This is a genomic window from Streptomyces sp. NPDC046465 (genome assembly GCF_040646035.1).
Classification (GTDB): Bacteria; Actinomycetota; Actinomycetes; order Streptomycetales; family Streptomycetaceae; genus Streptomyces.
This window is the reverse complement of the sequence record NZ_JBEYZK010000011.1, coordinates 57,672-113,327: the sequence shown is the minus strand read 5'-3', so window position 1 is coordinate 113,327 and position 55,656 is coordinate 57,672. Positions and strand designations below refer to the sequence as shown.

The window sequence follows — 55,656 nt, the reverse complement described above, 5'->3', positions numbered from 1 at the left end:
ACCCCGGCGGCCTGGGCGGAGTCCCTGCGCCGCGACCCGCCCGCCCCCGTCGTGCTGCGCCGCGCGATCCGCCCCGTCGTCGTCGCGGGCGCCCCGCTGCCCGCCGGGGCGGTCGTGGCCTGCCTGGTCGGTGCGGCGGGCCGCGACCCCGCGCGGTTCGCCGACCCCGACCGCTACGACATCCTCCGCACGGACCAGGGCGGCCTCGCGTTCGGCGCGGGACGGCACTCCTGCCTCGGCGCCGAGCTCGCGGGGCGCGTCGCCGCGTACGGGCTGCACGCCCTGCTCGACGCCATGCCGGGGATGCGCTGGGCGCCGGGTTTCAGACCGGCTCCCCAGGGGCTGCTGACCCGGGGTCCGCGGTCTCTGCTCGTCCGTCCCGGCTGAGCGGCTCGCCCTCGGGGACGCGTTCCAGGAGCGCTACCGGTGACGTGGCGAAAAGCTCCGCCACGCGCGCGTGCCCCTCGAACTCACGCTCCGGAGCGAGCAGGTCGGACCACCGGCCCGGCGGGAGCGCGAGGCCCGTCCCCCGCCAGCCGCCCGCGTCCGCGAGGCGCAGGGAGAGCCGTGTCGCCGCCACCACGACCTCTCCGGAGCGGGCGAACGCCACGCAGTGCGCCGCGCCCGGCCCCTCGGCGGCCAGCGGCTCGTACGTCGCGGCACCCCCGAACAGCTCCGGCCGCCGCCGCCGGAGCCGCAGCGCCGCCGCGGTGAGCACCAGCTTCTGCTCCGAGAGGTCCGCGAGGGCCGTGAGACCCGCGCGCCCGGAGCGGGCGTCGAGCCGTTCGAGGACGTGCGGCGGGAAGCGCGCGGGGCGCCGGTTGTCCGGGTCGACCAGCGCGCGGTACTCGCTCTCCGTGCCCTGGTACACATCGGGCACGCCGGGCATCGTCAGGTGCACGAGCGCCGCCCCGAGGACGATGGCCCGCACATGGGCGTCGAGGCCCTGCGCGAAGGACGCCACCGCGTACAGCGGCGGCCCGCTCGGCCCCGCCTCCACGAACGCCTCCACGGCCTTCTCGTACGCCTCGTCCGGCTCGGTCCAGCTGGTGTGCAGGCCCGCCTCGCGGACGTGCTTCAGGAGTGCGTTGCGCAGCCGCGTGTCGTAGGGGAAACCGAAGCCGACCGACGTCTGCCAGGCGGCCCAGGCCAGTTGGGGGTCGGGCGCGCAGGCGGAGCCCACGCGCGTGGTCTGCTCGGTCAGCTCGACGAGGAGGTCGGCCCACCGGCCGGGGCACTGCGTCAGGACGGAGATGCCCGCCCGTACGTCGGCGCTGCGCTTGGTGTCGTGGGTCGTCAGGACCGTTCCCGAGTACGGCCAGTCGCGCTGCACGCGCGCGCCGTACGCGTGGAATTCCTCGACGGTCACCGCAGGACGTTCGGGCGCGCCGCCCACCTCCGCCGCCGACAGGAGCGGTGCGTGCCGGTAGAACGCGGTGTCCTCGACGGCCTTGGCGCGCAGCGCGGACGACGTCTGCGCGAACCGCGCGCGGAACTCCGCCATCGCCTCCCGGGCCCCGGGAGCCCCGAGGGCCCGGGAGGCGCGCAGCCGTCCCAGTGCCAAGTCCCGTACGACGTCGACCGCAGCGGCCTCCTCGGGCACTGTGAAGGCGGCCCTGGCCTCGTCCGCCGCGCGGGTGGTGAGGACCGTCTCGGGGGCGTCGCCTCCGGAGACGTAGGGCCGGTAGACGGGAAGTCGTACGAGCAGTTCCCTGAGTGCGGTGCGCAGCGTCCACGGCGCGTGGTCGCGCAGGGCGGGCTCGGCCGCGCAGACCGCGGCGGCGACCCGGGTGAGGCGGTCGACCTCGGCGGCCAGTTCGTGCGTGACGACCTTGTACGCGGCGCGGCGCACCGTCGCGTCCCAGTCGCCGCCCCGGTCCGCGGGCGGCGCGGCGAAGCGCCGGTACTGGCCGAGCAGTTCACCGGCGCCCGCCGGGTCGGTGAAGATGCCGTCGATGTGGCGCAGCGCGTCGTAGCCGGTGGTCCCGGCCACCGGCCAGGCGGCGGGCAGGCGTTCGCCGTCGGCGAGGATCTTCTCCACCACGGTCCAGCGTCCGCCGGTCGCCTCGTGCAGCCGCTGGAGGTACGCGCCCGGGTCCGCGAGGCCGTCGGGGTGGTCGATCCGCAGGCCCTCGATGACGTCCTCGTGGAGCAGCCGCAGGATCGTCCCGTGCGTCGCGTCGAAGACCTCCGGGTCCTCGACGCGCACTCCGATGAGGTCCGAGATGGTGAAGAAGCGCCGGTAGTTGAGCTCCGTGCGGGCGAGCCGCCACCAGGCAGGGCGGTACCACTGCGCGTCGAGGAGCTCCGGGAGCGGCAGCGTCGCGGTGCCCTCGCGGAGGGGGAACGCGTGTTCGTGGTAGCGGAGCGTGTCCCCGTCGACCCGGAGGTGGCCGAGCTCGTCCCCGACGCGGCCCCCCAGGAAGGGCAGCAGGACGCGCCCGTCACCCGCCTCCCAGTCGATGTCGAACCAGCGCGCGTACGGCGACGCGGGACCCTCGCGCAGCACCTCCCACAGCGCGCGGTTGTGGCGCGGCACCGCCGCCATGTGGTTCGGCACGATGTCCACGACCAGGCCGAGCCCGGCCGCGCGGGCGGTGCGGGACAGGGCCCGCAGCCCGCCCTCACCGCCCAGTTCCTCCCGCACGCGCGCGTGGTCCACCACGTCGTAGCCGTGCGTCGACCCGGGGACGGCCTCCAGCACCGGCGACAGGTGCAGATGCGAGACGCCGAGCGAGGCCAGATACGGGACGGCCGCCTCGGCGGCCGCGAAGGGGAAGTCCGGCTGCAGCTGGAGCCGGTAGGTGGCGGTGGGCGGCGGCGGGACCGCGGGCCCGGGACGATCCGGCGTCATGCGCGTCATGTGAACGTACGTACCCGTCTCGGCGGCTTTCGTGTCATCGACTCATGCGTGTCCGCGGGACCGCGTCGTTAGCGTCGGACGATGGCTCAGAACACGCGGGACGCGTACCGCACGGTGCTCCGGATGACAGGGGCCCTGCTGCCCGTGCTCTCGTTCTTCGGCAGGCTGCCCGTGGCCATGATCCAGTTCGGCAGTGTGCTGCTTGTGACCGAGACCAGCGGGTCGCTGGCCACCGGCGGCATCGTCGCCTGCGCGCTCGCGCTCGGCCAGGTCACTCTCGGGCCGTTCGTCGGCCGCCTCGCGGACCGGCGGGGCCAGCGCCCCGTGGTGCTCGCCTTCTCGCTCGGCAACGCCGTGGCGATCGCGGCCTACACGCTGGGCGCCGTCGCCGAGCTGCCGACGCCCGCCCTCGTCGCCCTGGGCATCATCGCGGGCGCCACGATTCCCGGGATCGGCCCGCTCGCCCGGGCCCGCGTGGTCCCGCTGGTGCGCGCCGGGGGCGGCGACGACCGGCTCGCCGGAACGGTGCTCTCCCTGGAGAGCACGATGGACGAGCTGTCCTTCGTGCTCGGCCCCGCCCTGGTGGGGCTCGCGTCCGTGGCGGGCCATCCCGCGTACGCCTTCGGGGCGGCGGCGCTCCTGGTCGCCGTCTGCGGCACGGCCTTCGCGCTGCACCCGACGGGCCGGACCCCCAGGGCGGCCGTCGAGGGGCCCACGCGCGCGCGGGGCGCGCGTCCGCGGCTGCCGCGCTCGGTGTACGTGGTGCGGGCCGGGCTGCTCTTCCTCGGGGTGCTGCTCGGCGCCTGCGGGGCGGGGATCACGGCGCTCACCGAGGAGTTGGGGGAGCCGGGGCAGGCCGGGCTCGTGTACGCGGCGATGGGCGTCATGAGCGCTGTGGTCGGGCTCTCCATGGCCGCGGTGCCCGAGTGCTTCGGGCTGCTCGCGCGCTGGCGCGTGGCGACGGCCGCCGCGGCGCTGCTCTCCCTGCCCCTGGTGTGGACCGACAGCCTGGCGGGGCTCTACGTAGTGGTCACTTTCTTCGGCGCGATCTACGCCCCGAACCTCATCACGGGCTTCGCGCTGACCGAGCGTGGCGTGCCGCCGGAGCGGCTCGCCGAGGGCATGACCTTCGCTGCGAGCGCCTTCGTCGGCGGTCAGGCGGTGACGCTCGCGGTGGCCGGGCGGCTCGCGGAGGCCCACGGCGCGGGGGCGGCGTTCGCCCTCGGCAGCGCGGCCGCGGCGGTGGCGTTCGTGATCGCCCTGATCGCCCGCCACGAACCGCCCCGCCGGTCCCGCCGGGGAGCCGCCGCTCAGCCGCCCCGCGCCGTGGTCACGCCGGACGCTGCAGCACCGTGAGACTCCGGTCCGTCAGCGTGAGGCGGTCACCGGCCCGCACCTTCGGCCCGGCGTCCGACGGCACCCCGTCATCGAGCGCCGTGTCGATCACGATCTGCCACTGCCGCCCGTGGTTGACCGGCACCACGAACTCCGTGGGTTCCGGCGACGCGTTGAACATCAGCAGGAACGAGTCGTCGGAGACGCGCTCCCCGCGCGGGTCCGGCTCCGAGATGGCGTTGCCGTTCATGAACACACTCATCGCCCGTGCGTGCGAGGCGTCCCAGTCGCGCTGCTCCATCTCCTCGCCCTCGGGCGTGAACCACGCGATGTCGGACAGTTCGTCGCGCGTGCCCTGCACCGGACGGCCGTGGAAGAACCGGCGCCTGCGGAAGACCGGGTGGTCGCGCCGGAGCATCGCCATGGCCTGGGTGAAGGCGAGGAGCGAGTTCTCGCCGTCGGGCCAGCGCACCCACGCCAGTTCATTGTCCTGGCAGTACGCGTTGTTGTTGCCGCCCTGCGTGCGCGCGAACTCGTCGCCGTGGCTGAGCATCGGCACGCCCTGGGAGAGCATGAGCGTGGCGATGAAGTTCCGCATCTGCCGGGCCCGCAGCGCGAGGACCTCCTCGTCGTCCGTCTCGCCCTCGGCGCCGCAGTTCCAGGAGCGGTTGTGGCTCTCGCCGTCCTGGTTGCCCTCGCCGTTGGCCTCGTTGCGCTTCTCGTTGTACGAGACGAGGTCGTGCAGCGTGAACCCGTCGTGGCAGGTGGTGAAGTTGATCGACGCCAGCGGGCGCCGGCCGTCGTCCTGGTAGAGGTCGGAGGAGCCGGTGAGCCGGGACGCGAACTCCGCGAGGGTGCGCGGTTCGCCCCGCCACAGATCGCGCACCGTGTCGCGGTACATGCCGTTCCACTCGGTCCACAGCGGCGGGAAGTTGCCGACCTGATAGCCGCCCTCGCCGACGTCCCAGGGCTCGGCGATCAGCTTCACCTGGCTGACCACCGGGTCCTGCTGCACGAGGTCGAAGAACGACGAGAGCCGGTCCACCTCGTGGAACTGGCGCGCGAGCGTTGCCGCGAGGTCGAAGCGGAACCCGTCCACGCGCATGTCCGTGACCCAGTGCCGCAGCGAATCCATGATCATCTGCAGGACGTGCGGAGAGCGCATCAGCAGGGAATTGCCGGTCCCCGTGGTGTCCATGTAGTAGCGGGGATCGTCCATGAGGCGGTAGTACGAGGCGTTGTCGAGGCCCTTGTAGGAGAGCGTCGGGCCCAGGTGGTTGCCCTCGGCGGTGTGGTTGTAGACGACGTCGAGGATCACCTCGATGTCCGCCTCGTGCAGCGCCTTCACCGCCTGTTTGAACTCCAGGACCTGCTCGCCGCGGTCGCCCCAGGAGGCGTACGCGTTGTGCGGGGCGAAGAAGCCGATGGTGTTGTAGCCCCAGTAGTTGTTGAGGCCCATGTCCACCAGGCGGTGGTCGTTCACGAACTGGTGGACCGGCATCAGCTCAAGCGCCGTCACGCCGAGCCCGGTGAGGTGCTCGATGACCGCCGGGTGCCCCAGCGCCGCGTACGAGCCGCGGAGTTCGTCGGGGAGGTCCGGGTGGAGCATGGTCAGGCCCTTCACGTGGGCCTCGTAGATCACCGTCTGGTGGTACGGCGTGCGCGGCGGGCGGTCGTCGCCCCAGTCGAAGTACGGATTGACCACCACCGAGGTCATCATCTGCGGCGCCGAGTCCAGGTCGTTGCGCGTCCCGGGCTCGTCGAAGTGGTAGCCGTACACCTCCTCGCCCCAGTCGATGCGCCCGCTCACCGCGCGCGCGTACGGATCGAGCAGCAGCTTCGCGGAGTTGCAGCGGTGCCCCTGCTCCGGTGCGTAGGGGCCGTGCGCCCGGAAGCCGTAGCGCTGTCCCGGCATGACGCCGGGCAGATACGCGTGCCGCACGAACGCGTCGGACTCGCGCAGCTCGATGGCTGTCTCCGAGCCGTCGTCGTGCAGCAGACACAGCTCCACGCGCTCTGCGGTCTCGGAGAAGACCGCGAAATTCGTGCCGGCTCCGTCGTACGTGGCACCTAAGGGATACGCCTGCCCAGGCCAGACCTGCATGTATACGACTCTTCCACTAACGCCCCCTCGAAATGGGGCCACTTTGGCCAGAGTCTGCCCGAAAGTGGGGCAACCACCCCGGAGTTGAACCCGTCTAACCGTCCGACCACATACTCGGCATGCCCCCTCATGGGGCGCCAGGGGAGTAGGGGGAGTAAGTGCGAGAAACAGTCAGACGCCACCTCGGGAAGGTGGTGGCGGGCGCGGCGGTCTTGGCGGCCGCGACCGCTGTGCTGGTGGGCGTCAATCTGCCGGGGTCGGAGGCGGGCGGCTCGGGGGACCGCCAGGCCAACGCGGCCGCGGCGGAGCAGGACGCCATCGCGAAGGACGGCGTCGTGGAGGCCGCGCCCGCGCAGGGCGCGAAGGGCATAGGCAGCGATCCGCTGACCGACGAGGAGATGGAGCGCGCGGAGAAGGCCTCGCTTTCGGGCCGGCTGCGCTCCAGCGCACGGGACGTCGAGGGGGACCGCGGCCCGCAGCTGCTGTCCACGAACCTCAGCGAGCCGGAGCCGAGCGACAGCGGCGCGGCCCCGCCGCGGCGCGCCGAAGTCGTCTACTACGACTACAAGAAGGACGCCGTCATCACCAAGACGGTCGATGTGCGGACCGGCACGGTGGACAACACGACCACCACGCAGAACGTGCAGCCGCCGCCCAGCCAGGAGGAGCTCGTCGAGGGCGCCAGGCTGCTGATCGCCGACCCGCTCGGCAAGGGCCTGAAGAAGGACTTCGAGCACGCCACGGGCAAGGCGCTGGCCGGCCCGGGACAGCTGCAGCTGAGCGGCATGGTGTTCCGCAAGGAGACCGTGGAGCGCGTGCCGTCCGACCTCACCGAGTGCGGCAAGCACCGGTGTCTGCAGGTCGTCACCAAGGTCAAGAACGGTCCGTGGATCGACACCCGGTCCCTCGTCGTCGACCTGAGCACCCGCACCGTGGGCCGTCTCGGCTGATCCGGCCGCCCGCGCACGACACCACCACGCCCGCTTCTCCTCGTACGAGGGAGTCCACTCCGCAATGCACGTCAACAGAGTTTCGCGCGCCCGCAAACGGGTCACCATGGCCCTCGCGGTCTCCGCGCTCCTCGGCGGCGCCATATCCGTCGCCGCACCCGCCTCCGCCGCTCCCGAGGCACCGCCCGCCGCTCCGGCCGCGGCGGCCGACTGCAGTGACGCCTACAAGATCGAGCAGACCGTCGACGGCGGCACGACCTGGCGCATGTGCTGGCACTACAACACGCTCTCCGGCCTGATCCTCGACAAGATCAGCTACCAGCCGAAGGGTGAGCCGAAGCCGATCCCCGTGCTGACCAGCGCACGCCTCGCCCAGGTGCACGTCCCCTACGACGACGGCCAGGCCGAGTACGACGACGTCACCGGCACCGACTTCGGCCAGGCCCTGCAGAACCTCAACCCGGGCGAGTGTCCCGGCGGCACCATCAAGACCGTCAAGGTCCCGCACCGGGGCGACGTGAAGGGCCTGTGCGCCACCACGCGCGCGCGTGGGCACGCGTACCGCCTGAACGACGACCAGAGCACCGGCGGCAACGGCAAGCTCTACACGGGCCAGGCCAAGGACCTGCTCGTCTACACCGTGAACAAGGCCTCCTGGTACGAGTACATCACCGAGTGGCGGTTCTCCTCGGACGGCACCATCACGTCCAACGTCGGAGCGACCGGCAGCCTCTCGCCGTACGACTACGACGGCGGCGACAGCCGCGGCTGGCCCATCGGCAAGGGCGACCAGGCCAAGGCCGAGAGCCACGCCCACAACGTCTTCTGGCGGCTCAACTTCGGCCTGGACGGCTCCCCGAAGGCCAAGGTCGAGCAGTACGACTCCAAGGTCACCCCGCCCACCGGCCAGGGCAGCCCCACCACGAAGACCACCCGCACCAAGGTCACCAAGGAGCTCACGGGCGACCACAAGGACATGCGCTGGTGGCGCGTGGTCAGCAACACCGGCAAGAACAAGGACGGCCACCCGAGGTCGTACGAGATCGTGCCGGGGCCCAGCAACAAGCACGCCGGCCGGGAATTCACCAAGCACGACGTGTACTTCACCCAGTACAAGGCGTGCGAGCAGTACGCGAGCAACAACCCCGGCTGCCCCAACGGAACACCGACCAGCGTCGACAAGTGGGTGAACGGCCAGGCCATGGACCACCCCGTCACGTGGGTGCACATCGGCTTCCACCACATCGCGCGTGACGAGGACCAGCAGCCGATGCCGGTCCACTGGCAGGGCTTCTCGCTGGCCGCGCGCGACGTCACGGCTATGAGCCCGCTCACTCCGCAGGACCTGGCGAACCAGAACGGCCAGCCGCCGACGGGTGGTTGAGAATCCACCCTGCCCATCGGGCTGCACCGTCGGCCGCTCCCGGAGTACCCTTCCTTGATCTTTGACTGGGGGAGTGTTCGGGGGCGGAAGGCGGTGCGCGGGTGAGCTCGGGTGGTCGGGAGCTGCCCCCTGGTGACGAGGGTCACGAGGGGAGCTCCGCGGACGTACCCCCTGGAGCGGTGTCTCTGGCGCGGCCGATGGAGATGGGATCTCAGATCGGACCGGAACTGGACTGGGACGCCGACGCCTGGCGCGAGGTCCGTACGCGCGCACAGCGTGCGGGGCGGGCCTACGTCTGGCTGAATCTGGTGGAGCAGCGGCTGCGCGCGGTCGTGGCCGCTGTTCTGCGTCCCGTCTACGAACCGGTCCACGCGGACGACTGGGTCGTGGCCGCGGCGGGCCCCGCGGGGCAGGAGTGGGTCCAGCGGGCCGTCGCCGTACGCGAGGTGAGCCGCCGCAAGGGCTATCTGCTCGACCCGGCCGACGACAACGTCCTCAGCTTCCTCACGCTGCCGCAGCTGCGCGAGCTCATGGTGCAGCACTGGCCGTGCTTCGAGCCGTACCTGGACGACCGGCGCGACGTCGAGCTGGCCCTGGACGAGCTGGAGGTCACCCGGAACGTCGTCTCCCGCAACCGCGCCCTTTCGGAGACGGTCCTCGCCCAGGCGGAGCGGGCCTCGGCCAGGCTCCTGGACATGCTCGGCGCCGGCACCGACACGCCCTCCGCGCGGCGCCTTCCGGTCGACGCGGTCGAGGACCTGGTCGGTGACCGGTACGCGGACGTCGTCGGCGTCCACTCCGACCGGGTCAGGCTCCTGCGGCAGTTCCCCGCCGAGGACATCTTCGGCGGCGCCCGCCGCCTCGACGCGATCGGCATAGGCCTCAACCTCCTCGTGCAGAACTTCTCCGGGCGCCGTCTCGTCCGGCTCGCGGAGTCCGGCTGTCGGGTGCGGCTGCTCTTCATCAACCCGGCGAGCAGTGCGGTCAAGCGGCGGGAGCGTGAACTGGGCCTGAAGAAGGGCGAGTTGAGCCGTTCCGTCGAGATGAACATCTTGCACATGCGCCGGGTCAGGGCGCGCCTTCGCGACCCGGCCGCCTTCGAGATCCAGGTCTTCGACGAGACCCCGCGCTTCACCGCGTACCTGGTCGACGGGGACGGTGCGGACGGCATCGCCGTCGTCCAGTCGTATCTGCGCGGGACCCGTGGGATGGAGGCGCCGGTCCTCGTGCTGCGCGGCGGCAGCAGGGTGGTGAAGTCGGGCGATCCGGGTGAGGGCGGGCTTTTCGTGACATACCGCGAGGAGTTCGAGGTGGCGTGGGCCGACTCGCGGCCGGTCTCGTGACGGCCGGTCTCGTGACGGCGTGTCTCGTGACGGCGGGACCGGTGAGATGACCTCGTCGGCGGGCGAAGCGGAATGCGATCCTCGGATTGTCAGTGGCGCATGCGATCGTGGTGGCCACTGGGGGAAAGCACCACGAAGAAGGGGGCGGCCATGAGCTGGCACCGGGAGCTGCTGATCGGTTTCGACCTGGAGACCACGGGGACGGACCCGAGCGAGGCACGCATCGTCACCGGCGCGGTGATCGAGGTCAAGGCCGGCGAGACGCTGGGCCACCGCACCTGGCTGGCGGACCCGGGGGTCCCGATCCCGGCCGAGGCGGTCGCCGTGCACGGCGTCACGAACGAACGGGCGGCGGCCGAGGGCAGGCCCGCCGCCGAGGTCGCGGACGCCCTCGCGGACGTCCTCACCTCGTACTGGCAGGCGGGCGTCCCGGTCGTCGCGTACAACGCGGTCTTCGACCTCAGCCTGCTCGCCGCGGAGCTCCGCAGACACGGACTGCCGTCCCTGCGGAGCCGTCTCGGCGGCAGCGAGCCCGCCCCGGTGATCGATCCGTATACGATCGACCGCTCCGTGGACCGCTACCGCAGGGGCAAGCGGAACCTGGAGGCGGTCTGCACGGAGTACGGCGTGGTCCTGGAGTCCGCCCACGACGCCGCGGCCGACGCCCAGGCGGCGGCCCGCCTCGCCGGAGCGATAGCCGACCGCCACCCGAAGGTCGCCTCCCTCGGCCCGGCGGAACTGCACCGCCGCCAGATCGAGTGGTATGCGGCCTGGGCGGCGGACTTCCAGAACTTCCTGCGGAAGAAGGGGAACGCGGAGGCGGTGGTGGACGGGGTCTGGCCGCTGCGGGAGTAGCGCGGCGGAGGGAGGACCGCGCGGCAGGCGCTCAGAAGGGGTACCAGCGGACGGCCGCGTCGCCGTCCCGCAGGGACGAGACCCGGCGCCGGAACTCGGCCAGGGCCTTCGGGTTGGCGGGCGCGTGCTGCGCGACCCACGCGCAGCTCGCCGTCTCCCGGGCACCCCGCAGCACCGCACACCCCTCCCACTCCCGCACGTCCCACCCGTAGACCGACACGAACCCGTCGTACGCCTCCGGAGCGAGCCCGTACCGGTCGCGGGAGAGCGCCATGACGACCAGATCGTGCTCGCGCAGGTCCGCGGAGAAGGTCTCCAGGTCCACAAGGACCGGTCCTTCGGGGCCGATCAGGACGTTGCGGGGCAGCGCGTCGCCGTGCACGGGGCCCGGCGCGAGATGCGGGGTCAGCGCGGCCGAGGCCGCCGCGAAACCGTCCCTGCGCTCGCGCAGGTAGTCCGCGTCGGCCGGATCGATCGCGTCACCCGCGAGCCGGAGCCACCGCTCCACGCCGCCGAGCAGTTCGCGGCGCGGGAGCGCGAAGGAGGGGGAGTCCAGGGCGTGCACACGGCGCAGGAGCGCGGCGAGGTCACGCGGCTCGGCGGGTCGCACGGCCGCCGGGAGCCGGTGCCAGAGCGTCACCGGATGCCCGTCCACCAGCCGCGCCTCGGCTTCGGCGGGCCGCACGGCGGGCACCTCCGCCTTCTCCAGCCACCCGGCGACCGCCAGCTCCCGCCGCGCCCTGGCCAGGAGTTCGGGCGCGGCACGGCCGACCTTGACGACCAGCTCGCCGACGGCGAACACCGCGTTCTCACCGAGGGCGAGCAGCCGGGCCCCACCCGCGGGGGCCGCCAGATCCGCCGCGTCCAGTACGTCCCGCGCCCGCGCCTCGTCCATCCCGTGCCTCCCGTACATCGTGCCCTGTTCGCCGGACAGTCTCGCATCGACCGCCTGGCGGTTGACGGATGCAGGCCGCATCAGCACGATGACGGAGGCCGCGCGGGCGGCCGAACACCGGCCGAGCCGCCCGAAGGAGCCCATTCCGTGACATTGGCGACCGCCACCAAGCGGTCAGCGAGAGGCACGCCGGGACGCGGAGTCGCGGACCACGGCGCGTGGTTCCTCGTGCTGCCCGCGCTGATCCCGATCCTCGTCCTCAGCGTCGGCCCGCTCCTCTACGGCATCGCGCTGGCCTTCACCGACTCCCAGTCGGGCCGCACCCGGCCCACGCAGTGGGTCGGCACCCTCAACTTCCAGGACCTGTGGCACGACACGCTCTTCTGGGACTCGTTCCGGGTCGGCCTGCTCTGGGCGTTCGGCGTCACCGTGCCGCAGTTCCTGCTCGCGCTCGGCCTCGCGCTGCTGCTCAACCAGAACCTGCGCTTCCGCTGGCTGGCGCGGGCGCTCGCGATCATCCCGTGGGCGATGCCCGAGGTGGTCGTCGGCATCATGTGGCGGCTCGTCTACCACCCGGACGCGGGCATCCTCAACGAAACGCTCTCCGACATCGGCCTCGGCAGCGGCAAGGACTGGCTGACCGGCACCGGTACCGCGCTCTTCGCCGTGATCGTCGTCGGAGTGTGGGCCGGTATGCCGCAGACCACCGTCGCGCTCCTCGCCGGGCTGCAGAACACCCCGCGCGAACTGCACGAGGCCGCCGCGATGGACGGCGCGGGCGCCTGGCGCCGCTTCCGCACCGTCACCTGGCCCGCGATCAAACCGGTCGCCCTCGCCATCACGGCGCTCAACTTCATCTGGAACTTCAACTCGTTCGCCCTGGTCTACGTCCTCACCCAGGGCGGCCCCGGCGGCCGCACCCGGCTGCCCATGCTCTTCGCCTACGAAGAGGCCTTCCGCTACGGCCAGTTCGGATACGCGGCGGCCATGGGCTGCGTCATGGTCGCGGTGATCTCGGTGATCCTCTCCGTCTACCTCGTGGGCCGCCTGAAGGGAGACGACGAGACATGATGCGTACCAGGAAGTCGGCGCGCGCCGCGCAGTACGCCGCGCTCGCCGCCTATCTCGTCTTCCTCGCCTTCCCGTTCCTCTGGCTGATCTCCACGGCCTTCAAGCCCACCCGCGAACTGGGCAGCCTGCATCCCACCTGGATCCCCAAGGACCCGACGCTGGAGAACTTCCGGCAGGCCTTCGACGAGCAGCCGCTCCTGCGGGCCGCGGGCAACTCCCTGATCGCGGCGCTCAGCGCCTCCCTGATCGCGGTCGTCATCGCGACCCCCATGGCATACGTCATGGCCAGGCACCGCAACCGCCTGGCGAAGGCGGCGACGGGCTGGGTGGTGATCAGCCAGGCGTTCCCGTTCGTCCTCATCATCATTCCGCTGTTCCTGATCCTGAAGAACCTGCACCTGATCAACTCGCTGCTCGGCCTGATCCTGGTGTACGTGGTGTGGTCCCTGCCGTTCGCGCTGTGGATGCTCGTCGGGTACGTCCGCGCGGTCCCCACCGAGCTGGAGGAGGCCGCGGCGGTGGACGGCGCGAGCCGGGTGCGGACGTTCGTCTCGGTCGTCGCCCCGCTGCTCGCGCCCGGCATCGTCGCCACCGCGATGTTCGCCTTCATCACCGCGTGGAACGAGTTCTTCTTCGCGCTCGTCCTGCTCAAGACCCCGGAGAAGCAGACCTTGCCGGTCATCCTGAACCGCTTCATCGGCACGGAGGGCGTCGCCGACCTCGGACCGCTCGCCGCGGCCGCGTTCCTCGCGACCATCCCCTCGCTGGTCATCTTCGCGATCATCCAGAAGCGGATCACCGGCGGCATGCTGGCCGGGGCGGTGAAGGCATGATGCGGACGGCCCCGCGGCTCCTGACCGCGGCGACCGCGACCCTCGCCCTGCTGCTCACCGGCTGCGGCGGGGACTCCGGCGACGACGGGAAGATCACCCTCCAGTTTCAGACCCTCGCCTGGCAGAAGGAGTCCGTCGACGCCAACAAGGCGCTCGTCAAGGAGTGGAACGCCACCCACCCCGACGTCAAGGTCGAGCTCATCCAGGGCAGTTGGGACAGCGTCCACGACCAGCTGCTCACCTCCTTCGAGGGCGGCGAGGCGCCGGACATCATCCACGACGCGTCGGACGACCTCGCCGACTTCGCGTACGGCGGGTACCTCGCGGACCTCCGCGAGCTGCTCCCCGACCGGCTGACGTCCGACATCCCGGGGCGGAGCTGGCAGGCGGCGACGTTCGACGACGGGATCTACGGAGTGCCGTTCCTCCAGGAGCCGCGCGTCCTGATCGCCAACTCCACATGGCTGAAGAAGTCGGGCGTACGCATCCCGACCCCCCAGAAGCCGTGGAGCTGGCAGGAGTTCCGGGAGATCACCAAGGAGTTGGGCGACGGCGAGGACGGCAAGTACGGCGTCGCCTGGCCGCTCAAGGAGCCGGTCTCCGCGACGCTCAACCTGTCCCTCTCGACCGGGGGCCGGATGTTCCACCGGGGGGCGGACGGCAAGGTCGACGTCCGCTTCGACGCGGCCGACCAGATCATGCCCCGCACGGTCCACGACCAGGTCAACACCGACAGGAGCGCCTCGGGCACCACCCTTGGCATGGGCGGCTCCGACACGCTGCCGGGCTTCTTCGGGGGGAAGTACGCGATGGTCCCGCTCGGGTTCTCCTACCGCCAGCAGATCGTCCAGCAGGCCCCCAAGGGCTTCGACTGGCAGGTGCTCCCCGCCCCCGCGGGCAAGGAGGGCAGCGCGCAGGGTGTCAGTCCGCAGACGCTCTCCGTCGCCGAGGACAGCCCGCACAAGAAGGAGGCCGTCGCCTTCATCGACTTCTTCCTGCAGCCCGAGAACATGGTGAAGCTGGCGCGCGGCGACTGGATGCTGCCGACCGGCAAAGAGGCCCTGAAGGACCCCGCCCTGCACACGGAGAAGGACGACTGGGCCGCGGGCACCGCCCTCGCCGAGGGCCTGCGCCCGGCGCCCGCCCAGGCCGTGCGGGGCTACCCGGAGTGGAAGGACAAGGTCGCGACGCCGGCGCTCCAGGAGTACTACAGCGGGGCGATCAGCCTCGACGAGCTGAGGAAACGGCTGGTGAAGGACGGGAATCTCGTCCTTGCGCGGTACCAGCGGTAGCAGGCGCCCCCGCCGCTGTGCGCTCGCGCGCCGCCCGGACCGCCAGCACGTTGTCGACCAGCCGCGCGGCCTCGGTCGCCGGGTCCATCGGCAGGGTGAGCAGCGCACGCACATAGGCCGGTGCCAGCACGAGTTCGAAGATGTCCACCCAGGTCAGCACGGTGGCACCGGCAGCGTCCAGGGTGGCCTGGATCTGCTGGATACGGGGCTCGGCGAAGCTCCGCGTGTCCTGCCCCTCGCCGCCGGCCCGGAGCAGGGCCCGGAAGAAGGCCAGATGGCCCGGCCTGGTCAGATCGCTGAGCAGGTTGGTGATCCAGGCGTGCAGATCGGCCTGGAGGTCGCCGGTGGCGGGCAGCGGCGAACGGCTGCCCAGCTCGTCCACCACCGCGTCGATGATCAGGCCGTCGGCGCTGCGCCAGCGTCGGTAGACGGTGGCGAGGTGGACGCCCGAGCGGGCCGACACCTCCGTGATGTCGACGGTGCCGTCGGCCGATTCGGCAAGGAGCTCGCGGGTGGCCGCGCGCACGGCCTCGCGGGTGCGGGCGGTACGGCCGCCGGGGCGCGCTGTCCCTGATGCTTGCGTCACCACTCCACCCTATCGCGAAACTCTTGCATTAGGGCGTTCGGGAGGCCTACTCTAAATGCGAAACATTCGCATGAGGGTCGGAATCGGAGGATGCCGTGGCTCACGTACTCGTCGTCGGCGCTGGAATCGCGGGGGACACACTCGCGCTGCTCATGGAGAGGGACGGCTGGACGGTCACTGTCGCGGAGATCGCGCCCGCCCTGCGCACCGGCGGCCAGACCGTCGACCTGCGCGGCGACAGCCGGGAGGTCCTCGATCGCGCCGGACTGCTCGATCAGGCGCTGGACTGCCTGGTGCCGCAGCGCGGCGCGGCCTGGATCGACGCGCGGGAGCGGCGTCTCGCCGAGATGCCGGTGGAGGCGTTCGACGGGCGCGGTTATGTGTCCAGTGAGGAGTTGCTGCGCACGGACCTCGCCCGGATCATTCACGAGGCGGCCGGGCCGGGCGTGACGCACCGGTTCGGCGAGACCGTGGAGGCGCTGGACGACACCGGGGCAGGAGTGCTCGCCCGCTTCCGCAGCGGCGCGGAGGAGACGTTCGACCTGGTGGTCGGCGCCGACGGCGCGCACTCGCGGGTCCGCGCGCTGCGGTTCGGACCGGAGGAGAACTATCGCAAGCCCCTCGGCCTGGCCCATGCCTGGTTCACCCTCACCGAGCGGCCCGGGACGCCGTCCATCGACGGCTGGTTCCTGACCCACAACGCGCCAGGCCGCCGCGCCGTCGAGGCCCGCCCCGGCCACCCCGGGCAGCAGGAGGTGGGCTTGACCTTCGCCGCCGACACGCTGCCCTCGCGGCAGGACCGCGAGGCCCAGTTCGCCCTGCTGGAGCGGACGTTCGCGGGTGTCGGCTGGCGCACCGCCGAATTCCTGGCCGCGGCCCGGCAGGCCGACGACTTCGCTCTGGACACCTTCGACCAGATGCACGTGCCGTCCTGGAGCACCGGCCGGATCGTCCTGCTCGGCGACAGCGCGTGGTGCGCGAGCCCGCTCAGCGGCCTCGGCACCGCCCTCGCCCTGCGCGGCGCCGCCGAGCTGGCGGGCGCGCTGCGCGCCGCGGGCGCGCCCGGCGACACCTCCCGGACGCCCGCCGCGCTGACCGCCTTCGAGCGGGCCATGCGGCCCAGGGCCGCATCGGCGCAGCAACTCCTGCCCGGCCGGGTCACGTCCATGGCCCCCAAGTCCGCGCTGGGAATCCGGATCAACGCGCTGGCGATGCGCGCACTCCAGTCGAAGGCCGCGCGCCCCCTCGTCCGCAAGGTCTTCGCCGACTCCGAGCACGGCCGCACCAGCGCCCCCGCGGGCCGGCCCCGGACGAGCCCGGCTACCTGACAGCCCCTCAGCTCCGGGCGCCGTTGCCCCGGCCCGCCCGCACAAGGCCCGACTCGTACGCCACGATCACCGCCTGCGCGCGGTCGCGCACACCGAGCTTGGCGAAGATGCCGGTGGCGTGGTTCTTCACGGTCTGGACGCCGATCTCCATCCGCTGCGCGATCTCGGTGTTGTCGAGCCCCGCGGCGATCAGCCGGAGGACCTCGACCTCGCGCGGGGTGAGGCCGGAGAGGTCCTCGCCCGGCGGGTGTGCGGCAGGGGCCGGTGTCACGAACGTGGCGAGCAGGCGGGTGAGGAGGCGCGGGGCCACGACGGCCTCGCCGCGGTGCACGGTGCGCAGGGCCGCCACCAGCTCCTCGGGGGAGACGTCCTTGGGCAGGAAACCCGCCGCGCCCGCCCGCAGCGCGCCGACCACGTGCTCGTCCATGTCGAAGGTGCTCAGCGCGAGGACCCGGCACCCGGGCAGCTCGGCGGTCAGGCGTCCGGTGGCCCCGACGCCGTCGAGCACCGGCATGCGGATGTCCATCAGGACGACGTCGGGGCGCAGTTCGCGGGCGGCAGCGACGGCCTGCTCGCCGTCGCCCACCTCGCCGACGACCTCGATGGCGGGGTCCGAGAGCAGGATCAGGGACAAGCCCCGGCGCACCAGCGGCTGGTCGTCGGCGATGAGCACGGTGATCCGGCCGGACTCGGCGCCGGGCCCGCGATCGGACTCGGTCCCGGGGTCGGTGGGTGAGGTCATCGGGCAGTGCCTTCCTTCTCGTACGCGTCGATGGGCAGCGGCACGCTCGCGGCCACCTCGAACCCGCCTCCCGTACGGCTGCCGACACGCAGCGAACCGTCGTGCAGAGCGATCCTTTCCCGCATGCCGAGAAGACCGTATCCGCCGCCCCGGACGGCCCCGCCGGACGCCCTGCCGTCACCGGCCCCGTCGTCGGCCACCTCGACGGTGACGCGGTCCGGTAGATAGCAGAGCCGCACCGTGGCGCGGGCCGGACCAGCGTGCTTGCGGGCGTTGGTCAGCGCCTCCTGGACGATCCGGTAGAGGGTGAGACCGACCGATTCCGGCAGCGGCCGGGGCTGCCCGGTGACGTGGAGTTCGGCCGAAAGGCCCGCGACGTTCGCGTCGGCGACGAGCCGCTCGATGCCGTCGACTCCGGGCTGCGGCTCCGACGGCGTCTCCTCGGGCGAGTCGGTGCTGCGCAGCACCCCGAGGAGCTGCCGCATCTCGCGCAGCGCCGTACGGCCGGACTCCTCCAGGGTCACCAGCGCCTCGCGGGCGGTCTCGGGATCGCGGTCCAGCGTCGATCTGGCCCCGCCCGACATCAGGTACATGGTGGTGATGTGGTGGGCCACGATGTCGTGGAGCTCGCGCGCGATGCGGCGCCGCTCCTCGCCCACCGCGCGGTCGGCGAGGAGCCTGCGGTTGATGTCGAGCTGCCATTTCCACTGCCGCACGCCCAGGCCCGCGCCGATGACGAGGGCAGGGGTGACCAGTACGTCGACGGCCATGTTCGCGACCGCGAGGTCGCCGAGGACGCCCCGTAGGAGCTGGACGGGCAGGGCGGCGAGGAAGGCGAGCGCCAGGGTGCGCGACCCGCAGTATCTGGCCACGGTGTAGAGCGCCACGGTGACGGCGCCGCCGTAGCTGTTCGTCATGGGGGTGCCCGGGTCGACGGCGAGCCCGAGGTTGACGGCGCACTGCACGGCCAGGACCACGCCGAGCACCGGCAGGGGGTGGTGGCGCCGGAAGAGCAACGGGGGCGCGGCGGCGACGACGAGCAGCACACCGAGCACGGTGAAGCGCGTCCCGGGCATGCCCTCGTCGCCGGGGGCGAGGTAGGCGAGGATGTCGAGCCCCGTCACGACGAGGGCGAGCAGTGCGTCGCCCCACGTCGGCCGCGGCCCGCCCGTGGGCGGCGCGGGCGGGAAGAAGTCGCGGCGCATCCGCGCGCCTCCAAGTCGAGCCGGTCGGCCGGGCCCTGGCGTCCCGGTCTCTGCGCTCCATTACATCCCGGTCATCGGGCGCCCGGATCGGCGCGTGGGCGGTTCTCCCGCCCAGTACTGGAGTACTGGGCGCGGCGCCGCACCGGACCCGGGTCCCGGCCGCGTCCCCTTCCGGCGGCCGACGTTCTCAAGGGGCCCGGCGTGATGGCCTGTTGGGAGCCCCGGGAGTCCCTCGTGGGCCGCCGTTCCATCGCCGGTTCCATCGCTCGTCCATCGCTCGTCCATCGCCCGAAACCGCAGGGAAAAGACATCATGATTCGCAAGCTGACCTCGTTCTCCACCCGACATCGATGGATGACGGTCGTCGTCTGGACCATCCTCGGGGCGGCGCTGTCCTTCGTGGGGCAGGCGATGATGTTCGACGTCACCGACTCCCAGGCCGGGGACTTCCTGCCCAAGAAGTACGACTCGGCCGTGGCGCTGCGCACGGCGGAGGAGAAGTTCGGCACCAGGCCCGACCCCAACGCCCTGACCGTGCTCGTCGCCAGGGACGACGGCGGGAAGCTCACCGCGGGCGACCAGCGGCGGATCGACGGCACCGCGGCGGGCCTCGGCCGGGCGCGGATCGTCGCGGCGAAGCCCGAGCCGCTGCGGAAGGACCACTCCCAGACCCCGCGGGTGTCGCCGGGGGCGGTGGCCCCGGACAAGAGCTTCCGGCTCCTGACGGTGTCGCTCGACGGCAATCCCCAGGACACCGGTCTGCAGGACGTCTACAAGAAGTTCCGCCACAGCGCGCAGGAGAAGTTCGCGGACGGCGGTCTGCGCGTCGGATTCACCGGCGGCATCGCCTCCACCGTGGACGACACGGACGCCGAGGCGACCACGGGGAAGGTCGTCTCCAGTCTGACGATGGGCCTCATCGTCCTGCTGAACGTGGCTGTGTTCCGCAGTCTGGCGGCCGCCCTCGTGCCGCTGATCGCGGTGGCGCTGATCGGCGGTGTCGCGTCGGGCGCGGTGGTCGGCGCCGCGAAGCTCGCGGGCATCGACCTCGACCCGTCCACCCCCTCACTGATCGGTGTCGTACTCCTCGGCATAGGCATCGACTACTTCCTCTTCCTGATGTTCCGGTTCCGCGAGCAGCTGCGGAACCACCCCGGCCAGGACGCCAGGACGGCGGCGGCCGAGACGACCGGGCGGGTGGGCGGCGCGATCACGTCCGCCGCGCTGACGATCGTGGCGGCCTTCGCGACCCTGGGCCTCGCGAGCTTCGGACAGTTCCGGGTGCTCGGCCCCGCCATCGCGGTCGCGGTGCTCGTGATGCTCCTCGCCAGCCTCACGCTGATGCCCGCCCTCCTCGCCGTGTTCGGCCGCGGCATGTTCTGGCCCGCCCGCGCGTGGAAGAAGGAGCGCACCGGCGGCCTCGCCGCGCGGCTTGGCCACGCGGTGAGCAGCAGGCCGCTGCGGTACGCCCTCGGCAGCCTGGTGCTACTCGGCGCGCTGGGCGCGGGCGCGCTCGGCATGAAGATGAGCTACGACCAGCAGGGACTGCACGAGACCGCGGCGGTCAGGACGGCCGAGCAGATCTCCCGCAGCCTGCCCGCGGGCGTCTCCGACCCGCACAGCGTGTACGTGCGGAGCACCGACGGCGGTGAGATCAAGGCGGGTTCGCTCACCGGGATGACCCGGGAACTCGGCAGGACGGAGGGCGTCGGGCAGGTGGGCAGGCCGGTGCTCAGCAAGGACAGGACCGCCGCGCGCGTCGATCTGTTCCTGAGCGTCGAGTCCGCCACGCAGAAGGCGCGGGACCTGGTCTCGGGCCCCGTCAGGGAGACGGCGGCGCGGACCACTCCGAAGGGCACCGAGGCCCATGTCACGGGAACGGCGGCGGTCTTCGCCGACATCTCGACGGCCGTGGAGAAGGATCTGCGCCTGGTCTTCCCGGTCGCGGCGCTGCTGATCGCGGTGATCCTCTTCCTGCTGCTGCGCTCCCTGCTCGCACCGGTGGTCCTGATGATCGCCGTGGGGCTCGGGTTCCTTGGCACCCTCGGCGCGAGCACCCTGGTCTTCCAGCACGGCATGGACCGCCCGGGGGTCTCCTTCACCCTGCCGCTGGTGCTGTTCCTCTTCGTCGTCGCCCTCGGCACCGACTACAACATCCTGATCACCGACCGGATCAGGGAGGAGATGGCGAAGCCGGTGACGGCCCGGCGCGCGGTGGCCGAGGCGGTGCGGCACACCGCGCCCGCCATCGCCACGGCCGGCATCGTGCTCGCGGGGTCCTTCGCCAGTCTGGCCGCGAGCCCCGCCACGCAGGAGATCGGCTTCGCCACCGGCCTGGGTATCCTGCTCTCCTCGCTGGTGCTCTCCCTCGTCCTGGTGCCCGCGCTGGCCGCGATCCTCGGCCGCGGACTGTGGTGGCCGCGCAGGCCGGACCGGACATCGGGCCGGACATCGGGCCGGACACCGGGCCGCCGCCACGCGCAGCGGGAGCCGTTCCAGGCCCCCGCCGCAGGGCCGGAACCGGCCCGCTGGGGCCACGAGTTGGACCCCGCCCTGCTCAGGTCGGACCAGCGGGGTCGTGGGTGATGAGGTCTCCCGGCTGGCAGCGCAGGACCTCGCAGATCCTCGACAGGGTCGAGAAGCGGATGGCTTTGGCCCGCCCGTTCTTGAGCACGGAAAGGTTGACGACGGTGATGCCCACCTGTGCGGAGAGCTCGGTCAGTGTCATGCCGCGCTCGGCGAGCACCCTGTCCAGGTGGATCCGGATGGAGTGGGGCTCCTCTTCGGCCATCAGATGGTCCCTTCGAGGTCCTCTCGCATCCGAACACCCTCGCGCATGACCTTACCCATGATCACCGCGGCGAGGCCGGCGAGGACGAGCCCCATCGATCCGGAGACCGTCGGCCCCGCGCCCACGATCGGCGCCATGCTGCTGACGAGCCAGGCGTGGGACCAGCCGACGACGAGACCGGCCAGCGGCACGCCGAGGGTGACGAACCAGCCGAGCCTGGTGAGCCGTTGCGCCACCGCGTCCGTGAACGGCCCGCGCAGCAGAACGCAGTCCAGCAGCCGGGAGAAGAGCAGCAGCGCGAGGGCGCCGAAGAGCAGCCAGGGCAGTTGCCCGCCGAGATCGGCGGCGCGCTGCCCGGTGGAGGGGCTCTTCTGACAGAGCCGCTCGGCACTGCCGGACGCCTCCACGCCGTGGACGACGGGCAGAGGGTCCGCCAGTGAGGCGTTCTGCCAGAAGCTCGTCTCCACGCAGACCGCACCGTCGTCGAGCATGTGCGTGACCGCCTTGCCCGCGAAGGCGAGCCCGCTGAGGATCGCCAGCGCAAAGGTCACCGAGGCCAGAATCCTCGTGAACCGCGTGTTCATCGTGTCCCTCCCTATCGTTTTTCGATATGCCCAAGGTAGAGGACCATATCGATATTCGACAAGTCGGTGGCTTCGGCGACCGGTGAGGACACATACGGAAGGGCCCGCGGGATACCCCGCGGGCCCTTCCGTTTACGGCGGCCACGACCGGCAGGAGGCCGCCGCGCCGTGGCGTCAGACCGCCACCGACTCCTCCATCTCCTCCTCCTGGGCCTCGTGCTCCACAACTGCCTTATGTGGCGCGGCAGCAGCCCCGGACGAGACGGCCGCGGCCCGCTGTCGCCGCTCCCAGAGGGCCGCGACGGCGACGATCAGCAGACCGGCGACCAGCCAGCCGGCCAGCGTCCAGACGTGCCCGCCCAGACCGTGGCCGCCGAAGTAGAGGTGGCTGCGGATGCCCTCGACGAAGCCCGCGCCGTTCCAGAACGCGTGCAGGGAGCCGAAGAAGCCGTTCTGCAGCTCGGGCCGGAAGAGCCCGCCGGACGTCGTGAAGTTGAGCATCACGAAGAGCACCATCATCGCCAGCGTCGTCCAGCGCTTGAGGAACGTGTGCAGGCCGATGCCGATGAAGAGGATCCCGGCCGCGTACAGCCAGGCCATGGCCCACACGCCCCACAGGCCCTGGTGCACCAGGTGGAAGATCGGCCCCGCGAGCGCCGCGCCGATCAGGCTGACGGCGAAGGAGACGCCCACGACGAGCCCCGCCCGGGCCCGCATCCGCAGCCCCGCGCCCGCCGCGCCGAGCACCGCCACCGAGGCGTACGAGCCGATGCTCACGGCGACGAGCAGGAAGAAGAGGCCCTGACCCGTCGGGTCGTCGTCGACCGGCGGGGCCACGTCGGTGACCTTCAGCGGCGCGCCCTGTCCGGCCGCGACGGGCGTGAAGATCTTCTGCGCCGCCGTCGCGCTCATGTCGGACCCGGCGGTGGCCACGATCAGTTCGGGCGACTTCGCGTCCGGCACGTAGGCGCCCGCTATGTCCTGGGACTTGAGCGCGTCGACGGCCTGCTCGCGGGAGGTGAGGGTGCGCACGTCCAGGGCGTCGCCCGCCTTGTCCTTGACGGTCTGTGCGAGGACCTGGGTCCGCGGCCCCTGTCCGACGACGGCGATCGGCATCTCGTTCGGCTCGGGTGTGACGAACGCGCCCATGTAGGCGAGGCCCATGCCGAGGCACATCAGCAGGGGGGTGACCAGGTGGAGCAGGACATGGCGCAGCGCGTCACGCAGTCGGGGGGCGGGTTCCGCGGTGGCGGACATGGGGCTTCTCCGGTTGATCGGGGGTGTTCGGCCAGATGGTTGGCATATACAACTCTTCTCTGTGTTGTACTCTACAACCATTCGCGGAGAGGGAGAAATCGTGACCGATCGAGACGGGGCCCTGCCCGGGGCGCGGGACGAGTCCATCGAGGTCATCCAGCGGGAGATGACCGCGTTCGCCCGGCGGGCGCGCGCCACCGCCGCGCGCATGCACCCCGAGCTTTCACTCGTCTCCTTCACGCTGCTGAGTCATCTGGAGGATCGGGGGGGCTGCCGGGCCACCGACCTGGCGGCGCACTACACGCTCGACAAGTCGACGATCAGCAGGCAGGTGGGAGTGCTCGAGAAGGCCGGGCTCGTCGAGCGGCGCCTCGACCCCACCGACCACCGAGTGCACGTGCTGCACCTCACCGACCGGGGCGACGAGGTGCTCGCGCAGGTGGGGGGTGCGCGTCGAATCGCGTTCCAGGAGCGGCTCGGCGGGTGGAGCGAGGCGGATCTGACGCGGTTCGCCGAGTATCTGCTGCGCTACAACGAGGCCGCGGCCGGTGGGGGAGGCGTCGAGTAGGAAGGGGTGAGAGGAGGGATGAGAAGGGATGAGAAGGGATGGGAAGGGATGGGGAGGGATGAGAAGGGAGACGCATAAGGTTGCACGAGACGTCTCGTCTCGTTTATGGTCGGGGGCATGACCGCACCCCGGACCGCCCACATCGCCATGTTCTCGATCGCCGCCCACGGGCATGTGAACCCGAGCCTCGAAGTCATCCGTGAACTCGTCGCCCGCGGTCACCGCGTCACGTACGCCATCCCGCACGCCTTCGAGGAGAAGGTCGCCGAGACCGGCGCCGAGCCCCTCCTCTACACCTCGACGCTGCCATCGCCGGATGCCGACCCAGAGGCGTGGGGCACCGAGCTCATCGACAACATCGAGCCGTTCCTGGCCGACGCGATCGCGGTCCTGCCGGAGCTGGCCCGCGCTTTCGAGGGCGACGAGCCCGACCTCGTCCTGCACGACATCACCTCCTATCCGGCGCGCGTCCTCGCCCGCCGCTGGGGCGTCCCCGAGATCTCGCTCTCGCCGAACCTCGTCGCCTGGGACGGTTACGAGGAGGAGGTCGCCGAGCCGATGTACGCGGAGCTGAAGGAGTCCGAGCGCGGCCGGGCGTACTACGACCGCTTCACCGGCTGGCTCGCGGAGAACGGCGTCACCCAGCACCCGGACGCCTTCGTCGGCCGGCCGCCGCGCTCGCTCGTCCTGATCCCCAAAGCGCTCCAGCCGAACGCCGACCGGGTCGACGAAAGCGTGCACACCTTCGTCGGCGCCTGCCAGGGCGACCGGGCGACGCAGGGCGACTGGGGGCGGCCCGCCGACGCGGAGAAGGTGCTGCTCGTCTCGCTCGGCTCGGCCTTCACCAAGCAGCCCGCCTTCTACCGCGAGTGCGTCAGAGCCTTCGGGGACCTGCCCGGCTGGCACGTGGTGCTCCAGGTCGGCGCCCACGTCGCGGCGAGCGAACTGGGGGAGGTGCCCGCCAACGTGGAAGTGCGGCCCTGGGTACCGCAGTTGGCCGTCCTCAAGAAGGCCGATGCCTTCATCACGCACGCCGGTGCGGGCGGCAGTCAGGAGGGCCTTGCCACCGCGACGCCGATGGTGGCCGTGCCGCTGGCCACGGACCAGTTCGGCAACGCCGACATGCTGCAGGGGCTCGGCGTCGCCCGGCACCTGCCCATGGCGGAGGCCACCGCCGAGACGCTGCGCGAGGCCGTCCTCGCCCTGGCCGGTGACCCCGAAGTGGCCCGCAGGCTGCGGGAGATCCAGGGCGCGATGGCGGGGGAGGGCGGCACGGAGAGGGCGGCCGATCTCATCGAGGAGGAGCTGGCGAAGGCACGGGCCGACCGAGTCCGACGTAACGCTCCGTGATGGTTTTCGGTAACGACCCGGTCATTCGGTAACGCTCAGGTAACGCGGCACCATCCTGGAGGGGTCATCGACTCGTCCCGGAAGGTTGACCGTTACCCCCGGCCAAAGGTTGCACGGGTGAGATCTTGCCCCTTGAGCGAATGTCTTCCTAGCGTGAGGTGAACTTTCGTCGAACGCCAGGAAGTTGACCCCCATGCGTCGAGACATACCGCCCCTCGCCGAGGTGCGCCGCATCACCCAGAAGAAGCGTGACGCGTGGTGGACCGTGTTGCTTGTCGACCCGGTCGCCACGCCGCTCGTGCGGTTCACCGCGATGCGGACGAGACTCACGCCGAACCAGATCACCTGGGGAGCGTTCCTTCTCGGCCTGGGTTCCGCGGCGTGTTTCGCGTTCGGCGACTGGAAGTGGCTCGCCCTCGGCGCGGTCATCTACCACATCAGCTTCATCTTCGACTGCATGGACGGCAAGCTCGCCCGCCTCACCGGACAGGGCTCCGTCTTCGGCGCCTGGCTCGACTTCGTCTTCGACCGGATCCGCGTCATGGTGTGCGGTGTCGCGCTGATGTGGGGCCAGTACGACCGCACCGGCGACACCCTCTACATCTGGCTCGCGCTGGTCGTCGTCGCGCTCGACACCCTGCGGTACATCAACTCGCTGGAGATCTTCAAGATCCGCCACTCCATGCGCAAGCAGATCAAGGCGCGCGTACGGGCCGCGCGCCGGGCGCAGAACGAGGCGGAGCTCGCCTTCATGGAGGACCTGCTGCGGGACAACCCGTCGGCGGACATCGAGCAGGACCTGCAGCGCGCCGCCGGTGAGGCGCCCTACGCGCAGCCGTCCGACGAGCCCCACGTCGACGCCGACGGCGATCCGGCCCCGGCGCCGAAGCCTCAGGTGATCGACCTGCACCAGGAGTTCCGCCGGAAGTTCCCCGCGTACCTGCGGGCCCGCTCCTTCCTGCTGCGCCACCGCATCCGCGCGCACCTGGTGAGCGGCATCGAATTCCAGATGGGCGTTTTCATGATCGGCCCGCTCTTCGACGTGGTGATGCCCGCGACGATCGTCTCCGGGGCGCTCCTTCTGGTCTTCGAACTCGCCATCATCTACAAACTGCTGCTTTCGACCCGGGATTTCACCCGGACCATCGACTCCTTCGAGGCGGAGAAGGTTCTGACCGCGGCCTGAGCCGCGTTTCTCGTGCACTGGGCGGGCTGGAAATCTCCAGCCCGCCCGGTGGTGTGTGTGGGGCGTAAGGGGCTTGCTGTTACCGGGAGTTGGGGTCATTGCCGCCCTAGATGTCCGTTCCAGTGCGACAGATCCGGTTTGTTATTACAGAACCTTGTTGAACAAGTCACAGCTGCATGAAGGTATTGATCTGCGCGCGTCAATCAGACAGGGTTTCGTCCCAACACCCGGAGATCTTCCGGTCCCCAAGGGGGCGCCGCGTCGAACTTGTTGCCGCGGCAAGCCTTTGGCACAACAGCTGAATACCCCCCACATCCCCCCACATTCACCACGAGGAGACCCCTCTTCATGGCAACTCACAAGCGTGCCCGCACGATGAAGCTCACCGCGGCGATAGCCACCACCGCCACCGCCGTCGGTGTCACCGTCTTCGCGACCTCCTTCGCCGGTGCGGCCACCCCCGCCGAGGGCAAGGTGTACGGCCTGGACGCCAAGGGCGCCGTGTCCGGCAGCTACATCGTGATGCTCGACGAGAAGGCCGACAACGGCGCCAAGTCGGATCTGGCCGAGGAGTACGGCGGCTCGCTGAAGCGCAACTACTCCTCCGCCATCAACGGCTTCTCCGCCAAGGGCCTGAGCGAGACCGAGGCCAAGCGCCTGGCCGCCGACCCGGCCGTCGGCAAGGTCGTCCAGTCGAAGAAGTTCTCCATCAACGCCACCCAGGACAACCCGCCGTCGTGGGGCCTGGACCGCATCGACCAGGCGGACACCGCGGGCGACAAGAAGTACACGTACCCGGACGCGGCCGGTGAGGGCGCCACCGCGTACGTCATCGACACCGGTGTCCGCGTCAGCCACAAGGACTTCGGCGGCCGCGCCACGTCCGGCTTCGACGCCATCGACAACGACGACAACGCCGACGACGGCAACGGCCACGGCACGCACGTCGCCGGCACCATCGCCGGTGACGCGCACGGCGTAGCCAAGAAGGCGAAGATCGTCGCCGTCCGCGTCCTGGACGACCAGGGCTCCGGCACGACCGAGCAGGTCGTCGCGGGCATCGACTGGGTCACCAAGAACCACAAGGGCCCCTCCGTCGCCAACATGAGCCTCGGCGGCGGCGCGGACGAAGCGCTGGACGCGGCCGTCCAGAAGGCGATCGACGCGGGCGTCACCTTCGCGGTGGCCGCGGGCAACGAGTCGACCGACGCCTCCCAGGGCTCCCCGGCCCGCGTGAAGGACGCGATCACGGTCGCCTCCTCCACCAAGGACGACGAGCAGTCCGACTTCTCCAACTACGGCTCCGTCGTGGACATCTACGCCCCGGGCTCGGACATCACGTCCGACTGGAACACCGGTGACGACGCCACCAACACCATCTCCGGTACGTCGATGGCGACCCCGCACGTCGTGGGCGCCGCCGCCGTCTACGTCGCGGGACACCCGGACGCCAAGCCCGCGGACGTCGCCAAGGCGCTGACCGACGGTGCGACCGCGGACAAGATCTCCAACCCGAGCGAGGGCACGCCCAACAAGCTCCTGAAGGTCGTCGAGTAGTCCTCGCGGCCCACTGAGCCGCGGCCGTCGTGCCCACCCCCACGGGGCACGGCGGCCGCTCTATCGTGTGCGCATGGCGATCAAGACATACGCGGCGCTGCTGCGCGGCATCAACGTGGGCGGCCACAAGAAGGTGCCGATGGCCCCATTGCGCACCGTTTTGGAAGGGCTCGGATACGGCGGCGTCCGGACACATCTGCAGAGCGGCAACGCGGTCTTCACCGCCGACCACGGCGACGAGGAGTCACTGGCCGCCGAGGTGCGGGCGGCCATCGAGGAGCACTTCGGCTTCACCGTCGACGTCCTGGTGCGCGACGGCGCGTATCTGCGGGCGGTGGCGGACGCCTGCCCGTTCCCCGCGGCCGACCTGGAGGCGAAACAGCTCCACGTCACCTACTTCTCCGCGCCCGTCGACCCCGGCCGCTTCGCGGTCATCGACCAAGAGGCACATCTCCCCGAGGAGTTCAGGCTCGGCGACCGCGTCCTCTACCTGTACGCGCCCGACGGCATGGGACGTTCCAAGCTCGCCGTGCAGCTCTCCAGGCCCGCCCTGAACAAGGGCATCGTCGCCACCAGCCGCAACTGGAACACCGTGACCAAGCTCGTGGAGATGACCCGTGACTGACCGCGCCCCGACCGCCCGGACCCCCGCCGTCGAAGCCGCCGTCGAGGGCGAACTGCGCCTCCTCGACCCCGAAGTGCGCGCCTCGCCCGAGCTGTTGGGGGCGCTGCTGCACCCGGAGTTCACCGAGTTCGGCGCCTCGGGCACCCGGTGGGACCGTGCGTCGATCGTCGAGGTCCTCACGGCGGACCCGGCCCCCGGCAGCCGCCCCACCACGACCTCCGGCATGCGCGGCGTCCAGCTCGCCGACGACCTCGTGCATCTGACCTTCGACACGGACGACAACGGCCGCCGGGCGCACCGCAGTTCACTGTGGCGGCGTACGGAGGACGGCTGGCTGCTCTGGTTCCATCAGGGCACGCTGTTCAGGGAGGGCTGAAGTCCCTGGTCAGCCCTGGTTCGCGGGCGGGAAGTGGCCCACAGGGGCAGGGCGTCAATGGCCCACAGGAGGGTGCCATTCGATGGATAGGGTCGGAGCATGACGCAGACGGCCGCAGCATCCGCCACCGCCCCCGCACCGACCCGAGTCGACTTCTACTTCGACCCGGCCTGCCCGTTCGCCTGGATCACCTCGCGCTGGATCCTTGAGGTCGAGCGCCACCGCGAGCTCGACGTCCGGTTCCACGTGATGAGCCTCTACTTCCACAACGAGGGCAACGAACTCCCCGACTGGTACCGGGATCTGGTCGACCGCTCGCTCACCCTCACCCGGGTCGCCGCGGCCGCCGCGGACCGGCACGGCGAGGAGATCCTCCGCGACCTCTACACCGCCTTCGGCACCCGGGTCCACCAGGAGAAGAACGAGGACTTCGACGAGGTCGCCGCGCAGGGCCTGGCCGAACTCGGGCTGCCCGGCGATCTCGCGGCGGCGGCGCACGACGCCTCGTACGACGCGCTGCTGCACCGCAGCCACGACGCGGGCAAGGACCCGGAGGCCGACGGGTACGTGGGCACGCCGACGATCCACGTCGACGGCACCGTCTGGTTCGGGCCCGTGCTGCGCGCGATCCCGCGCGGCGAGGAGGCCGCCCGTCTCTTCGACAGCTTCCGCGTCCTCGCGGGCCACCCGGACTTCTTCGAGCTGAAGCGCACCCGCACCGGCGGCCTCGACTTCTCCTGAGAGGCAGGCCCGCAGCTCAGGCGGGGCGGATCCGCGAGGTGAGCTGGAGGGTGACGGCGCCGCTCTCCTCGGTGACCTCGCGGGTCTGCGTGAAGCCGAGGCGCTTGAGCACGGAGAGGGAGGGCGCGTTCTCCGAGTCCACGGTCGCGTGCACCTCGGCGAGACCCAGGGTCTCGTGGGCGTACGAGGTGAGGAGCCGCGCCAGCTCCGTGCCGAGCCCGAGGCCCCAGCTCGCCCGGTTCAGGCCGTAGACGATCTCGTGGCCGTCGAGCCACGACTCCGGCGACGGCTTGACCTCGGCGTGCCCGACATAGCGGCCCTCGTACCGGACCGCCCAGACGGGAAAGCGCTTCTCCGCGTAGACGATGCTGAATATGCGGCCGAACAGGGCGTGGTCCGCCGCCGCGCTCTGCATGCCGTCCCCGAACCAGCGGCCGACGGCCTCGTCCTGGAAGAGCGCGACGAAGTCGGCCTCGTCGGCGGCGACGTAGGGCGCGAGGGAGAGTCGGTCGGAGCGCAGTTCGGGAGTCATCGCGCGACGGTAAGGGGGCGGACCCGCGTACGGCAAGCGGTTTCACCACCGGTGCCGTGAGCCCCGCTCATGCCGAAAGCCCCGCTCACCCCACCGCGCGCGGCAGCCCGATCGGGTTCGGGAACGGCAGGACGTCCGAGTCCAGGATGCGCCGGGCGGCCGGCTCCAGTGCGTCGAGGAGGTCGTCCACCTCGCCCTTGGTCAGCGGGTCGAGCAGCCGTGCCGAGAGCCGGTCCGTGTCGTCCTCGATCAACTCCCGTTCCGTGACACCGCTTTCCGTCACCCGGCCCGCCGCGTCGAGCAGCCCCCGGCCGCGCATCCGGTCCACGGACTCCGCCCACTCCTCCTCGCTCCAGCCCCGGTCCTGCCGGATGCCGGCCCGGTCCACCCGGCCGGTCGCGGCGGCAAGGACGAGGCTCTCGCGGGCGTCCAGGCCGTGATCGGCGAGCACGGCCACATGCGCGTCGCCCCGGAACTCCCGTACGCAGGTGGCCAGGTGCCACAGCCGCTCCACGGGGTCGGCGCGGCGGGTCAGATCGCGGTTGGCGGCGAACAGGGGGCGGGCCAGCGACGGCGCGTCCTCCACCATCGTCGTCAGGGGGCCGTTGACCACCGCGGCCACCGCGTCGACGGACGGGATCAGATGGCGCAGGGCGGCGGCCGTGAGCCGGGCGCGTTCCTCCACGACCCGGTCCGGCGACGTGTACTCCCAGGCCGACGGCAGCGAGCGGGCCACCATGCCCGGCGCGAAGACACCGAGTGCCGCGGCCGCCACCCCCGGGCCGACCCGGCCCATCGGTGCGGTGCGGGCGGCGAAGTACCCCATCCAGAAGCCCTTGAGGCCCACGGCCCTGCCGAGACCCCGGCAGCGCTCCTCGAAGTAGACCACCGCGTGCAGGGGTTCGGTCCGCAGCCACAGTGTGCGCGATCGGCTCGGGGTCATGAACCCACAAGCTAGGCCAGTGCGGGAATCCGCGCCAGGGGACCAACGGGGCAGTTGCCGGGCGCATAGGCCTCGTCGTAGCGCCGTACGAGCAGCCGCGCCACCGCGGGGGCCGGGCCGAGGACGTCGGCGAGCACGTCGGCGTCGGCCGCGCCCCGCGCGATGCGGTCCGGCAGGAAGCCGGGGGCCAGGACGTACGGGGCGACAGCCACCCGCCGCACCCCGGCCACGGCCCGCAAGTCCCGCACGGCGTCCTCCGTGCGGGGCAGTGAAGCGGAGGCGAACGCAGGCCGCACGGCGCACCAACCGGTGTGCCGCCACTCCCGCGCGATTTCAGCGATCACTGCGATCGCCTCCGGGTCGGACGACCCCGCCGAGGCCAGTACGACCCCGGTCGAGGACTTGTCGGCGGGGTCGAGCCCCGCCTCGTACAACCGCTGTTCCAGGGCGGTCAGAAGCAGCGGGGAGGGGCCGAGGACCGCGGCCTGCCGGATGCGCAGGCCGGGCGGGGCCTCGTGGAGCACCGCGGGGATGTCCGACTTCGCGTGGAACGCGCGGGTCAGCAGAAGCGGAAGGGCGACCACATCGCGCACGCCCTCCGCCGCGAGCCGCTCGAGCACCCCGGAGACCGTCCGGGCGTTGAAGTCCAGGAAGCCCGTCTCCACCCGCACGCCGGGGCGCAGCGCGCGCACCCGGCGCACCAGCGCGTGCACGGTCTCGGCGTGCCGAGGGTCGCGGCTGCCGTGGGCGATGACGAGGAGGACGGGACGGTGCACGGCGGTTCAGCTCCTCACCAGAAGGCCGCGGCTGCGCAGGACGCGCCGCTCCAGCGGGCTGAAGATGAGCAGGTCGATGGCGATGCCGACGATCAGGATGAGGAAGATCGCGAGGAAGACCATCGACATGGAGCTGGCGTTGCGGCCGTTCTCCAGGAGCTGGCCGAGGCCCACGCCGAGGTCGGGCGAGGACGCGATGATCTCGGCGGCCATCAGCGAGCGCCAGGAGAACGCCCAGCCCTGCTTGAGGCCCGCGAGATAGCCGGGCAGCGCCGCCGGGAGCACGATGTGCCAGGTGTGCCGCATGCCCGTCGCGCCGAGCGTGCGGCCCGCGCGCAGGAACAGCGGCGGCACCTGGTCGACGCCCGACACGAGGCCGTTGGCGATGGAGGGCACGGCGCCGAGCAGGATCACCGCGTACATCATCTGGTTGTTGAGGCCCAGCCAGATCACGGCCGGCGGCACCCAGGCCACCGAGGGCAGCGACTGGAGACCGGAGAGGATCGGGCCGATCGCGGCCCTGATGAACCGCACCCGTGCCACGACCAGGCCGAGCGGCGTGCCGATCGCCAGGGCGAGCAGGAAGCCGAGCAGGCCCCGCGAGACGGAGGTCCAGATGTAGTCGAGGAGGATGCCCTGCAGCCAGGCCTCGCGCAGCTCGTCCCAGACCGCGGACGGCGACGGCAGCTTGCTCGGGTCGTCGACGACCTTGAAGGAGACCAGCGCCTGCCAGACCACCAGGATCAGCAGGACCGCGGTGAGCGGCGGCAGCACCTTCTGGACCAGGACCTCGCGCACGGGCGGCCTGGTGGGGCCCGCGTGCGTATCCAGCGCGTCCAGGCCGGCCTCCAGACCGGCGAGGTCCTGGCCGCCCCCGGACGCTTTGACCGGGCCGGTCGGAGTCTCAGTGCTGACCATGGCGGCGGATCTCCCCACGCAGTTGTTCGGTGATCTCGACGGACAGTTCCGCCACGGCGGTGTCCTCGATGCGGCGCGGGTGCTCGATGTCGACCCGCCACTCGTGCGCCACCCGGCCGGGACGCGAGGAGAGGAGCACGACGCGCTGCGCCAGGCGCACGGCCTCGCGGACGTTGTGCGTGACGAAGAGGACGGAGACGTCCGTCTCGCGCCAGATGCGGGTCAGCTCGTCGTGCAGCACGTCGCGCGTGATCGCGTCGAGCGCCGCGAACGGCTCGTCCATGAGGAGCAGCCTGCTGTCCTGGGCGAGCGCGCGGGCCAGCGCCACCCGCTGGCGCATGCCGCCGGACAGCTCGTGCACCCGCTTGCCGTACGCGCCCTGCAGCCGGACGAGTTCGAGCAGCTCCTCGGCCTTCGGGCGGCGGTCCGGCTTCGGCACGCCGCGCAGCTTCAGGGCGAGCTCGATGTTCTTGCCCGCGGTCAGCCACGGGAAGAGCGCGTGCTCCTGGAACATCAGGGCCGGGCGGCCGTCCGTCGTGATGGCGCCTGCGGACGGCTTGTCGAGCCCGGCGACCAGATTGAGCAGCGTCGACTTTCCGCAGCCCGAGGCTCCCAGGAGGGTGACGAACTCGCCCGGCGCGACATCGAGCGTGATGTCGTCCAGGACGAGCTGGGGTCCGGCGGGACCGCCGAAGGACTTCGAGACGTGCTCGATCCGGGCGGCGTGCGCGGCCGTGGGGCGGGTGTCCTCCGTGGCCTTGGCGAGGGTGGCTGCCATGGTCGTCACCTCCTGGGGTCTGGTCGGCTTCCTGGGTTACTTGACGCCGAGACCGGCGTCGTCGACCGGGGACTCACCCGCGGCCTTGAGGACCTTGTTCAGCGGGCCGAGATCGTAGATGCCCTTGAGGTCGGGCTTTTCCAGGAGACCGGCCTTGACCGCGTGGTCCGCCTCCGCGTCGAGCGTCGAGGCCAGCGGGTCGTCGGTCGTCTGAATGGACTTCCAGGCCGGGTCGAGCACCTCGGCGGGCAGCGGCTTGCCGACGTCGGCCTTCAGCCGGGCGTTGGCGGCGGTCTTCGCCTTCTCCGGGTTCTTCGCGATCCACGCGTTGGTCTTCACGGAGCCGCGCAGCACGGCCTCCACGACCTTGGGGTGCTCCTTGAGGAACTCCTGGCGCACGATGATGTTGGTGATGACGAACTTCTTGTCCGGCCACAGGTCGGCCTCGTCGAGCAGCACCTTGCCGCCCTCGGCGACCAGCTTGGACGCGGTCGGCTCCGGCACCCAGGCGCCGTCGATCGAGCCGGACTTGTAGGCGTCCGGGGTGATCTTGTTGTCGCTGCGCACCACCGACACATCGCCCTTGCCGCTCTGCGCGTCGACGTCCCAGCCCTGTTCGGCGATCCAGTTGAGGAAGGCCACGTCCTGGGTGTTGCCGAGCTGCGGCGTCGCGATCTTCTTGCCCTTGACGTCCTTCAGCGACTTGATCTTCTCGGGGTTCACCACGAGCTTCACGCCGCCGGACGCCGAACCGCCGATGATGCGCAGGTTCTTGCCCTGCGACTTGGTGTAGCCGTTGATGGCGGGCGAAGGGCCGATCCAGCCGATGTCGATCGCTCCGGCGTTGAGCGCCTCGATCTCCGAGGGTCCCGCGTTGAACTGGGAGTACTTCGCCTCCGTGCCGCCGAGTTCCTTCTGGAGGAGACCCTCCTGGTTGCCGACGAGAGCGGTGGCGTGGGTGAGGTTCGGGAAGTACCCGAGCTTCACGCTGTCCAGTCCGTCGATCTTCTTGGCACCGGCGGCGACCTTGGACTTGCCGGTGTCGGCCGGGTCCTCCTCGGAGCCGTAACCGCAGGCGCCGAGCGCCAGGGCAAGGAGGGGGAGCGCCGTCAGGGCGGCGATTCGGGTACGTGGGGTACGTGGGGCAGACACGGGAGGGGGTCCTCTCGTCGGCCCGGAGCTCACGCCGTCAGGGCGTGGCCGGGAGGTCGGCAGGTCTTCGCCGTCGTGAACGGCGTCGTGCGGGGCGTGCGTGGGCGCGCATGCGGTGCGCGTACGTCATCGCGCACATCGGGCCACCCCGCCCTGTCCGCTGCCGAGGGCGCCGCTGCCGATGCGGCCGCCCTCCTTCGCGAACGTCGCGTACACGTCGGTGTACCTCATGTCAGAAGTCCCAGCCCTCGTCGTCCGCGGGGGCGACGGTCTCCGCCACGGCCTCGGCGGCCTCGGCGAACGCGTCGCCCGCCATGCCCGCCGCGAGCGTGGTGCCGTCCGCCGGGTCGATCAGGAGGAAGGATCCGGTGCGGCGCGAGTCGGCGTACGCGTCGAGCGCGAGGGGCTCGGCGGTGCGGACCTTCACGCGGCCGATGTCGTTGGCGACGAGCTGACCGGGCTCCGGGTGCTGGGAGAGATCGTCGAGGGTGAGCCGCGAGGGGATCTCCTTCACGATCGCCTTGACCGTACGGGTGGTGTGCTTGAGCAGCACCCGCTGGCCGACGGTGAGGGCGGTGTCCGCGACGTGGCAGACCGTCGCCTCGATGTCCTGCGAGGTCGGCGGGGTGTCACCGCTCGGCACGAGCAGGTCGCCGCGCGAGATGTCGATGTCGTCCTCCAGGAGCAGGGTGACGGACTGCGGCGTCCAGGCCACGTCCACCGCCGTGCCCAGGAGGTCGATGCCGGTGATCTTCGAGCTGCGGCCCGAGGGCAGGACGGTCACGGACTCGCCGACGCGGAACGCACCGGCCGCGATCTGGCCCGCGTAGCCGCGGTAGTCGGGGTGTTCGGCGGTCTGCGGGCGGATCACGTACTGCACGGGGAGCCGGGCGTGGCAGGTGGAGAGGTCGTGGCTGACCGGGACCGTCTCCAGGTGTTCCAGGACGGTCGGGCCGCCGTACCAGTCCATGTTCGACGACGGCTCGACGACATTGTCACCGGCCAGCGCGGAGATCGGGATCGCGGTGATCTCGGGAACGCCCAGCTCGCTCGCGTACGCGGTGAACTCCTCGGCGATCTTCGCGAAGACCTTCTCCTCGTAGGCGACGAGGTCCATCTTGTTCACGGCGAGGACGACGTGCGGCACGCGAAGCAGGGCGGCGACCGCGGCGTGGCGGCGGGTCTGCTCGATGACGCCGTTGCGGGCGTCGACGAGCACCACCGCGAGATCGGCGGTGGAGGCGCCGGTGACCATGTTGCGCGTGTACTGCACGTGGCCGGGGGTGTCGGCGAGGATGAACCGGCGCCGGGCGGTGGCGAAGTAGCGGTAGGCCACGTCGATGGTGATGCCCTGTTCCCGCTCGGCGCGCAGGCCGTCGGTGAGCAGGGCGAGGTCGGGCGCGTCCTGGCCGCGGTCCTGCGAGACCCGCTCCACGGCCTCAAGCTGGTCGGTGAGGACCGACTTGGAGTCGTGCAGGAGGCGGCCCACCAGCGTGGACTTGCCGTCGTCGACGGAGCCCGCGGTGGCGAACCGCAGCAGGGTGGTGGCCGACAACTGCTCGGTGGAGAGCGGCTGTACCGGCTCGGTGGTGCTCTTGCTCATGGTTAGAAGTACCCCTCGCGCTTGCGGTCTTCCATCGCGGCCTCGGACATCTTGTCGTCGGCGCGGGTCGCGCCCCGCTCGGTGAGCCGGGAGGCGGCGATCTCGGCGATCACGGCGTCCAGCGTGGTGGCGTCGGAGTCGACGGCGCCGGTGCAGGACATGTCACCGACGGTCCGGTAGCGCACCTGCCGCGTCTCGACCGCCTCGTCGTCCTTCGGGCCGCCCCACTCGCCGCCGGTCAGCCACATCCCGGAGCGCTTGAAGACATCCCGCTCGTGCGCGAAGTAGATGCCGGGCAGGTCGATGTCCTCGCGGGCGATGTACTGCCAGACGTCCAGCTCGGTCCAGTTGGAGAGCGGGAAGACGCGGACGTGCTCACCGGGGGCGTGGCGGCCGTTGTAGAGCTGCCACAGCTCGGGGCGCTGGCGGCGCGGGTCCCACTGCGAGAACTCGTCGCGTAGGGAGAACACCCGCTCCTTGGCGCGGGCCTTCTCCTCGTCACGGCGTCCGCCGCCGAAGACCGCGTCGAACCGCTCGCTCTGGATCTTCTCCGTCAGGGGCACGGTCTGCAGCGGATTGCGCGTCCCGTCGGGGCGCTCGCGCAGCTTGCCCGCGTCGATGTACTCCTGCACCGAGGCCACGTGCAGCCGAAGGCCGTGCTCGGCGACCACGCGGTCGCGGTACTCCAGGACCTCGGGGAAGTTGTGCCCGGTGTCGACGTGCAGGAGCGAGAAGGGGATCGCCGCGGGGGCGAAGGCCTTCAGCGCGAGGTGCAGCATCAGGATCGAGTCCTTGCCGCCGGAGAAGAGGATCACCGGCCGCTCGAACTCCCCCGCCACCTCACGGAAGATGTGCACCGCCTCGGACTCCAGGGCGTCCAGGTGGCTGAGCGCGTACGGGCTGTCCGTCTCCTCGGAGACGCTGGCGACGGTCGTCATGAGAGGCCCCTCTCGGTGAGCAGCGCGTGGAGAGCCGCCGCTGACTCCTGCACGGTCTGGTCCTGCGACTCGATGCGCAGATCGGGCGAGTCAGGCACCTCGTAGGGGTCGTCGACCCCGGTGAGGCCGGATATCTCACCCGCCGCCTGCTTGGCGTACAGGCCCTTCACATCACGCACGGAACACACCTCGACGGGCGTCGCGACGTGCACCTCGACATACGCGGTCCCGGCCGCCTGGTGGCGCTTGCGCACCGCCTCGCGGCTGTCGGCGAACGGCGCGATCACCGGCACGAGCGCCAGCACGCCGTTGCGGGCGAGGAGTTCGGCGACGAACCCGATCCGCTGCACGTTGGTGTGCCGGTCCTCGCGGCTGAAGCCGAGGCCCGCCGAGAGGAACTCGCGGATCTCGTCGCCGTCGAGCACCTCCACGCGGCGGCCCTCGGCGCGCAGCCGGCCCGCCAGTTCGTACGCGATGGTGGTCTTGCCGGCGCTGGGCAGGCCGGTGAGCCAGACGGTGGCTCCGGTCGTCACGTGGTTCTCCCGGGTCGGTTGCTGCTGAGTCTGCGGTTGCGGCTGAGTCCGCGGCGCGGTCATCCGTGGATCCCGCACTCGGTCTTGGTGTTCCCGGCCCAGCGGCCGGCCCGCACGTCCTCGCCCTCCAGCAGGCGACGGGTGCAGGGAGCGCAGCCTACCGAGCCGTAACCGTCCATCAGGAGCGGGTTGGTGAGGATGCCGTGCTCGGCGACGTACGCGTCGACGTCGTCCTGGCTCCAGCGGGCGATCGGCGAGATCTTGACCTTCCCGCGCTTCTCGTCCCAGCCGACGACCGGGGTGTCGGCGCGGGTCGGCGACTCGTCGCGGCGCAGTCCGGTGGCCCACGCCTCGTACCCTTCGAGGCCCGCCTCCAGGGGCCGCACCTTGCGCAGCGCGCAGCACAGGTCGGGGTTGCGGTCGTGCAGCTGCGGCCCGTGCTCGGCGTCCTGTTCGGCCACGGTCTGCCGGGGCGTCAGGGTGATGACGTTGACGTCCATCACGGCCTCGACGGCGTCGCGGGTGCCGATGGTCTCAGGGAAGTGGTAGCCGGTGTCCAGGAACACGACGTCGACGCCGGGCAGGGCCCGCGAGGCGAGGTGGGCGACGACGGCGTCCTCCATCGAGGAGGTCACGCAGAACCGGGTCCCGAAGGTGTCGGCGGCCCACCGGAGGATGTCCAGGGCGGACGCGTCCTCCAGGTCGCGCCCGGCCTGCTCGGCGAGCGCCTTCAACTCGTCGTCCGTAGGCCGCAGTCGACTCTGAGCCGTCGTCATATCTGCTCCCCTCCACCGCTGGTGTGCTGAACGCCCCGGGCGAGGAGCCCGAGGAACTTCAGCTGAAAGGCCCGGTTGCATGCCGCGCATTCCCAGGCGCCGTGACCGGTCTCGTTCGGACGCAGGTCCTCGTCGCCGCAGTAGGGGCAGTGGAAGGGGGCGGCGCGCTCGCTCACTTGAGGGCCTCCTCGGACGCGCGGGCCGTCCAGGTGGCGAAGCGCTCGCCGTCCTCGCGCTCCGCCTGGAAGCGCTGCAGGACCCGCTCGATGTAGTCGGGCAGCTCGGTGGCGGTGACCTTCAGGCCGCGGACCTTGCGGCCGAATCCCGCGTCCAGACCGAGCGCGCCGCCCAGGTGCACCTGGTAGCCCTCGACCTGGTTGCCCGCGTCGTCGAGCATGAGCTGGCCCTTGAGGCCGATGTCGGCGACCTGGATGCGGGCGCAGGCGTTCGGGCAGCCGTTGATGTTGATGGTGATCGGCTGGTCGAACTCCGGGATGCGGCGCTCCAGTTCGTCGATGAGCGAGGCGCCGCGCGCCTTGGTCTCGACGATGGCGAGCTTGCAGAACTCGATGCCGGTGCAGGCCATGGTGCCGCGCCGGAAGGGCGAGGCGTTGACCCGCAGGTCGAGCGCCTCCAGGGCGGAGATGAGCGAGTCGACCTGCTCCTGCTCCACGTCGAGCACGATCATCTTCTGCTCGGCGGTGGTGCGCAGGCGGCCCGAGCCGTGCGCGGCGGCGACCTCGGCGATCTTCGTGAGGGTGGTGCCGTCCACCCGGCCGACGCGGGGCGCGAAGCCGACGTAGAAGCGGCCGTCCTTCTGCCGGTGGACGCCGAGGTGGTCGCGCCAGGTGCCCGGGGGCTGCTCGGGGGCGGGTCCGTCGGTCAGCTTCCGCCGCAGGTACTCGTCCTCGAGGACCTGCCGGAACTTCTCCGGGCCCCAGTCGGCGAGGAGGAACTTCAGACGGGCGCGGTTCCGCAGGCGCCGGTAGCCGTAGTCGCGGAAGATGCCGATGACGCCGCCGAACACGTCCGGCACCTCGTCGAGCGGCACCCAGGCGCCCAGGCGCACGCCGAGCTTGGGGTTGGTGGACAGGCCGCCGCCCACCCAGAGGTCGAAGCCGGGGCCGTGCTCGGGGTGGTGGACGCCGACGAAGGCGACGTCGTTGATCTCGTGCGCGACGTCGAGCTGCGGGGAGCCGGAGATCGCGGTCTTGAACTTGCGCGGCAGGTTCGAGAACTCGGGGTTGCCGATGAAGCGGCGCTGTATCTCGTCGATGGCGGGGGAGCCGTCGATGATCTCGTTCTCGGCGACACCGGCGACGGGCGAGCCGAGGATCACGCGGGGCGTGTCGCCGCAGGCCTCGGTCGTCGAGAGGCCCACGGCCTCCAGGCGGCGCCAGATCTCGGGGACGTCCTCGATGCGGATCCAGTGGTACTGGATGTTCTGCCGGTCGGTGAGGTCGGCGGTGCCGCGCGCGAACTCCTGGGAGACCTCGCCGATGACCCGCAGCTGCTCGGTGGTCAGCCTGCCGCCGTCGACGCGCACCCGGAGCATGAAGTACTTGTCGTCCAGCTCCTCCGGCTCCAGGACCGCGGTCTTGCCGCCGTCGATCCCGGGCTTGCGCTGGGTGTAGAGCCCCCACCAGCGCATACGGCCGCGCAGGTCGTTCGGGTCGATGGAGTCGAATCCACGCTTCGAATAGACCGTCTCAATACGTGTCCGCACGTTGAGACCGTCGTCGTCCTTCTTGAACTGCTCATTGCCGTTGAGCGGCGTGAAGTGACCAACGGCCCACTGGCCCTCGCCGCGGTGACGGCTCGCCTTGCGGCGGGGCGTGGCTGGGGCAGGCTTTTCTGGCGTGGCGGCCATGGTGGTACGTCCTTCGGGGCAGCGAGAAAGCGGCTCTGACCTGCGGATGTGGCACATGACCGCGAGTGCTGGGCTCATGCGGGCATGCGCGCGCGGCGCTGCGCAGGGAGGGGGATCAGGGATAAGGGAGCGGCGGTGCTGAGTCGATCAGCGAGCCGGACACATGGCGCTGGACATGCGGCCGAGGTCGACGTGACGTCGACTCACCAAGGCAATTCCAGTGCGATCCATGCGGGAAGCGTGTCATGGGACTTTCGGCCCAGTCCAGCATTATCCACGATATGGACAGCGTTGTCCCGCATCGTGGACAAGGGTGTCGCCGGTCACAGGGGACCGGGCCGGGCCGGGGAGCGGTTCAGTCGCGCTCCGCCCCCGGCCACGGTCCCGGGGAGGCCACGTCGGGCTCCTGCTCCACCGTGGTGTCGAAGAGCCTGAAGCCGCGCCGCTGATAGTTGGCCATGGCGTGTTCGCCGTCCTTGGAGCAGGTGTGCAGCCAGACCCGCTCGGTCGGCGCGAGCCCCGGCCACCGCTCGGCCAGGTCCCAGGCGCGCGCGGTGGCGTACGACAGGAGGTGGCCGCCGATGCGGCGCCCCCGGGAGGCGGGGAGCAGCCCGAAGTAGACGATCTCGACGACGCCCTCCGCCGCGTCACCCCGCTCGCCCCGCGCCGCCAGTTCCACGTACCCCGCGGGCGTCCCCCTGTCGTACGCGACCCACGTCTCCACGCCCGGCCGGCCGAGCAGTTTCTGCCACTCGGCATACGTGAGGGAGAGCCGGTCGGTCCAGCGGATGTCCCCGCCGACGGACGCGTACAGGAACCGGCTGAATTCGGGCGAGGGCACTTCGGCGCGCACGATCCGTACGTCGCCGCCGGGCGCGGCGGCCGGGACGAGGTCGGAGGGCGACGTCTGCTCCAGGGACCACGTGGTGACAGTGAGGCTCATGCGGCTCAGCGAATCACGGGCCCCGTCGCGTCACGAGCGCGGGGGCCCGCGGTCCGGGGTTCCGCCCCGCGCCCGCTCAGGGCTCCGGCACCCGCCGCGCCGCCCGGACCGCCGGTGCCGTCGAGTGGGGCAGCAGGTCCACCGGCCGCTCCGGCATGACCACGTCGACGTCGACGTCCTCGTGGAAGCGGTAGGGCCGGTGGGCGAGCAGGGCGCCCAAGTACCGGCGCATCCGGGAGAGTTCGGCGCGGACCGTCACCGTGCGTGCCGGGTCGCCGAACATGTCCTCGGCGAGACCCGAAGCGGTGCGCCCCGTGCGGTACGTACAGAGCAGGAAGAGCAGTTCGGCGTGGCGCGGGCTCAGGTCGTGGGTCCAGTCGCGGGCGCCGCCGAGCACCGAGAGCGTCCACCGGCGCGGGCTGCTCACGTCCAGCACGAGCCGGGTCGCGGCGACCGGCTGCGGGGCGTCACCGGGGCTGTCCACGCGCAGCAGCCAGCCGCCGGGCAACGGCTCCACCAGGCAGGACCCCAGCGAGGGGAGCCAGGTGCGGCCCGCCCCGAAGGCCTTGGGGAGGGTGAGGCGGTCCGCCGGGGCCATGCCCGTCACCGCGGCGGTCCAGCCGTGCACGTCCACCGCGAGCGCCCGCCCGTCCAGGCGCGCGAGGACCGGGGCCGCCACCGCGCGCAGCCGGTCGAGCGCCGTCACGTGCCGGTCCCGCAGCCGGGCCTCGGCGAGCTTGGCCACCGAGTCGACCAGGGCGAGCGTGGCGGGATGGACGGTCCGCAGCGGGCCGCTGACGTCGACCACGCCGAGCAGCCTGCCGTCGCGCGGATCGGTCACCGGAGCGCCCGTGCACGTCCACGGGTGGTGGGTCCGCACGAAGTGCTCGGCGGAGAAGACCTGCACGGGACGGCGCACCACCAGCGGTGTGCCTATGCCGTTCGTGCCGACGACGCTCTCCGCCCAGTCCGCGCCCAGCTCGAAGCCGAACGAGTCCGCCCTGCGCAGCACCGACGCGCTGCCCTCGCGCCACAGCACGCGCCCGTCCGCGTCGCTGACGACCATGATGTGCTGCGCGGCGTCCGCCACGGAGACCAGGGCGTCGCGCAGCACGGGCAGGATCTCGGCGAGCGGCGAGGCGCGGCGCCGCTCCGCAAGCTCCTCCTCGCTGAGCGGCCGTGACCGGCAGTCGTGGTCCGGGTCGACCCCGCCGAGCATCATCCGCCCCCACGAGTCGCCGATCACCGGCCGCGGCAGGAGCTGCGGCCGCCGCCCGGAGAGCGTGGCGTCGCGCACCCCCTTCAGGAGCCGCGCGGCACGCGGAAGGTCCATGGCGGAGAGCCGCGCGAGGTCTATCGTCGACGGGGCGTTCATGACCACTGGGTCCTTTCCGGCCAGACCAGTGTGTAGGGGCAGGATTTCATCGTGCCCCCTGCGCACGTCCCCGGGTGACGCATCGGCGATGAATCGGGCGCTCGCCACCGCCCGTTGCAACCTCCTGCAACTCTGGCCAACGGATGAAGGGTGCCCGAGTGTGGACACAACACCGCCCGTGCGGTGGTCACGCTCCTCAAGGGGCCTGAGAGACGGGGGTGGTGCCGTGTCGGCGCAGCACCACCCCCGTGTCGGCCACTACGCCTAGAGCGCCGGCGTGGCGCGTGCGCGTGCCACCACCGAGGCCAGGTCCAGCGTGTGCGGCAGCGTGCCGAAGGCCGCGCCCCAGTCCCCGCCGAGCCGCGAGGCGCAGAACGCGTCGGCGACCTCCGCGGGCGCGTACCGCACGAGCAGCGACCCCTGGAGCACCAGCGCCATCCGCTCCACCAGGCGCCGGGCCCGCGCCTCGATGCCGTCCAGGTCGGCCAGTTCGGTGAGCAGACCCTTGATCGCGCCGTCCAGGCGGTGATCGGCGCCGCGCGCCGCGCCGACCTCCTGCAGGAACGCGTTCAGGGCCAGCGGCTCACGCTGCAACGCCCGCAGCACGTCAAGGGCCTGGACGTTCCCCGAGCCCTCCCAGACGGAGTTGAGCGGCGCCTCGCGCAGCAGCCGCGGCATGCCCGACTCCTCCACGTAACCGTTGCCGCCCAGGCACTCCAGGGCCTCGCCGACCAGCGGCGTGCACCGCTTGGTCACCCAGTACTTCGCGGCCGGCACGGCGAGCCGCAGGAACGCCTGCTCCTGCTCGCTCCCGTCGTCGTACGCCGCCGCGAGCCGCATCGCGAGCGTCGTGGCCGCCTCCGACTCCAGGGCCAGATCGGCCAGTACGTTGCGCATCAGCGGCTTGTCGACGAGCTTGCCGCCGAACGCCTCCCGGTACGTGGCGTGATGCACCGCCTGCACCACGGCCTGCCGCATCAGCGCCGCCGACCCGATCACACAGTCGAGCCGGGTCGCCGCCACCATCTCGATGATGGTGCGCACTCCGCGCCCCTCGTCCCCGACCCGGCGCGCCCACGTCCCGTCGAACTCCACCTCGCTCGACGCGTTGGACTTGTTGCCCAGCTTGTCCTTGAGCCGCTGGATGGCGAACACGTTCCGCGAACCGTCCGCCAGGACGCGCGGCACCAGGAAGCAGGTCAGCCCCTGCTCGGCCTGCGCGAGCACCAGGAACCCGTCCGACATGGGAGCGGAACAGAACCACTTGTGGCCGGTCAGCGCGTACGTCCCGGCCTCCGCGAGCGGCTGCGCGCGCGTCGTGTTGGCCCGTACGTCGCTGCCGCCCTGCTTCTCCGTCATGCCCATCCCGAAGAGGACACCGGCCTTCTGCGAGGCCGGGCGCAGCCCCTCGTCGTACACCGTCGAGGTGAGCCGCGGCTCCCACTCGGCGGCCAGCGCGGGATCGGTGCGCAGCGCGGGCACCGCCGCGTGCGTCATCGAGATCGGGCAGCCGTGCCCCCCTTCGGCCTGCGTCCACACCAGGAAACCGGCGGCCCGCCGCACATGCCCGCCGGGCCGTGACCAGGCCGTCGTCAGCCCCGCGGAGACGGCCTTGCCGAGCAGCCGGTGCCACGCCGGGTGGAAGTCGACCTCGTCGATCCGGTGTCCGTAGCGGTCATGCGTGTGCAGAACGGGAGGATTCGCATTGGCCTGATCCCCCCATTTCTGCGCCTGCGCGGAGCCCGCGGAGCGGCCGAGCAGGGCGAGTTCGTCGCGAGCGGAATCGAGGAGCGCCGGGTCCAGATGCCGCTCGACCCCCTCCACGAGGGCTCGGTCGGACGTGAATACGTCATATCCCACCAGGGGCGGAGCCTGGTTGGTCACTGTGTGGGTGCTGGCTGCCATGCCGCTACGGTAAGGAGGTGCACCAGGCAAAAGAAACACCCGGGCGGCCGTCGGGCCGATGGCATCGGGCCCGCGCTCTCTACCGGAACGTCTCGAAGCGCAGGACCGCCTGGCTGCTGCTCAAGGACACCGTCAACTCGTGCGTCGAGTACCGCATCCTGGGGCTCGCGGCCGAAGCGGCGTTCTTCACGCTGCTCTCCGTGCCGCCGCTGCTCCTGAGCCTCATCGGGCTGCTCGCGTACGTCGACCGGTGGACCGGCGCGGACACCATCGCCAGCCTGCAGAACAACATCCTGGAGGCGTCCCGCACGGTCCTGTCCGACCGGGGCGTCCACCAGATCGCGGAACCGATACTGGACGACGTGATGCGGGTCAGCAGGCCCGACGTCATCTCCATCGGCTTCCTCTTCGCCCTGTGGTCCGGCTCGCGCGCCGTGAACGTCTTCATCGACACGATCACCGTGATGTACGGCCTCGACGGCGCGCGCGGCATCGTCAAGACCCGGATGCTCGCCTTCGGCCTGTTCATCGTGGCGCTGCTCATCGGCTCGGTCGCACTGCCGCTGATGGTGGCGGGCCCCGACGCGGTGGTGAACCTGCTGCCCGGCTCCACGACGGTCGTCCAGATCCTCTACTGGCCGGTCGTCGTCATCCTCTCCGTGGTCTTCCTGACCACGCTGTACCACGTGTCCGTGCCGGTGCGCTCGCCATGGGTCGAGGACATGCCGGGCGCCCTGATCGCGCTCGCCATGTGGGTGCTCGGCAGCTTCCTGCTCCGCATCTACCTCACCAGCACGGTGGAGGGCCCCACCATCTACGGCTCGCTCGCCGCCCCGGTCGCGGTGCTGCTGTGGATCGGTGTGTCGGCGTTCGCGGTCCTGGTCGGCGCGGCCGTCAACGCGGCCATCGACCGGGTCTGGCCGTCCGTCGCGACGGCCGCGGCGCGCGCCGCCAACGACCGCATAAGGGAGGCCCAGGCCGCGGAGGTGGTGGCCCGCGCGGCCGCGGCCCGCGAGGCGATGGCGGACCTCTACGACCCGGACGACCCGGACGACCCCGTGATGCCGTCCGAGTTCCCCGAACGCTGGTCGCGCTTCCTGCCGCCGGACGACGTGTCGTCGCGGCTGCGGACGCCCGCGAAGCCCACGAAGCAGGCGAAGCACGCGAGGCGGGACGGGGGAAACAGCCCCTCCGGCGATTGAGGAGCGGGGTCCGGGGCGGCGCCCCGAGACGTCGCCCCGCGGGGCCCGGACTCAGCTCTTCCAGGTGCCCGCCGCGGCCTGCTCCCTGACGAAGTCGGCGAAGTCCCTCGGCTCCCGGCCGAGTACCTCCCGTACCCCCTCGGAGAGCTTCGCGTTACGGCCGTCGAGGTTCGTTTCGAACAGGTCGGTCAGGAACTCCACCTCCGCCGCCGGAAGCCCGAACTCCGAGAGCGCGGCCCCGTAGTCGCGCGCCGACACCGGTACGTACGCGATCTCCCGCTCCGCCGCCGCCGCGACCTCCGCCACCGCCTGCCGGAACGACAGCAGCCGGGGCCCGGTGAGGTCGAGGGTCCGGCCCGCGAACCGGTCGCCGCCGGTCAGCGCGGCCACCACCACGTCCGCGATGTCCCGCGTGTCGATGAACGGCTCGAGGACCTCACCGCCGGGGAAGACCAGCTCCCCGCCCCGCATCCCGTCGAGGAACGGCCCCTCGCTGAGGTTCTGCGCGAACCAGCTGGCCCGCACGACCGTCCACCGCGCGCCCGACTCCCGTACGGCCCGCTCCGTCGCGTGCGCCTGAGGCTCGCCGCGCGCCGAGAGCAGCGTGAGGCGCCGCACGCCGAGGTCCACCGCCTGCCGGGCGAACGCCCCGACCGCCTCCGCCGCGCCGGGCGCCCCGACGTCCGGCAGATACGCGAGGTGCGCCGCGTCCGCGCCCCGCAGGGCGCCCTCCCACGTCGACCGGTCCCCCCAGTCGAACCGCACCGCACCGGACCGCGAAGCCGCCCGCACCGTGAGTCCCGCCGCCTCGGCGGACTCCACCACCCTGCGCCCCACCCGCCCGGTCGCACCCGTCACCAGAACCGTCGTGTTCACCGCGTCTGTCGTCATGTACGTCAGTCAACCGGCGGGCCCGTGGGCGGACCATCGCCGAGGAGCTCACAGCCATACGTGTGCGTCTACGCTGCCGCCATGGACGTACTCGCCGGACTCCTGGAGGGACCGCGCGCCCGGGGAGCCTTCATGATCCGCGCGCTGTTCGACCCGCCCTGGTCCGTCCGCATCGCGGACGAAGCCCCCCTGTCGGTCATGGTCATGGTGCGCGGCACCGCCTGGATCGTCCCCGAAGGCGGGGCGCCCGCCCAGCGGATCCGCCCCGGCGACCTCGCCATCGCCCGCGGTCCCGGCCACTACACCTGCGCCGACGAGCCCGCCACCGCGCCCTTCGCCGAGATCCGGCCCGGCCAGCACTGCGTGCCGCTCGGCGCCACGCCCCCCGACAAGTACCGGGACCTCGGCCCGCGCGCCTGGGGCGAGTCGCCCGACAGCTCCGTGGAGATGCTGATCGGCACCTACCAGATGCGCGGCGAGATCACCGGAAGGCTCCTCGACGCGCTGCCGCCACTGCTCGCCCTGCCCGGCGACGTGTGGGAGTGCCCGCTCACGCCGCTGGTCGCCGAGGAGATCGGCAAGGACGAGCCGGGCCAGGCCGTCGTCCTCGACCGGCTCCTCGACCTCCTCCTGATCGCCGCCCTGCGCGCCTGGTTCTCCCGCCCGGAGGCGGCGGCGCCCGCCTGGTACCGGGCGATGGGCGACCCGGTCGTGGGCCACGCCCTGCGGCTGCTCCAGGACGATCCGGCGCACCCCTGGACCATCGCGGACCTCGCGGCGAAGGCGGGCGTCTCACGGGCCGCGCTGGCCCGGCGGTTCGCCGAACTGGTGGGGGAGCCCCCGATGACGTATCTGACCAACTGGCGCCTCGCGCTCGCCGCGGACCTGCTGCGTGACAGCGAGCTGACCATCGCCTCGATAGCCCGCCGCGTCGGGTACGGCAGCGCTTTCGCGCTGTCCGGCGCCTTCAAGCGGGTGACGGGGTCAGCCCGCAGGACCACCGCACGAGGGCGGCGTGACAGGCGGCGGGTACCGGGAGCGGCCGTCCCGGCTCACCGGCGCGGTCGTGTGGACCCGCACGGTCACGGACGCCCCCGGCGCCGGGCGCCCGGTGCTGCCCGACGGCTGCATTGACCTGCTGTGGACCGAGGGCCGGCTGTTCGTCGCGGGCCCGGACACGCACGCCCACGTCCCGGGCGCCGACGGCGTCGGCGGCCGCTGCGTGGGCATCCGCTTCTACCCCGGCACCGGGCCCGCCCTGCTCGGCGTGCCCGCCCACGAACTGCGGGACCGGCGCGTGGAGTTGGCCGACCTGTGGAGCGCGTCCCGGGTGCGCCGCCTCGTCGCGCGGGTGGACAGTGCGGGCGACCCGGTGGCCGCCCTTGAGGCCCTCGCGGTGGACCGGGCGGGCGACGCCGAGCCGCCCGACCCGCTCCTCGCCCAGGTCGTCGTCGACCTGAGCGCGGGCCGCACCGTCGCGCGGACCGCTGCCGCCGCCGGAGTCAACGCCCGCCTGCTGCACCGCCGTTCCCTGCACGTGTTCGGCTACGGACCCAAGACGCTGGCCCGGGTGCTGCGCTTGCAGCGCGCGCTCGGCCTCGCCCGCGGCGGCCTGCCGTACGCGGAGACGGCGGCCGTCGCGGGCTTCGCCGACCAGGCCCATCTCGCCCGCGACGTCAAGGAGTTCACCGGCATGCCGCTGAGCGAGCTGCTCGTCCAGGATCCTTAACGCTGCTCCAGCGGGGCGAAGAGGTCGACGCCGTTGCCGTCCGGGTCGAGCACGACGGCGTACCGCTGGCCCCAGGGCGCGTCGAACGGCTTGAGCTCGCTCGCGTACCCGGCGCCCGTCATGTCCGCGTACACCGCGTCGACCCGCCGGGGAGCGCGGCCTCGGCGTGCGGCGCGCTCTCGGACCCATCCGGGAACTCCAGGCCGAGGCGGCGGTAGAAGGCGAGTGAGGCGCCCATGTCCGAGACGACCAGACCGATCAGGTCGAACCGGGGAACGGGTGAAGACCGGGGAACGGGTGAAGTTGGAACGGGTGAAGTCGGTGTGCTGTTCATGGCCGCAGCGTAGGCAGCGGCCCTGCGCCCGGTCTTGAAGGAAACGGATACCCGCGCGGCCACGGGCCGTCCCGACGCGTGTGGGTGATGGCCTACGGCACTCTGTTGACGGACGTCTACGTTCCGGTCCGGCTCGACCAGGGAGAACGCGAAACGATGGCCGATGCCCGCCGCCTCGGCTGTCCCGGCCCCCCGATCCCCGCTACGTTGGACGGCATGGATTATCCCGGTGACAACCGGCTCGCGGCGGCCGTCGTGGCGTTCCGCGGCCGCGTGCTGCTCGTGCGACGCAGCGAGACCGAGCGGTTCCTGCCCGGCGTGTGGGGCGTACCGTGCGGGAAGCTGGAGCCGGACGAGAGTCCCAGGGACGGCGTCCTCAGAGAGCTCAAGGAAGAGACCGGACTGCTCGGGCGCGTGCTGCGCAAGGTCGGCGAATCCTCCTTCGTCAGTACCTACCGCGGGCACGAGGTGAAGAACTGGCAGGACAACTTCCTGGTCCGCCCCCTCACCTTCGACGTGGCCCTGCCCCTGCCCGACCAGCAGCACCGCTGGCTCGCCCCCGCCGAGCTCCGCACGGTCGAGATCGACGACTACAACCGCGAGATCGTCCGCCAGGCCTTCGGCTGAGTCAGCCGAGCAGCTCGGCAAGGGCCGAGAGTTCCGCCAAATAGTCGCTCACCTCAAGAGGCTTCTTCGCCACCGCACGCCCCGACAGGTCCACGTCGGCCGTGCCCGTGACACCCGTGTCCGCGCCGGGTCCTGCGAAGACGTCCGTGTAGCGGCGCCGCCCCGACCCCGTCTCCAGGAACAGCGTGACCGTCGTGCCGGACGAGGCGCACCACGCGCGGTGCAGGACGTGCGGTGGCAGCGCGTAGCCGCTCCCGGCCGCGTACCGCGCGCTCTGCGTCAGGCGCAGCCGCGCCCCGCCCGCGGGCTCCAGGAGCCAGTCCCCGCCCCTGCCCGAGAGGGACTCCCGGAACCAGGACGTGTCGAGCCCCTCGCCTGCGGTGTCTGCGCTGTCTGCGGTGTCTGCGCTGTCGGCTGTGCCGGTGCGCACGGGCTCGTACAACTCCATGCCGAGCGCGCCCCGCACCACACAAGAGGCCAGCGGGGAACGGTGGTTGTGGATGTCCTCCCGCGTGCCCCGGCCGGGGTGCCACACGTGGGCGCGCAGCATGTGCCGCGGACCGCCGTCGATCAGCAGCAGCTTGTCGAAGCCGAGGACGTGGCGGTACGAGAGGAGCGCGCACCCCGACGGGTCGTCGGCCCCCGTCGCCAGCTCACGGACCAGCGGCAACAGGGCGCCCGGGGCAGCCAGTTCGGCCACGGCCGCGCGGGCGGCCTCCACCAGTTCGTCACCGGTGGGCTCGTCGAGGGTCTCCCGCAGGAACCGCCTGACGTCGTGGACGTGCCGACCACCCACCGCACCCTCCCCCTGGTCCGCGCGTACGCGCCGCGCCGGGGGCTCAGACCTCCGGCTGATACATCCATACGGCATGTGCCCGCAGTGCGGAAAGGCCTTGATAGGTCATCCACAGCGGGTGGGCGAGATCGGCCCCGTCCCACGTCCAGATCCCGTTGTCCTGCTGCCGCCACACGGACGCGGCGGCGCCCGACAGCATCTCCTGCCACACCGCTTCCCGGCCCTCGTCGGCGGCGACCGCCGGGGCGTCCGGGGTGAGCAGCGCCCGTACCACCCAGGCCGCCGAGAAGTGCCGCACGGCGAGCACCTCGGAGCGCGACGCGTCGACGGGGTGCGGCCTGCGCACCGTCTCGTGGCCGCTCTCCAGGTCGTCGCAGCCGTCGTGCGCGGGCCCGGGGCAGGAGAGCAGCCAGCGGATGCCCTCCTCGCGCGTGGCGCGGGCGTTCGCGTCCTCGCCGAGCACCCGGGCCGCCCGGTCGAGGGCGACGACGGCCTGCGCCGTGTGCACGGCCGAGGGCGCCACCGTCCGGCCGTGCGGCGGTGTGAGGCGGGGTCCCCAGCAGCGCCGGTGGCCGCGCGCCGGGTCGGTGACGGCGCCGTCGACGAGCGCGTCCCGCAGGACCGGCAGGGCGGGCGAGTCGGGCGCGGCGCGCAGCAGCCCGCGCAGCACCGTCGTGACGACGTGGGTCAACTCCGCGCCCGCGGGCTCCAGTTCGCGGGTGAAGCGCTCCGTGCACCGTTCCGCCTCCGCGGCGAGGAGCCGGGCGTCGGCGCCCGCCCGTGCGAGCGCGCCGAGCACAAGGGCGGTCACCTCGGGCCGCCCCACCGCGCCCTGCGAACGGGCCGACCAGCCGCCCTCGGGCAGCCGCAGCCGCCACAGCGTCTCCACGAGCTGGGGCGCCCGCAACCGCCCGTCGGGCATGCCGAGTTCGAGGGCGATGTGCAGTCCGTACGCGGTGCCGGTCGGTGTCGGCCGGTCCGGCTCCGGCTGCTCGTCGAGAGCGTGCGCCCAGCCGGTGAGGCGGCCGCGCGGATCGTCGAAGACCGTCAGGCGTTCGACGAGCGCGGCGTACGTGGCGGTGGAGAGCCCCGGTAGCGGCCCCGGCGCCGAGGCCCCCGCACCCGGTGCCGCGGCGCCCGGCGACCCGCGCCGGGGCGAGGGCACGCCATCCAGGCCGCCGCCCGCCCCGTCGTCCGCCGTCGCCCTGGCCCGCAGCAGCGCGCCGGCCAGCCAGGCGGAGACCCCCGTCCCGAGACCGCTGACCACGGCGAGCGAGTACCGGGCGGCGTCCCCGAAGAGCCCGTCGGGCAGCAGCCCCACCAGGGCCTGGAACACGCCGTACCCCACGGCGGCGGGCGCGAGTCTGCCGAGCCGGGCCACGAGCCCCGGCCGCGGTGCGGGCGGGGGCGCGGGCGGCACGGGGTGCCCGGCGGGGTCTGTGCTTCCGCGCATGGGTGCTGTAGGCATGAACTCCACTTACCCATAAGACACTTGTGACGAAAGGAAGTGAGCACCGTGCCCGGTTCGGAACCGACAGCGGACCTCACCGGTTGGACCAAGTCCCCGTTCACCGGGGCGAGTATCACGCATGATGTCTATGAGAAGGGGACAGGTCCCGGCGTCGTCCTGGTTCCCGAAATGCCCGGAGTACATCCGGGAGTCCTCGGGCTCGGCGAATACCTGGTGAAACAGGGCTTCACCGTGGCGATCCCGTCCCCCTTCGGCGAACCCGGCAGACCGGTCTCGACGCCGTACATGCTGGGCGTCTTCCCCCGGCTCTGCATCTCCGCCGAGTTCCGCGCCTTCGCCACCGACGCCCGGCGCCCCTTCGCGGACTACCTGCGCGCCCTCGCCCGCGACCTGGCGTCCCGCACGCCGGCCCCGGGCGTCGGCGTCATCGGCATGTGCTTCACGGGCGGCTTCGCGCTGGCCGCCGCCACGGACGACGCCGTCCTCGCGCCCGTGCTCAGCCAGCCCTCGGTGCCGCTGCCCGTCAGCCGTGGCCGCCGGGTCGACGCGGGCATGTCCCGCGCCGAGTTCGACACGGTCGTGGCCCGTACGAAGAACGAGGGCCTGTGCGCGCTCGGCCTGCGCTTCAGCGAGGACAAGCTGGCCCCGGGCGACCGCTTCGCGACGCTGAGCCGTCACCTCGGGGACGCGTTCGAGGTCATCGAGCTCGACTCGTCGCCCGGCAACGAGGCGGGCTTCGCCAAGTCGGCGCACTCCGTCCTCACGGAGGAGGTGCGCGAGGTGCCTGGCCACCCTGCGTATGCCGCGCGCGAACGGGTCGTCGCGTTCCTGCGGGAGCGGCTCGTCCCCGTCGGCTGACGCGCGGCTCATTCGTCCGTACGCGAGAAGACGCAGCTGAACGACATCGGCCCCGGCGCGGCACGCAGTTCGTAGTGCGGCAGCACGCCGGGGCCGCACGACTGAGTGCCGATGCCGTGCCGGGCGGCGTCGAGGTTGACCCAGACGGTGTCGCCGGGGGTGAGGTCGGTGCGGTGCCGGGCCGCGTCGAGCTGCCGCGTCGTCCAGCGGCGCGCGGTGAAGGCGGGGGCGCTGTCGCTCTCGACGCGCAGCCCGCCGACCTCCACCCAGCGGACGTCGGCGCGGGCCCCGTTCTCCTGCGGGCGTACGTAGGGGGTCTGTAGCGCCGCGACGTCCGACTCCCAGAGGCCGGTCATCGAGGCGGCGGCCGTGTCCGGGTAGGCCTCGCCGGGCCCGCCGCCGAACCACCGCACCCGGTCCGAGGCGCCCGGCAGCCCGAAGCGGATGCCGACGCGGGGCAGCGGCACCTGCCAGTCGCCCTCCGGCGCCACGGTCATCCGCAGCAGCAGCTTGCTGCCGTTGGACACCCAGTGGTACACCGTGCGCAGCGCCAGGTCGCTCGCCGCCGGTGCCACCCGGGTGCGTACGGTCAGGCTGTCGGGCCCCAACTCCACGGCGTCGACGCGGTGGTGCATCCGGTCGAGGCCGAGGGTGCGCCAGCGGGCGGCCACAGACGGCTCGGGGCGCCAGGGCATGCCGTTGTCGTTGTCGGTGGGGGCCCGCCACACCTCCAGGCAGAGCTCCCTGACCTCGCGGTCCCGGAAGGTGAGGAGCGTGCCGGTGCGGGCGTCGAACGTCGCGGCGCCGAGCGTGATCCGCCGCCCCGCCGCGTCCCGCACCGGTGCCGCGCCGCCGGGTACCGGCAGGATCATGCCGTACTCGACGGGGAGCTGGGCCCAGGCCACCAGGTGCCCGGCAGGCGCCCAGGCCGTGTCATCGGCGAGCACCGCCCGCACCGTCCACTGGGTCTCGGCGTCCGGGTCGCGGCGCGGCGGTGGCGGCAGCTTCACCTCCGTACGCCCGCCGGGTGCGACCGGCGGCACGGTGAGAACGCCGTCCGCGACCGTCCTGCCGTCCTTCTCGAACGACCAGCTGAAGGCGAGGTGGGAGAGGTCGGCGAAGTCGTGCAGGTTGGTGATCGCGATCGTGCCGTCCCGTCCGTCGCCCTCGATCCTGACCGGCTCGATCACCTTCTTGTACTCGACGAGGCCGGGGGACGGCGTCCGGTCGGGAAAGACGAGGCCGTCGCAGACGAAGTTCCCGTCGTGCAGTTCCTCGCCGAAGTCGCCGCCGTACGCGAAGCCGTGCTCGGGGTGCGCGATGCCGTGGTCGATCCACTCCCAGACGAAGCCGCCCTGGAGCCGCTCGTACGTCTCGAAGAGCCGCTGGTACTCGCTGAGTCCGCCCGGCCCGTTGCCCATGGCGTGCGCGTACTCGCAGAGGACGAAGGGGAGTCCGCTGCGCTCCGGCGGTCCCTCGTCCTCGCCCCGGCCGATGCGCTCGACCTCGGCGTGGTCGGCGTACATCCGCGAGTACATGTCCGTATCCGCGCAGGAGCGGTCGCCCTCGTAGTGGAGCAGGCGGCTGCCGTCCCGCGCCCGGATCCACTCGGCCATGGCGGTCAGGCCGCGTCCCGTCCCGCACTCGTTGCCGAGCGACCAGATGATCACCGAGGGATGGTTCTTGTCGCGCTCGACCGTGCGGGCCGCGCGGTCCAGGAGTGCGGGCGTCCAGCGGTCGTCGTCGACCGGGTTGCCGCGCCAGTCCACCGCGTGGAAGCCGTGGGTCTCCAGGTCGCACTCGTCGATGACCCACAGGCCGAACTCGTCGCAGAGGTCGAGGAAGGCGGGGTGGGGCGGGTAGTGGCTGGTGCGGACGGCGTTGATGTTGTGACGCTTCATCAGCAGGATGTCCGCGCGCATCGTGTCGAGGCCAACGGTACGGCCCGTCTCCGGGTGGAACTCGTGGCGGTTCACGCCACGGAAGAGGACCGGCCGGCCGTTGACCGTGATGACGCCGTCCTCGACGGCGACCGTGCGGAAGCCGACGCGCAGCGGGATCCGCTCGCCGGGCGTGGCCAGCGTCGCGTCGTACAGGCGCGGCGTCTCGGCCGTCCACGGTTCCACGGGCACGGCGACAGGCTCGCCGGTCGGCACGTCGATGCCCAACTCGGGTACGGTGACGCGCCCTTGGACCTCGGAGTCGACCCGCAGCGTGCCCGTCCCCGTGCGGTGGTCGTAGGCGGCGTGCACGAAGTAGTCGCGGGCGCAGCCCTCGGGGCGGTGCAGCAGGGTCACACCGCGGAAGATGCCCGGCAGCCACCACTGGTCCTGTGCCTCCAGGTACGACCCGGCGGACCACTGGTGGACGCGGACCGCGAGGACGTTGCCCTCGGGGCGCAGCAGCCCGCCGACGGCGAACTCGTGGGGGAGCCGGGAGCCCTTGAAGTCGCCGAGCGCCGTGCCGTTCAGCCAGACGCGGGCGCAGGACTCGATGCCGTCGAAGCGCAGGACGGCGGCGCCGTCCCGCGGCCAGTCGGCGGGCAGGTCGAAGGTGTGCAGATGGTCGCCGGTCGGGTTCTCGGTGGGAACGCGGGGCGGGTCCACCGGGAAGGGGTAGAGCTGGTTGGTGTACCGGGGCGCGCCGTGGCCTTGCAGCACCCAGTGGCCGGGAACGGTGATCCCGTCCCAGGCGCCGCTGTCGTACCCGTCGGCGGCGAAGGTCTCGTCCTCGGCGTCCGCGGTGGGGGAGAGGCGGAAGCGCCAGCGGCCGTCGAGGGAGAGGGTGGCGGCGTCGGACGCCGCGTACCAGGTGCGGGGCGGCAGGGTGCCGGTGCCGGGGGACACGTCCTCGTGGTGGGGAAGCTCCATGGGTTCCATCAGACC

General features: G+C 71.8%; 50 protein-coding genes and 3 pseudogenes (1 of these 53 cut by a window edge). 23 read left to right on the top strand and 30 right to left on the bottom strand.

Going from position 1 to position 55,656, the window contains the following annotated elements; translation table 11 throughout:
* Window positions 1–387: the 3' end of a cytochrome P450 gene (locus ABZ953_RS18750; RefSeq protein WP_361724649.1), read on the top strand. The gene continues 957 nt to the left of window position 1, outside the view; the window shows 387 of its 1,344 coding nt (coding positions 958–1,344); the start codon falls outside the window, past its left edge; the stop codon is at window positions 385–387.
* On the opposite strand, the gene treY is transcribed toward ABZ953_RS18750, so the two are convergent.
* Window positions 323–2,854 (bottom strand): malto-oligosyltrehalose synthase, encoded by a 2,532-nt coding sequence (treY, locus tag ABZ953_RS18745; RefSeq protein ID WP_361725086.1) that lies wholly within the window; start codon window positions 2,852–2,854, stop codon window positions 323–325. The two genes, ABZ953_RS18750 and treY, sit on opposite strands and share 65 nt — an antisense overlap.
* Before the next feature lie 90 nt (window positions 2,855–2,944).
* On the opposite strand from treY, the gene ABZ953_RS18740 reads away from it, so the two are divergent.
* Window positions 2,945–4,219 carry an MFS transporter gene (locus tag ABZ953_RS18740; RefSeq protein ID WP_361724646.1) on the top strand — a complete coding sequence of 425 codons (1,275 nt, stop codon included), beginning with the start codon at window positions 2,945–2,947 and terminating at the stop codon, window positions 4,217–4,219.
* Here ABZ953_RS18740 and glgX read toward each other — a convergent pair.
* Window positions 4,194–6,302, bottom strand: coding sequence for a glycogen debranching protein GlgX (gene glgX, locus ABZ953_RS18735; RefSeq protein ID WP_361724643.1), 2,109 nt, complete (start codon window positions 6,300–6,302; stop codon window positions 4,194–4,196). The genes ABZ953_RS18740 and glgX overlap by 26 nt on opposite strands.
* A gap of 158 nt (window positions 6,303–6,460) precedes the next feature.
* On the opposite strand from glgX, the gene ABZ953_RS18730 reads away from it, so the two are divergent.
* The 4 genes from ABZ953_RS18730 (at window position 6,461) to ABZ953_RS18715 (ending at window position 10,834) form a co-directional block, all read left to right on the top strand.
* Entirely contained in the window at window positions 6,461–7,252 is a 792-nt protein-coding gene (locus tag ABZ953_RS18730) for a Tat pathway signal sequence domain protein (protein ID WP_361724640.1), read from the top strand.
* Window positions 7,253–7,316: 64 nt separating this feature from the next.
* The gene (locus ABZ953_RS18725) at window positions 7,317–8,636 is read left to right on the top strand and encodes a copper amine oxidase (protein ID WP_361724637.1); all 1,320 of its coding nucleotides are present in this window, start codon (window positions 7,317–7,319) and stop codon (window positions 8,634–8,636) included.
* Between the two features lie 101 nt (window positions 8,637–8,737).
* Window positions 8,738–9,979 (top strand): SAV2148 family HEPN domain-containing protein, encoded by a 1,242-nt coding sequence (locus ABZ953_RS18720; RefSeq protein ID WP_361724634.1) that lies wholly within the window; start codon window positions 8,738–8,740, stop codon window positions 9,977–9,979.
* 150 nt (window positions 9,980–10,129) lie between these two features.
* Entirely contained in the window at window positions 10,130–10,834 is a 705-nt protein-coding gene (locus tag ABZ953_RS18715; protein WP_361724631.1) for a 3'-5' exonuclease, read from the top strand.
* Between the two features lie 31 nt (window positions 10,835–10,865).
* Here ABZ953_RS18715 and ABZ953_RS18710 read toward each other — a convergent pair whose 3' ends face one another.
* Window positions 10,866–11,729, bottom strand: coding sequence for an aminoglycoside phosphotransferase family protein (locus ABZ953_RS18710; RefSeq protein WP_361725083.1), 864 nt, complete (start codon window positions 11,727–11,729; stop codon window positions 10,866–10,868).
* 153 nt (window positions 11,730–11,882) lie between these two features.
* Here ABZ953_RS18710 and ABZ953_RS18705 point away from each other — a divergent pair, with 153 nt between their 5' ends.
* From ABZ953_RS18705 to ABZ953_RS18695, 3 genes are read left to right on the top strand one after another with little or no spacing between them, the layout of a single operon-like run.
* On the top strand, window positions 11,883–12,800 hold the full coding sequence (locus ABZ953_RS18705) for a sugar ABC transporter permease (protein WP_361725080.1): 918 nt from the start codon (window positions 11,883–11,885) through the stop codon (window positions 12,798–12,800).
* On the top strand, window positions 12,800–13,633 hold the full coding sequence (locus ABZ953_RS18700) for a carbohydrate ABC transporter permease (protein ID WP_361725077.1): 834 nt from the start codon (window positions 12,800–12,802) through the stop codon (window positions 13,631–13,633). The genes ABZ953_RS18705 and ABZ953_RS18700 overlap by 1 nt, the downstream gene beginning before the upstream one ends.
* Window positions 13,630–14,925 (top strand): sugar ABC transporter substrate-binding protein, encoded by a 1,296-nt coding sequence (locus ABZ953_RS18695; RefSeq protein WP_361724628.1) that lies wholly within the window; start codon window positions 13,630–13,632, stop codon window positions 14,923–14,925. The genes ABZ953_RS18700 and ABZ953_RS18695 overlap by 4 nt, the downstream gene beginning before the upstream one ends.
* Here ABZ953_RS18695 and ABZ953_RS18690 read toward each other — a convergent pair.
* On the bottom strand, window positions 14,855–15,511 hold the full coding sequence (locus ABZ953_RS18690; RefSeq protein ID WP_361724625.1) for a TetR-like C-terminal domain-containing protein: 657 nt from the start codon (window positions 15,509–15,511) through the stop codon (window positions 14,855–14,857). The two genes, ABZ953_RS18695 and ABZ953_RS18690, sit on opposite strands and share 71 nt — an antisense overlap.
* A 95-nt stretch (window positions 15,512–15,606) precedes the next feature.
* On the opposite strand from ABZ953_RS18690, the gene ABZ953_RS18685 reads away from it, so the two are divergent.
* Window positions 15,607–16,839, top strand: coding sequence for an FAD-dependent monooxygenase (locus ABZ953_RS18685; RefSeq protein ID WP_361724622.1), 1,233 nt, complete (start codon window positions 15,607–15,609; stop codon window positions 16,837–16,839).
* Between the two features lie 7 nt (window positions 16,840–16,846).
* Here the strand turns inward: ABZ953_RS18685 and ABZ953_RS18680 are convergent, their stop codons facing one another.
* Both ABZ953_RS18680 and ABZ953_RS18675 read right to left on the bottom strand, forming a co-directional pair.
* Window positions 16,847–17,581, bottom strand: a complete 735-nt coding sequence (locus ABZ953_RS18680; RefSeq protein ID WP_361724619.1) for a response regulator transcription factor — start codon at window positions 17,579–17,581, stop codon at window positions 16,847–16,849.
* A complete protein-coding gene (locus ABZ953_RS18675; protein ID WP_361724616.1) occupies window positions 17,578–18,786 on the bottom strand; it encodes a sensor histidine kinase in 1,209 nt (402 codons plus the stop codon). The genes ABZ953_RS18680 and ABZ953_RS18675 overlap by 4 nt, the downstream gene beginning before the upstream one ends.
* A gap of 312 nt (window positions 18,787–19,098) precedes the next feature.
* On the opposite strand from ABZ953_RS18675, the gene ABZ953_RS18670 reads away from it, so the two are divergent.
* Entirely contained in the window at window positions 19,099–21,372 is a 2,274-nt protein-coding gene (locus tag ABZ953_RS18670) for an MMPL family transporter (RefSeq protein WP_361724613.1), read from the top strand.
* Here the strand turns inward: ABZ953_RS18670 and ABZ953_RS18665 are convergent.
* The 3 genes from ABZ953_RS18665 to ABZ953_RS18655 form a co-directional block, all read right to left on the bottom strand.
* Entirely contained in the window at window positions 21,344–21,577 is a 234-nt protein-coding gene (locus tag ABZ953_RS18665) for a helix-turn-helix transcriptional regulator (protein ID WP_361724610.1), read from the bottom strand. The genes ABZ953_RS18670 and ABZ953_RS18665 overlap by 29 nt on opposite strands.
* Window positions 21,577–22,161 (bottom strand): DUF2975 domain-containing protein, encoded by a 585-nt coding sequence (locus ABZ953_RS18660; protein ID WP_361724607.1) that lies wholly within the window; start codon window positions 22,159–22,161, stop codon window positions 21,577–21,579. Before ABZ953_RS18660 ends, ABZ953_RS18665 begins: the two co-directional genes overlap by 1 nt.
* A gap of 174 nt (window positions 22,162–22,335) precedes the next feature.
* Window positions 22,336–23,418: a hypothetical protein gene (locus ABZ953_RS18655; protein WP_361724604.1), complete on the bottom strand. Its 1,083-nt coding sequence runs from the start codon at window positions 23,416–23,418 to the stop codon at window positions 22,336–22,338.
* 166 nt (window positions 23,419–23,584) lie between these two features.
* Between ABZ953_RS18655 and ABZ953_RS18650 the strand changes: the two genes are divergently transcribed.
* The 7 genes and pseudogenes from ABZ953_RS18650 to ABZ953_RS18620 all read left to right on the top strand — a co-directional run bounded on the left by ABZ953_RS18650 (window position 23,585) and on the right by ABZ953_RS18620 (window position 29,821).
* A complete protein-coding gene (locus ABZ953_RS18650) occupies window positions 23,585–23,986 on the top strand; it encodes a MarR family winged helix-turn-helix transcriptional regulator (protein ID WP_361725074.1) in 402 nt (133 codons plus the stop codon).
* Window positions 23,987–24,060: 74 nt separating this feature from the next.
* A pseudogene (gene mgt / locus ABZ953_RS18645) lies at window positions 24,061–25,336 on the top strand (macrolide-inactivating glycosyltransferase).
* Between the two features lie 193 nt (window positions 25,337–25,529).
* A complete protein-coding gene (locus ABZ953_RS18640; protein WP_361724601.1) occupies window positions 25,530–26,522 on the top strand; it encodes a CDP-alcohol phosphatidyltransferase family protein in 993 nt (330 codons plus the stop codon).
* Window positions 26,523–26,870: 348 nt separating this feature from the next.
* Window positions 26,871–28,079 (top strand): S8 family serine peptidase, encoded by a 1,209-nt coding sequence (locus ABZ953_RS18635; protein WP_361724598.1) that lies wholly within the window; start codon window positions 26,871–26,873, stop codon window positions 28,077–28,079.
* 73 nt (window positions 28,080–28,152) lie between these two features.
* A complete protein-coding gene (locus ABZ953_RS18630) occupies window positions 28,153–28,704 on the top strand; it encodes a DUF1697 domain-containing protein (protein WP_361724595.1) in 552 nt (183 codons plus the stop codon).
* Window positions 28,697–29,080, top strand: a complete 384-nt coding sequence (locus ABZ953_RS18625) for a nuclear transport factor 2 family protein (protein WP_361724592.1) — start codon at window positions 28,697–28,699, stop codon at window positions 29,078–29,080. Before ABZ953_RS18630 ends, ABZ953_RS18625 begins: the two co-directional genes overlap by 8 nt.
* Window positions 29,081–29,179: 99 nt before the next feature.
* Complete coding sequence (locus tag ABZ953_RS18620; RefSeq protein WP_361724589.1) at window positions 29,180–29,821, top strand: DsbA family protein; 642 nt, start codon at window positions 29,180–29,182, stop codon at window positions 29,819–29,821.
* A gap of 16 nt (window positions 29,822–29,837) precedes the next feature.
* Here the strand turns inward: ABZ953_RS18620 and ABZ953_RS18615 are convergent, their stop codons facing one another.
* From ABZ953_RS18615 to ABZ953_RS18540, 16 genes are all read right to left on the bottom strand, one after another.
* Window positions 29,838–30,353: a GNAT family N-acetyltransferase gene (locus ABZ953_RS18615; RefSeq protein ID WP_361724586.1), complete on the bottom strand. Its 516-nt coding sequence runs from the start codon at window positions 30,351–30,353 to the stop codon at window positions 29,838–29,840.
* Window positions 30,354–30,438: 85 nt separating this feature from the next.
* Entirely contained in the window at window positions 30,439–31,296 is an 858-nt protein-coding gene (locus ABZ953_RS18610) for a hypothetical protein (protein ID WP_361724583.1), read from the bottom strand.
* 11 nt (window positions 31,297–31,307) lie between these two features.
* On the bottom strand, window positions 31,308–32,072 hold the full coding sequence (locus ABZ953_RS18605) for a sirohydrochlorin chelatase (RefSeq protein ID WP_361724580.1): 765 nt from the start codon (window positions 32,070–32,072) through the stop codon (window positions 31,308–31,310).
* A gap of 6 nt (window positions 32,073–32,078) precedes the next feature.
* Entirely contained in the window at window positions 32,079–32,990 is a 912-nt protein-coding gene (locus ABZ953_RS18600; protein WP_361724577.1) for an ABC transporter permease, read from the bottom strand.
* Window positions 32,977–33,768 (bottom strand): ABC transporter ATP-binding protein, encoded by a 792-nt coding sequence (locus tag ABZ953_RS18595; RefSeq protein WP_361724574.1) that lies wholly within the window; start codon window positions 33,766–33,768, stop codon window positions 32,977–32,979. Before ABZ953_RS18595 ends, ABZ953_RS18600 begins: the two co-directional genes overlap by 14 nt.
* 36 nt (window positions 33,769–33,804) lie before the next feature.
* Window positions 33,805–34,920: an aliphatic sulfonate ABC transporter substrate-binding protein gene (locus ABZ953_RS18590; RefSeq protein ID WP_361724571.1), complete on the bottom strand. Its 1,116-nt coding sequence runs from the start codon at window positions 34,918–34,920 to the stop codon at window positions 33,805–33,807.
* A 232-nt stretch (window positions 34,921–35,152) separates the two neighbouring features.
* Window positions 35,153–36,523, bottom strand: coding sequence for a GTP-binding protein (locus ABZ953_RS18585; protein ID WP_361724568.1), 1,371 nt, complete (start codon window positions 36,521–36,523; stop codon window positions 35,153–35,155).
* Between the two features lie 2 nt (window positions 36,524–36,525).
* Entirely contained in the window at window positions 36,526–37,461 is a 936-nt protein-coding gene (cysD, locus tag ABZ953_RS18580) for a sulfate adenylyltransferase subunit CysD (RefSeq protein ID WP_361724565.1), read from the bottom strand.
* On the bottom strand, window positions 37,458–38,057 hold the full coding sequence (gene cysC / locus ABZ953_RS18575; protein ID WP_361724562.1) for an adenylyl-sulfate kinase: 600 nt from the start codon (window positions 38,055–38,057) through the stop codon (window positions 37,458–37,460). The genes cysD and cysC overlap by 4 nt, the downstream gene beginning before the upstream one ends.
* On the bottom strand, window positions 38,054–38,770 hold the full coding sequence (locus tag ABZ953_RS18570) for a phosphoadenylyl-sulfate reductase (RefSeq protein ID WP_361724560.1): 717 nt from the start codon (window positions 38,768–38,770) through the stop codon (window positions 38,054–38,056). The genes cysC and ABZ953_RS18570 overlap by 4 nt, the downstream gene beginning before the upstream one ends.
* On the bottom strand, window positions 38,767–38,946 hold the full coding sequence (locus ABZ953_RS18565; protein ID WP_361724557.1) for a hypothetical protein: 180 nt from the start codon (window positions 38,944–38,946) through the stop codon (window positions 38,767–38,769). The genes ABZ953_RS18570 and ABZ953_RS18565 overlap by 4 nt, the downstream gene beginning before the upstream one ends.
* Window positions 38,943–40,640 (bottom strand): nitrite/sulfite reductase, encoded by a 1,698-nt coding sequence (locus ABZ953_RS18560; protein WP_361724554.1) that lies wholly within the window; start codon window positions 40,638–40,640, stop codon window positions 38,943–38,945. Before ABZ953_RS18560 ends, ABZ953_RS18565 begins: the two co-directional genes overlap by 4 nt.
* Before the next feature lie 147 nt (window positions 40,641–40,787).
* Window positions 40,788–40,871, bottom strand: coding sequence for a putative leader peptide (locus ABZ953_RS18555; RefSeq protein WP_330166862.1), 84 nt, complete (start codon window positions 40,869–40,871; stop codon window positions 40,788–40,790).
* Between the two features lie 124 nt (window positions 40,872–40,995).
* Complete coding sequence (locus tag ABZ953_RS18550; RefSeq protein ID WP_361724551.1) at window positions 40,996–41,583, bottom strand: GNAT family N-acetyltransferase; 588 nt, start codon at window positions 41,581–41,583, stop codon at window positions 40,996–40,998.
* Window positions 41,584–41,659: 76 nt separating this feature from the next.
* Window positions 41,660–42,958 (bottom strand): GAF domain-containing protein, encoded by a 1,299-nt coding sequence (locus ABZ953_RS18545; RefSeq protein ID WP_361724548.1) that lies wholly within the window; start codon window positions 42,956–42,958, stop codon window positions 41,660–41,662.
* 264 nt (window positions 42,959–43,222) lie between these two features.
* Window positions 43,223–44,863 carry an acyl-CoA dehydrogenase family protein gene (locus ABZ953_RS18540; RefSeq protein ID WP_361724545.1) on the bottom strand — a complete coding sequence of 547 codons (1,641 nt, stop codon included), beginning with the start codon at window positions 44,861–44,863 and terminating at the stop codon, window positions 43,223–43,225.
* A 17-nt stretch (window positions 44,864–44,880) separates the two neighbouring features.
* On the opposite strand from ABZ953_RS18540, the gene ABZ953_RS18535 reads away from it, so the two are divergent.
* A complete protein-coding gene (locus ABZ953_RS18535; RefSeq protein ID WP_361724542.1) occupies window positions 44,881–46,065 on the top strand; it encodes a YihY/virulence factor BrkB family protein in 1,185 nt (394 codons plus the stop codon).
* A gap of 51 nt (window positions 46,066–46,116) precedes the next feature.
* Here the strand turns inward: ABZ953_RS18535 and ABZ953_RS18530 are convergent, their stop codons facing one another.
* Complete coding sequence (locus tag ABZ953_RS18530) at window positions 46,117–46,956, bottom strand: NAD(P)H-binding protein (RefSeq protein WP_361724539.1); 840 nt, start codon at window positions 46,954–46,956, stop codon at window positions 46,117–46,119.
* A gap of 81 nt (window positions 46,957–47,037) precedes the next feature.
* Here ABZ953_RS18530 and ABZ953_RS18525 point away from each other — a divergent pair.
* Window positions 47,038–47,975 (top strand): annotated as a pseudogene (locus tag ABZ953_RS18525) (AraC family transcriptional regulator).
* 47 nt (window positions 47,976–48,022) lie between these two features.
* Entirely contained in the window at window positions 48,023–48,685 is a 663-nt protein-coding gene (locus tag ABZ953_RS18520) for a helix-turn-helix domain-containing protein (protein ID WP_361725070.1), read from the top strand.
* Here ABZ953_RS18520 and ABZ953_RS18515 read toward each other — a convergent pair.
* A pseudogene (locus tag ABZ953_RS18515) lies at window positions 48,682–49,019 on the bottom strand (glyoxalase). The gene ABZ953_RS18520 and the pseudogene ABZ953_RS18515 overlap by 4 nt on opposite strands.
* A 216-nt stretch (window positions 49,020–49,235) precedes the next feature.
* Between ABZ953_RS18515 and ABZ953_RS18510 the strand changes: the two are divergent.
* A complete protein-coding gene (locus ABZ953_RS18510; RefSeq protein WP_361724536.1) occupies window positions 49,236–49,646 on the top strand; it encodes an NUDIX hydrolase in 411 nt (136 codons plus the stop codon).
* A gap of 1 nt (window position 49,647) precedes the next feature.
* Here the strand turns inward: ABZ953_RS18510 and ABZ953_RS18505 are convergent, their stop codons facing one another.
* Window positions 49,648–50,442: a hypothetical protein gene (locus tag ABZ953_RS18505; protein WP_361724533.1), complete on the bottom strand. Its 795-nt coding sequence runs from the start codon at window positions 50,440–50,442 to the stop codon at window positions 49,648–49,650.
* A gap of 43 nt (window positions 50,443–50,485) precedes the next feature.
* Window positions 50,486–51,895, bottom strand: coding sequence for a hypothetical protein (locus ABZ953_RS18500; RefSeq protein WP_361724530.1), 1,410 nt, complete (start codon window positions 51,893–51,895; stop codon window positions 50,486–50,488).
* A gap of 54 nt (window positions 51,896–51,949) precedes the next feature.
* Between ABZ953_RS18500 and ABZ953_RS18495 the strand changes: the two genes are divergently transcribed.
* Window positions 51,950–52,771, top strand: a complete 822-nt coding sequence (locus ABZ953_RS18495) for a dienelactone hydrolase family protein (RefSeq protein WP_361724527.1) — start codon at window positions 51,950–51,952, stop codon at window positions 52,769–52,771.
* An 8-nt stretch (window positions 52,772–52,779) separates the two neighbouring features.
* Here ABZ953_RS18495 and ABZ953_RS18490 read toward each other — a convergent pair whose 3' ends face one another.
* Entirely contained in the window at window positions 52,780–55,641 is a 2,862-nt protein-coding gene (locus tag ABZ953_RS18490) for a glycoside hydrolase family 2 TIM barrel-domain containing protein (protein ID WP_361724524.1), read from the bottom strand.
* Window positions 55,642–55,656 lie beyond the last annotated feature (15 nt).

Excerpts from the sequence above, each read along its gene's own strand:
- ABZ953_RS18490 (WP_361724524.1), bottom strand. The coding sequence starts at position 55,641 with ATGGAGCTTCCCCACCACGAGGACGTGTCCCCCGGCACCGGCACCCTG.
- ABZ953_RS18600 (WP_361724577.1), bottom strand. The coding sequence starts at position 32,990 with ATGGTCAGCACTGAGACTCCGACCGGCCCGGTCAAAGCGTCCGGGGGC.
- ABZ953_RS18675 (WP_361724616.1), bottom strand. The coding sequence starts at position 18,786 with ATGCGCCGCGACTTCTTCCCGCCCGCGCCGCCCACGGGCGGGCCGCGG.
- ABZ953_RS18585 (WP_361724568.1), bottom strand. The coding sequence starts at position 36,523 with ATGAGCAAGAGCACCACCGAGCCGGTACAGCCGCTCTCCACCGAGCAG.
- ABZ953_RS18500 (WP_361724530.1), bottom strand. The coding sequence starts at position 51,895 with ATGCGCGGAAGCACAGACCCCGCCGGGCACCCCGTGCCGCCCGCGCCC.
- ABZ953_RS18740 (WP_361724646.1), top strand. The coding sequence starts at position 2,945 with ATGGCTCAGAACACGCGGGACGCGTACCGCACGGTGCTCCGGATGACA.
- ABZ953_RS18725 (WP_361724637.1), top strand. The coding sequence starts at position 7,317 with ATGCACGTCAACAGAGTTTCGCGCGCCCGCAAACGGGTCACCATGGCC.
- ABZ953_RS18595 (WP_361724574.1), bottom strand. The coding sequence starts at position 33,768 with ATGGCAGCCACCCTCGCCAAGGCCACGGAGGACACCCGCCCCACGGCC.
- ABZ953_RS18640 (WP_361724601.1), top strand. The coding sequence starts at position 25,530 with ATGCGTCGAGACATACCGCCCCTCGCCGAGGTGCGCCGCATCACCCAG.
- ABZ953_RS18700 (WP_361725077.1), top strand. The coding sequence starts at position 12,800 with ATGCGTACCAGGAAGTCGGCGCGCGCCGCGCAGTACGCCGCGCTCGCC.
- ABZ953_RS18540 (WP_361724545.1), bottom strand. The coding sequence starts at position 44,863 with ATGGCAGCCAGCACCCACACAGTGACCAACCAGGCTCCGCCCCTGGTG.
- ABZ953_RS18550 (WP_361724551.1), bottom strand. The coding sequence starts at position 41,583 with ATGAGCCTCACTGTCACCACGTGGTCCCTGGAGCAGACGTCGCCCTCC.
- ABZ953_RS18530 (WP_361724539.1), bottom strand. The coding sequence starts at position 46,956 with ATGACGACAGACGCGGTGAACACGACGGTTCTGGTGACGGGTGCGACC.
- ABZ953_RS18715 (WP_361724631.1), top strand. The coding sequence starts at position 10,130 with ATGAGCTGGCACCGGGAGCTGCTGATCGGTTTCGACCTGGAGACCACG.
- cysD (WP_361724565.1), bottom strand. The coding sequence starts at position 37,461 with ATGACGACCGTCGCCAGCGTCTCCGAGGAGACGGACAGCCCGTACGCG.
- ABZ953_RS18560 (WP_361724554.1), bottom strand. The coding sequence starts at position 40,640 with ATGGCCGCCACGCCAGAAAAGCCTGCCCCAGCCACGCCCCGCCGCAAG.
- ABZ953_RS18610 (WP_361724583.1), bottom strand. The coding sequence starts at position 31,296 with ATGACCCCGAGCCGATCGCGCACACTGTGGCTGCGGACCGAACCCCTG.
- ABZ953_RS18650 (WP_361725074.1), top strand. The coding sequence starts at position 23,585 with ATGACCGCGTTCGCCCGGCGGGCGCGCGCCACCGCCGCGCGCATGCAC.
- ABZ953_RS18545 (WP_361724548.1), bottom strand. The coding sequence starts at position 42,958 with ATGAACGCCCCGTCGACGATAGACCTCGCGCGGCTCTCCGCCATGGAC.
- ABZ953_RS18710 (WP_361725083.1), bottom strand. The coding sequence starts at position 11,729 with ATGGACGAGGCGCGGGCGCGGGACGTACTGGACGCGGCGGATCTGGCG.
- ABZ953_RS18635 (WP_361724598.1), top strand. The coding sequence starts at position 26,871 with ATGGCAACTCACAAGCGTGCCCGCACGATGAAGCTCACCGCGGCGATA.
- ABZ953_RS18695 (WP_361724628.1), top strand. The coding sequence starts at position 13,630 with ATGATGCGGACGGCCCCGCGGCTCCTGACCGCGGCGACCGCGACCCTC.
- ABZ953_RS18680 (WP_361724619.1), bottom strand. The coding sequence starts at position 17,581 with ATGACCTCACCCACCGACCCCGGGACCGAGTCCGATCGCGGGCCCGGC.
- ABZ953_RS18620 (WP_361724589.1), top strand. The coding sequence starts at position 29,180 with ATGACGCAGACGGCCGCAGCATCCGCCACCGCCCCCGCACCGACCCGA.
- ABZ953_RS18555 (WP_330166862.1), bottom strand. The coding sequence starts at position 40,871 with ATGGATCGCACTGGAATTGCCTTGGTGAGTCGACGTCACGTCGACCTC.
- ABZ953_RS18510 (WP_361724536.1), top strand. The coding sequence starts at position 49,236 with ATGGATTATCCCGGTGACAACCGGCTCGCGGCGGCCGTCGTGGCGTTC.
- ABZ953_RS18660 (WP_361724607.1), bottom strand. The coding sequence starts at position 22,161 with ATGAACACGCGGTTCACGAGGATTCTGGCCTCGGTGACCTTTGCGCTG.
- ABZ953_RS18670 (WP_361724613.1), top strand. The coding sequence starts at position 19,099 with ATGATTCGCAAGCTGACCTCGTTCTCCACCCGACATCGATGGATGACG.
- ABZ953_RS18570 (WP_361724560.1), bottom strand. The coding sequence starts at position 38,770 with ATGACGACGGCTCAGAGTCGACTGCGGCCTACGGACGACGAGTTGAAG.
- ABZ953_RS18615 (WP_361724586.1), bottom strand. The coding sequence starts at position 30,353 with ATGACTCCCGAACTGCGCTCCGACCGACTCTCCCTCGCGCCCTACGTC.
- ABZ953_RS18655 (WP_361724604.1), bottom strand. The coding sequence starts at position 23,418 with ATGTCCGCCACCGCGGAACCCGCCCCCCGACTGCGTGACGCGCTGCGC.
- ABZ953_RS18665 (WP_361724610.1), bottom strand. The coding sequence starts at position 21,577 with ATGGCCGAAGAGGAGCCCCACTCCATCCGGATCCACCTGGACAGGGTG.
- glgX (WP_361724643.1), bottom strand. The coding sequence starts at position 6,302 with ATGCAGGTCTGGCCTGGGCAGGCGTATCCCTTAGGTGCCACGTACGAC.
- treY (WP_361725086.1), bottom strand. The coding sequence starts at position 2,854 with ATGACGCCGGATCGTCCCGGGCCCGCGGTCCCGCCGCCGCCCACCGCC.
- ABZ953_RS18630 (WP_361724595.1), top strand. The coding sequence starts at position 28,153 with ATGGCGATCAAGACATACGCGGCGCTGCTGCGCGGCATCAACGTGGGC.
- cysC (WP_361724562.1), bottom strand. The coding sequence starts at position 38,057 with ATGACCGCGCCGCGGACTCAGCCGCAACCGCAGACTCAGCAGCAACCG.